This window comes from Chryseobacterium caseinilyticum (genome assembly GCF_014837145.1).
GTDB classification, from domain to species: domain Bacteria; phylum Bacteroidota; class Bacteroidia; order Flavobacteriales; family Weeksellaceae; genus Chryseobacterium; species Chryseobacterium caseinilyticum.
Genome location: NZ_JACYFS010000007.1, coordinates 57,672 through 115,342, shown reverse-complemented (window position 1 = coordinate 115,342; position 57,671 = coordinate 57,672). Strand labels below are relative to the sequence as shown.

At 36.6% G+C, this 57,671-nt stretch carries 54 protein-coding genes and 1 tRNA gene (2 of these 55 cut by a window edge); 41 read left to right on the top strand and 14 right to left on the bottom strand.

Annotated elements, in window-relative coordinates; translation table 11 throughout:
* A protein-coding gene (locus tag IC610_RS17285) for a helix-turn-helix domain-containing protein (protein ID WP_191737949.1) crosses the window boundary here: on the top strand, positions 1 to 724 show its 3' portion. Its footprint begins 194 nt before the window's first position; the window shows 724 of its 918 coding nt (coding positions 195-918); its start codon lies off the left edge, out of view; the stop codon is at positions 722 to 724.
* Between the two features lie 148 nt (positions 725 to 872).
* Here the strand turns inward: IC610_RS17285 and IC610_RS17280 are convergent, their stop codons facing one another.
* Positions 873 to 2,993 (bottom strand): helix-turn-helix domain-containing protein, encoded by a 2,121-nt coding sequence (locus IC610_RS17280; protein ID WP_056075489.1) that lies wholly within the window; start codon positions 2,991 to 2,993, stop codon positions 873 to 875.
* 65 nt (positions 2,994 to 3,058) lie between these two features.
* Between IC610_RS17280 and IC610_RS17275 the strand changes: the two genes are divergently transcribed.
* On the top strand, positions 3,059 to 3,499 hold the full coding sequence (locus IC610_RS17275) for a hypothetical protein (RefSeq protein ID WP_191737948.1): 441 nt from the start codon (positions 3,059 to 3,061) through the stop codon (positions 3,497 to 3,499).
* Positions 3,500 to 3,878: 379 nt separating this feature from the next.
* Here IC610_RS17275 and IC610_RS17270 read toward each other — a convergent pair whose 3' ends face one another.
* Complete coding sequence (locus tag IC610_RS17270; protein WP_191737947.1) at positions 3,879 to 4,397, bottom strand: gamma carbonic anhydrase family protein; 519 nt, start codon at positions 4,395 to 4,397, stop codon at positions 3,879 to 3,881.
* A 151-nt stretch (positions 4,398 to 4,548) separates the two neighbouring features.
* Between IC610_RS17270 and IC610_RS17265 the strand changes: the two genes are divergently transcribed.
* The 4 genes from IC610_RS17265 (at position 4,549) to IC610_RS17250 (ending at position 7,192) form a co-directional block, all read left to right on the top strand.
* On the top strand, positions 4,549 to 5,427 hold the full coding sequence (locus IC610_RS17265) for a NifU family protein (protein ID WP_191737946.1): 879 nt from the start codon (positions 4,549 to 4,551) through the stop codon (positions 5,425 to 5,427).
* Positions 5,428 to 5,501: 74 nt separating this feature from the next.
* The gene (gene hemH, locus IC610_RS17260) at positions 5,502 to 6,524 is read left to right on the top strand and encodes a ferrochelatase (protein ID WP_194698935.1); all 1,023 of its coding nucleotides are present in this window, start codon (positions 5,502 to 5,504) and stop codon (positions 6,522 to 6,524) included.
* A gap of 173 nt (positions 6,525 to 6,697) precedes the next feature.
* Positions 6,698 to 6,928: a hypothetical protein gene (locus IC610_RS17255; protein ID WP_128414202.1), complete on the top strand. Its 231-nt coding sequence runs from the start codon at positions 6,698 to 6,700 to the stop codon at positions 6,926 to 6,928.
* A gap of 3 nt (positions 6,929 to 6,931) precedes the next feature.
* A complete protein-coding gene (locus tag IC610_RS17250) occupies positions 6,932 to 7,192 on the top strand; it encodes a hypothetical protein (protein ID WP_191737945.1) in 261 nt (86 codons plus the stop codon).
* A gap of 119 nt (positions 7,193 to 7,311) precedes the next feature.
* Here the strand turns inward: IC610_RS17250 and IC610_RS17245 are convergent, their stop codons facing one another.
* Complete coding sequence (locus tag IC610_RS17245) at positions 7,312 to 8,523, bottom strand: type IX secretion system plug protein (RefSeq protein WP_191737944.1); 1,212 nt, start codon at positions 8,521 to 8,523, stop codon at positions 7,312 to 7,314.
* A gap of 63 nt (positions 8,524 to 8,586) precedes the next feature.
* Between IC610_RS17245 and IC610_RS17240 the strand changes: the two genes are divergently transcribed.
* Positions 8,587 to 9,225, top strand: coding sequence for an MBL fold metallo-hydrolase (locus IC610_RS17240; RefSeq protein WP_191737943.1), 639 nt, complete (start codon positions 8,587 to 8,589; stop codon positions 9,223 to 9,225).
* 94 nt (positions 9,226 to 9,319) lie between these two features.
* Here IC610_RS17240 and IC610_RS17235 read toward each other — a convergent pair.
* A tRNA-Ile gene (locus IC610_RS17235) sits at positions 9,320 to 9,393 on the bottom strand.
* Positions 9,394 to 9,455: 62 nt separating this feature from the next.
* Entirely contained in the window at positions 9,456 to 9,854 is a 399-nt protein-coding gene (gene mce, locus IC610_RS17230) for a methylmalonyl-CoA epimerase (protein ID WP_191737942.1), read from the bottom strand.
* An 81-nt stretch (positions 9,855 to 9,935) separates the two neighbouring features.
* On the opposite strand from mce, the gene rbfA reads away from it, so the two are divergent.
* The 7 genes from rbfA to IC610_RS17195 all read left to right on the top strand — a co-directional run bounded on the left by rbfA (position 9,936) and on the right by IC610_RS17195 (position 17,998).
* A complete protein-coding gene (gene rbfA, locus IC610_RS17225; protein ID WP_191737941.1) occupies positions 9,936 to 10,295 on the top strand; it encodes a 30S ribosome-binding factor RbfA in 360 nt (119 codons plus the stop codon).
* A gap of 3 nt (positions 10,296 to 10,298) precedes the next feature.
* On the top strand, positions 10,299 to 11,504 hold the full coding sequence (locus tag IC610_RS17220; RefSeq protein ID WP_191737940.1) for an ABC transporter permease: 1,206 nt from the start codon (positions 10,299 to 10,301) through the stop codon (positions 11,502 to 11,504).
* A 49-nt stretch (positions 11,505 to 11,553) separates the two neighbouring features.
* Positions 11,554 to 13,614, top strand: coding sequence for an endonuclease (locus tag IC610_RS17215; protein WP_191737939.1), 2,061 nt, complete (start codon positions 11,554 to 11,556; stop codon positions 13,612 to 13,614).
* A 62-nt stretch (positions 13,615 to 13,676) separates the two neighbouring features.
* The gene (locus IC610_RS17210) at positions 13,677 to 14,417 is read left to right on the top strand and encodes a shikimate dehydrogenase family protein (RefSeq protein ID WP_191737938.1); all 741 of its coding nucleotides are present in this window, start codon (positions 13,677 to 13,679) and stop codon (positions 14,415 to 14,417) included.
* Between the two features lie 75 nt (positions 14,418 to 14,492).
* Positions 14,493 to 16,289 (top strand): DUF349 domain-containing protein, encoded by a 1,797-nt coding sequence (locus tag IC610_RS17205; RefSeq protein WP_191737937.1) that lies wholly within the window; start codon positions 14,493 to 14,495, stop codon positions 16,287 to 16,289.
* A gap of 62 nt (positions 16,290 to 16,351) precedes the next feature.
* Positions 16,352 to 17,377, top strand: a complete 1,026-nt coding sequence (gene ribD / locus IC610_RS17200; RefSeq protein ID WP_191737936.1) for a bifunctional diaminohydroxyphosphoribosylaminopyrimidine deaminase/5-amino-6-(5-phosphoribosylamino)uracil reductase RibD — start codon at positions 16,352 to 16,354, stop codon at positions 17,375 to 17,377.
* A 12-nt stretch (positions 17,378 to 17,389) separates the two neighbouring features.
* Positions 17,390 to 17,998: an IMPACT family protein gene (locus tag IC610_RS17195; RefSeq protein ID WP_191737935.1), complete on the top strand. Its 609-nt coding sequence runs from the start codon at positions 17,390 to 17,392 to the stop codon at positions 17,996 to 17,998.
* An 89-nt stretch (positions 17,999 to 18,087) separates the two neighbouring features.
* On the opposite strand, the gene IC610_RS17190 is transcribed toward IC610_RS17195, so the two are convergent.
* Positions 18,088 to 18,777 (bottom strand): zinc metallopeptidase, encoded by a 690-nt coding sequence (locus IC610_RS17190; RefSeq protein WP_056075217.1) that lies wholly within the window; start codon positions 18,775 to 18,777, stop codon positions 18,088 to 18,090.
* A gap of 105 nt (positions 18,778 to 18,882) precedes the next feature.
* Between IC610_RS17190 and IC610_RS17185 the strand changes: the two genes are divergently transcribed.
* The 25 genes from IC610_RS17185 (at position 18,883) to IC610_RS17065 (ending at position 44,644) form a co-directional block, all read left to right on the top strand.
* The gene (locus IC610_RS17185; RefSeq protein ID WP_191737934.1) at positions 18,883 to 20,007 is read left to right on the top strand and encodes a GNAT family N-acetyltransferase; all 1,125 of its coding nucleotides are present in this window, start codon (positions 18,883 to 18,885) and stop codon (positions 20,005 to 20,007) included.
* Position 20,008: 1 nt separating this feature from the next.
* Positions 20,009 to 20,185: a hypothetical protein gene (locus IC610_RS17180; protein ID WP_191737933.1), complete on the top strand. Its 177-nt coding sequence runs from the start codon at positions 20,009 to 20,011 to the stop codon at positions 20,183 to 20,185.
* Between the two features lie 121 nt (positions 20,186 to 20,306).
* On the top strand, positions 20,307 to 20,678 hold the full coding sequence (locus tag IC610_RS17175) for an NADH-quinone oxidoreductase subunit A (protein WP_056074660.1): 372 nt from the start codon (positions 20,307 to 20,309) through the stop codon (positions 20,676 to 20,678).
* A gap of 102 nt (positions 20,679 to 20,780) precedes the next feature.
* Positions 20,781 to 21,341, top strand: coding sequence for an NADH-quinone oxidoreductase subunit B (locus tag IC610_RS17170; RefSeq protein ID WP_047447216.1), 561 nt, complete (start codon positions 20,781 to 20,783; stop codon positions 21,339 to 21,341).
* A gap of 4 nt (positions 21,342 to 21,345) precedes the next feature.
* A complete protein-coding gene (locus tag IC610_RS17165; RefSeq protein ID WP_056074661.1) occupies positions 21,346 to 21,840 on the top strand; it encodes an NADH-quinone oxidoreductase subunit C in 495 nt (164 codons plus the stop codon).
* Positions 21,841 to 21,902: 62 nt separating this feature from the next.
* A complete protein-coding gene (nuoD, locus tag IC610_RS17160) occupies positions 21,903 to 23,126 on the top strand; it encodes an NADH dehydrogenase (quinone) subunit D (protein WP_191737932.1) in 1,224 nt (407 codons plus the stop codon).
* A 190-nt stretch (positions 23,127 to 23,316) separates the two neighbouring features.
* Positions 23,317 to 23,826: an NADH-quinone oxidoreductase subunit NuoE family protein gene (locus IC610_RS17155; RefSeq protein ID WP_047447219.1), complete on the top strand. Its 510-nt coding sequence runs from the start codon at positions 23,317 to 23,319 to the stop codon at positions 23,824 to 23,826.
* A gap of 101 nt (positions 23,827 to 23,927) precedes the next feature.
* On the top strand, positions 23,928 to 25,283 hold the full coding sequence (gene nuoF, locus IC610_RS17150) for an NADH-quinone oxidoreductase subunit NuoF (RefSeq protein ID WP_056074666.1): 1,356 nt from the start codon (positions 23,928 to 23,930) through the stop codon (positions 25,281 to 25,283).
* Positions 25,284 to 25,293: 10 nt separating this feature from the next.
* Positions 25,294 to 26,127: a hypothetical protein gene (locus tag IC610_RS17145; protein ID WP_191738021.1), complete on the top strand. Its 834-nt coding sequence runs from the start codon at positions 25,294 to 25,296 to the stop codon at positions 26,125 to 26,127.
* Positions 26,128 to 26,172: 45 nt separating this feature from the next.
* The gene (locus tag IC610_RS17140; RefSeq protein ID WP_191737931.1) at positions 26,173 to 27,171 is read left to right on the top strand and encodes a 2Fe-2S iron-sulfur cluster-binding protein; all 999 of its coding nucleotides are present in this window, start codon (positions 26,173 to 26,175) and stop codon (positions 27,169 to 27,171) included.
* A gap of 87 nt (positions 27,172 to 27,258) precedes the next feature.
* Positions 27,259 to 28,320, top strand: coding sequence for an NADH-quinone oxidoreductase subunit NuoH (nuoH, locus tag IC610_RS17135; RefSeq protein WP_191737930.1), 1,062 nt, complete (start codon positions 27,259 to 27,261; stop codon positions 28,318 to 28,320).
* Positions 28,321 to 28,400: 80 nt separating this feature from the next.
* On the top strand, positions 28,401 to 28,790 hold the full coding sequence (locus IC610_RS17130) for a four helix bundle protein (RefSeq protein WP_191737929.1): 390 nt from the start codon (positions 28,401 to 28,403) through the stop codon (positions 28,788 to 28,790).
* A 91-nt stretch (positions 28,791 to 28,881) separates the two neighbouring features.
* Complete coding sequence (locus IC610_RS17125) at positions 28,882 to 29,439, top strand: NuoI/complex I 23 kDa subunit family protein (protein ID WP_056074678.1); 558 nt, start codon at positions 28,882 to 28,884, stop codon at positions 29,437 to 29,439.
* Positions 29,439 to 29,936 (top strand): NADH-quinone oxidoreductase subunit J family protein, encoded by a 498-nt coding sequence (locus tag IC610_RS17120; protein WP_056074680.1) that lies wholly within the window; start codon positions 29,439 to 29,441, stop codon positions 29,934 to 29,936. The genes IC610_RS17125 and IC610_RS17120 overlap by 1 nt, the downstream gene beginning before the upstream one ends.
* Positions 29,937 to 29,940: 4 nt before the next feature.
* Positions 29,941 to 30,270, top strand: a complete 330-nt coding sequence (gene nuoK, locus IC610_RS17115; RefSeq protein WP_056034936.1) for an NADH-quinone oxidoreductase subunit NuoK — start codon at positions 29,941 to 29,943, stop codon at positions 30,268 to 30,270.
* A gap of 3 nt (positions 30,271 to 30,273) precedes the next feature.
* Entirely contained in the window at positions 30,274 to 32,187 is a 1,914-nt protein-coding gene (gene nuoL / locus IC610_RS17110; RefSeq protein ID WP_191737928.1) for an NADH-quinone oxidoreductase subunit L, read from the top strand.
* Positions 32,187 to 33,680 carry a complex I subunit 4 family protein gene (locus IC610_RS17105; RefSeq protein WP_191737927.1) on the top strand — a complete coding sequence of 498 codons (1,494 nt, stop codon included), beginning with the start codon at positions 32,187 to 32,189 and terminating at the stop codon, positions 33,678 to 33,680. Before nuoL ends, IC610_RS17105 begins: the two co-directional genes overlap by 1 nt.
* 114 nt (positions 33,681 to 33,794) lie before the next feature.
* A complete protein-coding gene (locus IC610_RS17100; RefSeq protein ID WP_191737926.1) occupies positions 33,795 to 35,186 on the top strand; it encodes an NADH-quinone oxidoreductase subunit N in 1,392 nt (463 codons plus the stop codon).
* Between the two features lie 151 nt (positions 35,187 to 35,337).
* Entirely contained in the window at positions 35,338 to 36,369 is a 1,032-nt protein-coding gene (locus IC610_RS17095) for a hypothetical protein (RefSeq protein ID WP_191737925.1), read from the top strand.
* Positions 36,366 to 37,217: a DUF4280 domain-containing protein gene (locus tag IC610_RS17090; protein WP_191737924.1), complete on the top strand. Its 852-nt coding sequence runs from the start codon at positions 36,366 to 36,368 to the stop codon at positions 37,215 to 37,217. The genes IC610_RS17095 and IC610_RS17090 overlap by 4 nt, the downstream gene beginning before the upstream one ends.
* 15 nt (positions 37,218 to 37,232) lie before the next feature.
* Positions 37,233 to 39,779, top strand: coding sequence for a hypothetical protein (locus tag IC610_RS17085; protein WP_191737923.1), 2,547 nt, complete (start codon positions 37,233 to 37,235; stop codon positions 39,777 to 39,779).
* A 1-nt stretch (position 39,780) separates the two neighbouring features.
* Complete coding sequence (locus tag IC610_RS17080) at positions 39,781 to 40,914, top strand: SH3 domain-containing protein (protein ID WP_191737922.1); 1,134 nt, start codon at positions 39,781 to 39,783, stop codon at positions 40,912 to 40,914.
* Positions 40,915 to 40,923: 9 nt separating this feature from the next.
* Positions 40,924 to 41,433 carry a DUF3828 domain-containing protein gene (locus tag IC610_RS17075; RefSeq protein WP_191737921.1) on the top strand — a complete coding sequence of 170 codons (510 nt, stop codon included), beginning with the start codon at positions 40,924 to 40,926 and terminating at the stop codon, positions 41,431 to 41,433.
* Between the two features lie 122 nt (positions 41,434 to 41,555).
* Positions 41,556 to 42,212 carry a hypothetical protein gene (locus IC610_RS17070; RefSeq protein ID WP_191737920.1) on the top strand — a complete coding sequence of 219 codons (657 nt, stop codon included), beginning with the start codon at positions 41,556 to 41,558 and terminating at the stop codon, positions 42,210 to 42,212.
* 140 nt (positions 42,213 to 42,352) lie between these two features.
* A complete protein-coding gene (locus tag IC610_RS17065; RefSeq protein ID WP_191737919.1) occupies positions 42,353 to 44,644 on the top strand; it encodes a GAF domain-containing protein in 2,292 nt (763 codons plus the stop codon).
* 73 nt (positions 44,645 to 44,717) lie between these two features.
* Here IC610_RS17065 and IC610_RS17060 read toward each other — a convergent pair whose 3' ends face one another.
* Entirely contained in the window at positions 44,718 to 45,881 is a 1,164-nt protein-coding gene (locus tag IC610_RS17060; RefSeq protein ID WP_191737918.1) for a Pycsar system effector family protein, read from the bottom strand.
* Positions 45,882 to 45,972: 91 nt separating this feature from the next.
* Here IC610_RS17060 and IC610_RS17055 point away from each other — a divergent pair, with 91 nt between their 5' ends.
* The gene (locus tag IC610_RS17055; protein ID WP_317173446.1) at positions 45,973 to 49,620 is read left to right on the top strand and encodes a metallophosphoesterase; all 3,648 of its coding nucleotides are present in this window, start codon (positions 45,973 to 45,975) and stop codon (positions 49,618 to 49,620) included.
* An 88-nt stretch (positions 49,621 to 49,708) separates the two neighbouring features.
* Here the strand turns inward: IC610_RS17055 and IC610_RS17050 are convergent, their stop codons facing one another.
* From IC610_RS17050 to ruvX, 7 genes are all read right to left on the bottom strand, one after another.
* Positions 49,709 to 50,575: a hypothetical protein gene (locus IC610_RS17050; protein ID WP_191737916.1), complete on the bottom strand. Its 867-nt coding sequence runs from the start codon at positions 50,573 to 50,575 to the stop codon at positions 49,709 to 49,711.
* 123 nt (positions 50,576 to 50,698) lie between these two features.
* Positions 50,699 to 50,923: a hypothetical protein gene (locus IC610_RS17045; protein ID WP_191737915.1), complete on the bottom strand. Its 225-nt coding sequence runs from the start codon at positions 50,921 to 50,923 to the stop codon at positions 50,699 to 50,701.
* A 4-nt stretch (positions 50,924 to 50,927) separates the two neighbouring features.
* Positions 50,928 to 54,101 (bottom strand): putative Ig domain-containing protein, encoded by a 3,174-nt coding sequence (locus tag IC610_RS17040; protein ID WP_191737914.1) that lies wholly within the window; start codon positions 54,099 to 54,101, stop codon positions 50,928 to 50,930.
* Positions 54,102 to 54,674: 573 nt separating this feature from the next.
* The gene (mazG, locus tag IC610_RS17035; RefSeq protein WP_191737913.1) at positions 54,675 to 55,442 is read right to left on the bottom strand and encodes a nucleoside triphosphate pyrophosphohydrolase; all 768 of its coding nucleotides are present in this window, start codon (positions 55,440 to 55,442) and stop codon (positions 54,675 to 54,677) included.
* A 271-nt stretch (positions 55,443 to 55,713) separates the two neighbouring features.
* A complete protein-coding gene (locus IC610_RS17030; protein ID WP_056075221.1) occupies positions 55,714 to 56,271 on the bottom strand; it encodes a DUF5606 family protein in 558 nt (185 codons plus the stop codon).
* Positions 56,272 to 56,338: 67 nt separating this feature from the next.
* A complete protein-coding gene (gene def, locus IC610_RS17025) occupies positions 56,339 to 56,911 on the bottom strand; it encodes a peptide deformylase (RefSeq protein ID WP_191737912.1) in 573 nt (190 codons plus the stop codon).
* Positions 56,908 to 57,324 (bottom strand): Holliday junction resolvase RuvX, encoded by a 417-nt coding sequence (ruvX, locus tag IC610_RS17020; protein WP_191738020.1) that lies wholly within the window; start codon positions 57,322 to 57,324, stop codon positions 56,908 to 56,910. Before ruvX ends, def begins: the two co-directional genes overlap by 4 nt.
* A 125-nt stretch (positions 57,325 to 57,449) precedes the next feature.
* Between ruvX and IC610_RS17015 the strand changes: the two genes are divergently transcribed.
* Positions 57,450 to 57,671, top strand: partial view of a SixA phosphatase family protein gene (locus tag IC610_RS17015; RefSeq protein ID WP_191737911.1) — the start only. Its footprint extends 261 nt past the window's final position; the window shows 222 of its 483 coding nt (coding positions 1-222); the start codon lies at positions 57,450 to 57,452; its stop codon lies off the right edge, out of view.

The window sequence follows — 57,671 nt, the reverse complement described above, 5'->3', positions numbered from 1 at the left end:
AAGAATGCGCTACGGACAGGATTACTATGATTTTGATGAAGGCAGCATGATGTTTCTCGCACCCAATCAACTTGTGGGAATTACCGAATACAGCGGTAATGCTGAGTATTATGTCTTCCTGATTCACCCTGATTATCTGCTGGGTTCGCCTATGGCAAAAAAAATAAAGCAGTATGCCTATTTCTCTTACTCGGTAAATGAAGCTCTGCATTTGTCTGAAACTGAAAAAGAAACGGTGATCTCGGTTTTCAAATTTATAAGTAATGAACTCAATGACAGAATTGATGAATTCAGTCAGGATGTTATTCTTGCACAGATTGAATTGCTTCTGCAGTATGCGAACCGTTTTTATAAGCGACAGTTTATCACCAGAAAGACCGTCAATAATGATGTCCTCGAAAAAACAGAAGAAATTCTTGAAGAATATTTTGAAAACAGCAGAGCACTCGAACTGGGTGTACCAACCGTACAGTATATATCAGAAAAACTCAATATTTCTGCAGGTTATTTAAGTGATCTTCTCCGTGCCCTGATCGGGAAAAATGCGAAACAATATATTCATTACAAACTGATTGAAAGGGCAAAGGAAAAACTGTCTTCTACCGATCTGTCTGTGAGTGAAATCGCTTATGAACTGGGATTCGAGCATTCTCAATCCTTCAGTAAATTATTTAAAAACAAAACTTTAAAGAGTCCGCTGGAATTCAGACAGTCTTTTAATTGATTTTTGTTGTAACGATACAGTTTAAAAATCGGTTTCCTTTAGTGTTACTGTTTTTATACTAAATGAGCAGTTACCCTACAGCAACTGCTCATTTTTTTTATTTGAATTATCCAATAATATAAAAAATCGTATTTTATTTAATATCAGTTCAGACTCCTTTTTTAAAATTAAAATGATTGATTAAAATTCTGATTTCATTAAACTCAAAATCCGACGGCAGCGCATTCTTCCATTCATTGAGGGTTTCGTGAGGTTTTTTATAAAACTCGTCTTCAAAAATTTTGATTTTGTCTGAAGTGATGACTCTGGAGATATCCAGCAAACCCTGTTCTGCATATTTTGCGAGATGACCGATGACGGTTTCCTTCACCAAACCTCTCTCCATGGCAATCTGGGAAATTGTTTTTCCCTGTTCAAATAATTGGAAAGTTAAAACCTGAGAAGGAACTTTCGCAATCTGCATTGTCACTTCCTTATTATTTTTTTCATCTAAAAGTTTGGTTTCAAGTAAATGAATTTCCCTTAAACTGTTGAGGTATTCTTCAGTATCTTCAAGCCAGTTCCTTAGGTCGTCATTGTATTGTTTCAGGCCTTTCGCTCCCTTAATTTCAGAATAAAAATCCTTCATCGGATCAAAAATTTTATTCCTTGTTTCTGTAAAAAAGAAATTGACGGCGCCTTTGGTTTTACTTTCAATTTCAGCCCATTCTTCTTCTCCGGCGATGAAGCTGTTGATTTTCTGATTTAAAATACGGTCGAGTTTATCAAAAATTCTGACGAGATTCAGGGTATCGTGTTTCAGTTCCTGATAGAGTTTTTTTGCTTTTAAATGATCAATACTTTTGGTGACAATCGAGCGGTTGTTCCAGTCTTCCACTTCTTTCAGAAACCAATGGCAGTCGAGTGTTCTGAGCACTTTTCTGATGCTGTAATCGTATTTTTCCCTGTTTATGATGGTTTCCACCTGATCGTTAGCGTGCGTATCTCCCTGGAATTTTAAAATACGGTTATCTTTAAAAATAACTTCAGGGGTAATTTTTGATTTTAAAACAATGCCCTCCAAAGTACGGCAACGTGAAAGTGCAACATACACCTGTCCTGCCGTAAAACTTTTTCCTGCATCAATAATCACTTTATCAAAAGTTAAACCCTGACTTTTATGAATGGTAACCGCCCACGCCAGCTTGATCGGAAACTGCTCAAAACTTCCCAAAACTTCTTCCTTGATATTTTTTTCGCTGTCGAGAAAATATTTTTTCTGTTCCCAGACTTCTCTTTTTACAGTAATTTCACGTTCAGAACCTTCTAAAACGACTTTGATTTCCTTTTCATCCAAAGAAGAAATTTCACCTAATTTTCCGTTGTAGTATTTTTTTTCACCAGAAATATCGTTTCGGATAAACATCACCTGAGCGCCAATTTTTAAATCTAAAAACTGCTCATTCGGAAACTGATTTTCTTTAAATTCACCAAAAAGTTTGGCTTCATAGGTTGTGCCGTCGTGTTTTAATTCCTGGAGTTTTTCCTGATTAATGTCGTCGGCCATTTTGTTGTGCGAACACAGATAAACATAAGGCTGATCTCCCGAATCAAAAAGCGGATCGTATCTTTTGTTGAGCTCTTCAAAATTAATACTGGCAACATCGCCGTCGCGGATCGCATTTAAAATTTCAAGAAAATCTTCGTCGGTCTGTCTGTAAACCTTTGTCAGTTCGATTGTAAGTAACGGAATCTGTTTGATGGCTAAACTGTCGAAGAAAAACGGTGAACTGTAAAACATTTTTAAGACATATTCATCTCTCACCACTGGCGGAAGCTGATATAAATCTCCGATGAAAAGCATTTGTACACCTCCGAAAGGCTGCACATTTCTTCTTATAAAACGCAGTGAATGGTCCATCATATCCAGAACATCGGCTCTGAGCATTGAAACCTCATCAATAATGATTACTTCTACTTCACGCAGGAGTTTTAATTTATCTTTTCTATATTTGAAATGTTGTTGAAGATCAAAAATATTATTGGCAAGATTGGTATCGATTCTGTCGGTGGTCGGCAGAAAAGTTCTGAGTGGAAGCCCGAACATAGAATGCACGGTAACTCCGCCGGCGTTGATAGCAGCGATGCCTGTGGGTGCCACAACGATGTGTTTTTTGCGGGTACGTTTTACGAAATCGTTCAGGAAGGTGGTCTTTCCGGTTCCTGCTTTACCGGTTAAAAATACACTTCGGTTGGTATGCTCAATTAATTCAAAAAAATGATCTTTCATCGTGTTCAAAATTACAAAAATGTTGCGAAGGCATACACTTTGATTTCGTTTAAAAAAATGATATAATGAAAATGAGTTTAGTAAAAATAATTTCTGTTTGCATCTTTTCTCTTATGATCACAGCATGCAAAACTGCTGCTCCAGATCCGGAAACACTGCCAAAAGATATCGCCGAAAGACCTGCTGATGCCGACAGCAGAAAATATGATCAGGCACAGCTCGATATTTTAAAATCAGCGATAGACGCAGAAATTGCCAAAGAAAAATGTACAGATCCGAAAGACTGGGCATTCTCTCCAATTGGCGCAAAAGCTTGCGGAGGACCGTATTCGTATATCGCTTATCCGAAAAAAAATGAGGAATCTATTCTTGCAAAAATTGAAAATTTCAAAAACAGAATGATTGATCACAACAAAAAGTATAACCTTACCTCAGACTGTATGCTTCCGGCAGAACCGGTTTCCATAAGATGCGAAGGTGGGAAAGCAGTGCTTGTGTATCCTTAGGGGAAAAGAAACAAGGAAAAAGTAAAAAGAACCCAGGTTTACTTAAAGAGACCAGGAAAAAAAAAAAGAGAAAAGATAAGTGTAAAGAATAAGTTTAAATTTGAATTTTAAATTAGTTTTCATCAAATACAACTTTTCAATACTCAAAAACCTCGAAGTGGTTTAATATCCATAGCCGTGGTTGAAACCCATGGTAAATGACAAACGATATTCACGAGAACCACGGAGTGGTTGGCCTGAGTGAGACTTCTAAAAACAAAAACGACTTTGAAAAACATTTCCAAAGTCGTTTTTGTTTTTAAGTCAAATTATCAGAAATAAATGAAGCCCTCAGACTCTGAAAGCCTACAATCCTCAGACTCTCCAGCCCTTCAACTCATCACTCCTCCTTATACCACGAAGAATATTTCACATAATTATCTGCGATTCTGTTTACTTCACCTTCCAGAAGCTGGGAATTGATGTCCTTTAATTTCCTTGCCGGAACGCCGCCCCACACTTCTCCGGATTTAATGTGAGTTCCCTGCGTAACTACAGATCCTGCTCCCACAATTGAGTTTTCTTCTACCAGACAATTATCCATCACAATCGAACCCATTCCTATAAGAACGTTGTCCTGGATGGTGCAGCCATGAACAATTGCATTGTGACCGATGGATACGTTGTTACCAATATTTAGAGGATGCTTCTCGTAAGTGCAGTGCAGCATTACATTATCCTGAATGTTGACTTTGTTGCCCATTTTAATATAATGTACATCCCCACGAATCACTGCATTGTACCAGATGCTGCAATCTGTTCCCATGGTAACGTCTCCGATGATGGTTGCGGTTTCTGCCAGAAAAGTGTTCTCTCCGATTTGCGGTGTTTTACCTAAAAGTTCTTTTATTAAAGCCATAATTTTATGTGAAAATTTGAAAATGAGTTTATTTGAAAATTAGATTTAAAAACTATGGTGGTAAATTACAGTGATAGCAAAAATCTAACTCCGGTTATCCTTGTCTCCATTCTAAAATCCGTATTTTTGTACATTCAAATTTAATTAAAAAATGCATACCATACTTATAGAACCAACCGAAAACCCGAAAGTGATGAAATTTGTAGCCGACTACAACTTAATTCCGGGTTCTCTGGAGCTGGACAGAGATTCTGATGTCTCAGAAATTCCTTTGGCGCAGGAACTTTTCAATTATCCTTTTGTGGAAAGAATATTCATTACTGCCAATTTTATCGCGGTTGCAAAACAGGATACCGTAGAATGGGAACACGTAGCTGAAAGCCTGAAAAATGTAATCGAAGATGAATTGTTGGCCAACCCGAGAATTTATCTGCAGAAGAAAAAGGAAATGTATCAGATCTACGCTGAAATGACGCCGAATCCTAACGTGATGAAATTTGTTTCAAGCCAGCTTTTGATGGATGGTTTCGTGGAAGTGAAATCCAGAGATCAGGCTCAGGGCGTACCATTAGCTGAGGCAATTTTCACTGAATTTGATTTTGCAAATGAAGTTTTCATTTCTGACAATTTCGTAGCGGTGACAAGAGACAATTCTGTTGAATGGCATCAGGTAATGATGGCGGTTCGCGGTTACATTGCAGAATATCTTCAGAGTGGTGGTGAAATTTCAACAATTGAAGCTCAGAAGCATGAAAATCCGGTTGAGAAAATTATCAACAGAGATTATACCGATGACGAGCAGAAGATTTCTGATATTTTAAATGAATATGTTGCTCCGGCAGTAGAAAATGATGGTGGAAAAATTTCGTTAATGGAATACGACGGATCTACAAAAACAGCCAGAATGTTGTTGCAGGGTGCGTGCTCGGGCTGTCCAAGTTCAACCGCAACTTTAAAAGGAGGAATCGAAAATATTTTAAAACAATTCGTACCTGAACTGGTAGAAAGAGTAGAAGCCGTAAACGGATAAATAGATAAGTAATGAGCAATGAGTAATAAGCAATATGTAAATTACTCATTACTGATTACCCATTACTCATAATTATGAAGGGAATTTTATTAGTCAACCTCGGTTCGCCAAGGTCAACATCTGTTCCGGATGTAAAAGAATATCTTGATGAATTTTTGATGGATGAACGCGTGATCGACTACCGCTGGTTTTTCCGTGCACTTTTGGTAAAAGGAATTATTCTCAATACTAGACCTGCAAAATCTGCCGAGGCTTACAAAACAGTCTGGACAGACCAGGGTTCGCCTTTGATTGTCATCACACAGCAGCTTCAGAAAAAACTTCAGAAATTAGTGGATGTTCCGGTAGAGATTGGGATGAGATATGCCCAACCGAGTATTGAAGCAGGAATTCAGAAACTCGTAGATCAGGGTGTAACGGATATTGTGCTTTTTCCACTGTATCCGCAATATGCGATGAGTACAACAGAAACGGTTATCGAGAAAGCTGAGGAAGTGAGAAAAAAATCTTTTCCGCAGGTGAGAATCAATTACATTCAGCCTTTTTACAACAGAGATATTTACATCGACTGTCTTGCAGAGAGCATTAAAGAAAAACTTCCTGAAAATTTTGATGCGCTGCAGTTCTCCTATCACGGAGTTCCGGAAAGACATATATATAAGACAGATCCCACCAATACCTGTAATCTCAACGACTGCTGCTCGCGTGAAAGCAATCCTAGCCATCAGTTTTGCTACCGTCATCAGTGTTTTGATGTAACTAATTCGGTGATCAAAAAATTGGGACTACCAAAAGACAAGGTGATGGTAACTTTCCAATCCCGCCTGGGGAAAGATAAATGGATGGAGCCTTATACTGATGAAACCCTTGAAACGGTAGGAAAAAAGGGTGTGAAAAATTTAGCTATCGTCTGTCCGGCCTTTGTTGCAGATTGTCTTGAAACTTTGGAAGAGATTTCTGTAGAAGGTAAACATCAGTTTGAACACGGTGGTGGTGAGAATTTCCACTACATTCCGTGCCTTAATGATGAAGACCGGTGGGTAAATGTTGTAAAAACACTTTGTGAAGAGAAATTAAATGAATTTTACAGGGTATGATATCAAAATAATCGAAAAAAATAATTACCCCCCCCTAAATTCAACATTGAATTAATATAAAAATTAAAATATTTTAACAATACCCCTAAAAATTTAGGGGCATTGTTTTGTTTATTGAATATTTTTCATACCTTTACCTCATCAAAGACAAAATGACACTTTAAAAATTTGAAATGATGGAGGCTACTATTGAAATTTTAAAAAAGAAAATCGAGGTTTTGAGTCCGGATCTTTTGGAAGCTCTTTCAAAAATTCTTGACAAGGTAGAAACACAGGTGCTGGCAGATATTCCGCAGTTTCAGATGGACGAAGTTTCGTACAGAATTCAGTTTCATTCTGAAAATCCTGCTACCAAACTTGATTTCTTTGATAATGTTGCCGAACTGGAGCAGATTTGCGCTTAAGCCATGAAAATACTTCTGTCATCAATCGCAAAAAATGACATCCGGATGCTGATGCGTGTGTTTAATGCTGAAAAGGAAAATAATGATAAATTTTTTCTGGATGTACTGAAAGATTCTGTACAGCAGATTGTAGAAAATTCAGAGCATATTGATATTAAAAACAGGGAGATGCAGGTTTTTAAAACCGACAGCCTTCCGGTCAATATTCATTACATCATTGAAGATAATGACAGCTTATTGATCACAGCGGTTTTTAAAAATTAAAAAAACCTGAAGAACGGAACTTTGTTTATTTGACATATTATATTTTATTTTTCTGTGAGTCTTCATAAGACAGTTGATCGCCCAAACCTTACATTTAGCATGTAGGGTTTTGGTTTTTATTATTTAACTGGCGTTCTGAATTCCCCATAACCGATAAGTCCGTCGTAATTTCTCCCGAAAGGCCTGTAATATAGGAATGCTTGATACAGATTTTCGGTCTGCCAGAAATTCCCGTTGATTTCGCCAAAATCCACACTTCCGCCAGCCTCTTTTGTGGCGAGAATATAGTTGTAGAAACCTTGTTTCAAAAATATTTTAGCAACATATTTTTTCTTTTCCTGATCATAGGTCATCAGCGATTCTTTGGAAGGTTTAAAATCATTAAAACCACCTAAAACATACAGTTCTTTATCCATCGGTTCAGAGTCCAGAGAAAAATGAACCACCGCATAATCCGCCTCACGATCTGCATTCCTTTCTATTCCCATATCATTTCTCCTGAAATACCACGCACCATTTACATCTGGCTGATACTGGTAATCCAACGGATACGCCCAAACTGAGTGAAGATAAGTTTGATGTACGTTATCTATGATTTCTGTCGCCCGCACCATATCTGCCGGCATCCTGATGTTTTTATTATCAAAATAGTAAAATTCATTATTACCAGGAAATGTAAGATTCATTTGCTGAAAAAGAAGCTGATTTCCCATTGTTGAACTGGGCTTTTGGTTATAAACAACCATATTTGGATTGTTATTCTGAACCACATTCAGAGACATTGAATTGACGTTAGACGAAATATCTCCACCTTTAGAAGTTGCCTGCACTTCAACTCTTTGGTTGATGTTGGGTTTTCTTGCATCAGAAACTCTGGTAATATTTAAAGCTAAATTAACACCGCTCTCAGAAATACTGAATCTTTTTTTAAATAAAGGTTTATCTGCAGAATCTTTATAAACAATAATCTCAAAATTTCCCGAAATTTTCGGTCTGATTTTGTCATTCGGAAATGTAAGTTTATAATGTGTGTAAGACTGAAGCGTGTTAAAAGAATATTCGAACTGATCCAGTAAAGCATTCATCGTTCCTGTAGCAATTTCGGTAAAGAATAAATTATCATCCTGCCAGTTTCTGTCATAATGTTTCAAAGTATATCGGTAGATTGTACTTCCGTTGGTTAAATCATCAAAACTTAAAACCAACTGTTCGCCCATAGTAATAACAGGCGTTTCGTCATTAGTCTGGGGATTAAAAAGCTGTACGCTCTGTATATTTTGACCGAATGCAATACTGCTAAGGCTTAATAAAAAAATCTTCAACGTTTTCATTATGACGAAGATAACGAATCTCTAAAGAATATCGTATTTTTGAACGCTAAAAAATTTTTAAATATGCTTCAGATCCAAGGCTTCGTGTGCAATTTTGCAAGTGAGAACACCTATATCATTTACAACGAAAACAAAAATGCGTGGCTCATCGATCCAGGCAATATGAATGAGCAGGAAACCAAAGCTATTGAGAGCTTCATTACGGAAAAGGATTTAAAAATTAAAAAAATCATCTTAACTCACGCTCATATTGATCATATTTTAGGCTTGCAGTGGGCATTTGACACCTATAAAGTTCCTGTAACCATGCATCAGGATGACAAAGAAGTTATGGATATGTTCCAAATCAGCGGAATGAGATTCGGGTTTGAGCTGGATCACATTAATGTTGATTTAGAATACATCAAAGAAGGAGACGAACTTGATTTTGACGGAGAAAAATTTCAAATCTATCACGTTCCGGGACATTCGCCAGGCAGTGTTGTTTATCATAATGAAACACAAAAATTTATGATTTCAGGGGATGTTTTGTTTGAAGGAAGTATTGGTAGAACTGATCTATACAAGGGAAATTACGAACAGTTAATTGAAGGAATTAAAACGAAACTTTTAATTTTGGATAAAGAAACACAAGTATTCTCAGGCCACGGAAATCCAACTACGATTGGTTTTGAAAAACAATATAATCCGTTTTTGAAGTAATTTTCTTAAAATTTTAATACCAAAAGATAGTTCAGTTCCTTTTTGTTATAAAATTAAAGACCCTTGAATATACTAATATTCAAGGGTCTTATTGTGGTCCCACCTGGGCTCGAACCAGGGACCACCTGATTATGAGTCAGGTGCTCTAACCAACTGAGCTATAGGACCTCAAAATTTGGTTAAATTTTGTGTTTGCAAAAATAGTAAAATTTCTTTCTCTGCAAAACTTTTTATGGCTTTTCTTGGCAAAGTTCTACCAAAACACCATTGGTTGATTTCGGATGCAGGAAGACAACTAATTTGTTATCAGCACCTTCTTTAGGCTCTTCAGATATAAATTGAAATCCTTCTTTTTTTAATCTTTCGATCTCATAAGTAATGTTTTCTACGCCAAAAGCCAAATGATGAATCCCCTCCCCTTTTTTATCTATGAATTTTGAAATCGGACTATCCTCTTTCGACGCTTCCAAAAGCTCAATTTTCGATTCTCCGGCTTTGTAAAAAGAGGTAACAACGCCCTCGCGCTCCACAGATTCTTTTTTGTAAGATTTTTCGCCTAAGAGCTTAGTAAAAAGTTCATCAGAAACTCCCAATGACTTCACAGCGATACCGATATGCTCAAGTTTCATAAATATATTGATAAGATAATTAATTCTTTGATCTATTTTAAAAAGATCAATTAAAACAAAAGTAGTAAATTTGCACAAATTATGGAAAGTAACAGACAAAGAAAAGTAGCACAGATTATACAGGAAGATTTCGCAGAACTTTTCCGCAAACAGGCATCAGAAAGTAAGCAAAACTTTTTGGTTTCCGTTTCGGATGTGAAGGTAACTCCGGATTTGGGAATTGCAAAAATTTATTTAAGCATTTTTCCACAGGAATTCCGTTCCATCATTATGAAAGAGATTGAGGAAAATAAGGCTCAGTACAGAAATTTCATCGGTCAGAAAATGGCAAAACAGGTTCGTATTATTCCGCAACTTAATTTTTACCTGGATACAACGCTGGATGATGTGGAAAAAATTGAGAAAGAACTTCGTGGTGAAGGAGAAAATCCTATTCTGTAGATCTTGAAAAACATTGCTTTTTACATTGCATCGCGCTACCTGATTTCAAAAAAAGGAAGCACAGCGGTTACCTTCATCACATGGCTTGCTGTGGGAGCGATGAGCGTTGCGGTGACTGCAATGTTTGTGATTATTTCTGTTTTTTCGGGGCTTGAAGATTTCAATGCTGATCTCGTAAAAGACCTGCACGCAGATATTACTGTTAAGAGCACGGCCGGAAAAACAATCAAAAACCCTTCGGAAATTTTAAAAGTTTTAAAACAAAACAAAGATATCTCCCAGTTCTCAAGGGTTATTGAAGAAAAAATCTATATTAATTTCAACGGCAAAGGCGACATCGCGTATCTCCGTGGTGTAGATTCTGTATACGCCCAGGTAAATCCGATACATAAAAGCATTGTCTACGGAACTTATCCGGATTTCAAATTTAAGGATGAGGTTCTGATTGAAAATTCTCTCGATTTAAGACTGTCAATTCCGGTAAATTCAGAAAAAGATATGGCAACGCTGTATATGCCGAAGCCAGGTAAAGGTCTTATCAACAAAGAGGAAGATATTTACAACCGAAAAAACATTTTCGTAACCGGAGTTTTCCCCGGAAAGGAACAGCTCAACAATTACATTATTGCTCCGATATCTTTAGCTGAAGAACTTTTGAATCTCCCAAAAAACTCTGCCTACAACATCGTTATCAAACTTAAAAATCCAGACAGAACAAATGATGTAAAACTGGAACTTGAAAAAAGTTTAGGTAAAAATGTGATTTTAAGCACAAAATCTGAAGAAAATGCAGCATTCTGGAAGATGATTAACACTGAAAAACTATTCATCTACCTGATTTTCGGACTGGTAATTTTCATTACAACATTTAATCTTGCGGGCGCCATCATTATTCTGCAGCTGGATAAACGTGAACAAGCAAGATCATTGGTTTCACTTGGTTTTCCTTTGAGCCATCTCAGAAAAACATACTTTTACACCGGACTTCTCATTGTTTTTGCAGGAATTTTGACAGGTTTACTAATTGGAACTGCACTCTGTGTTTTTCAGGAGTACACAGGTCTGTTTAAAGTGGTTGATGACCTGCCTTTCCCAGTGAGAATTGAAGGCAAAAATTATCTTATTGTTGCTGCTACAGCAGCAGGTTTTGGCATTCTCATATCATGGTTTTTCTCGAAGATCAGCAAGGGCTATATTACTAAAAATTAATATATAACGGCCTTAAATTTTGTACCTTTGTCGCCCAATTTCAAAAAAAATGAAGCGATTTCTATCTTTTTTAGCATTCAGTTTTGCTGTAATCATCAGCAATGCGCAGGCTCCTGCAGGGTATTACGACAATGCCGCAGGTCTCACCGGAGCAAATTTAAAAACAGCTCTGAAAACAATCATTACTGCAAATCACAATCCCGGAAGTTATGGCGGTTTATGGACAGCCTATCAGACGACCGACCGCGACAATGCACCCGGAGTCGCAGGATTGGAAAATGATAACAGCATTTTAGACATTTACTCAGAAAATCCTAATGGTCCTGATCCATACAACTATTTTAGCACAGCCTCACAATGTGGAAATTACAACGGAGAAGGCGACTGTTACAATAGAGAACACATCGTACCTCAAAGTCTTTTTAATGAAGCTTCTCCAATGGTTTCAGATATACATTTCATCAGAGCAACTGATGGATCTGTAAATAATGCAAGAGGAAGTTTACCTTTTGGTGTAGTAGGAGTAACCAATTACATTTCACAAAATGGGTCTAAAAGAGGCAATTCTGTTTCACCTGGTTTTACAGGAACTGTTTTTGAACCTATAGATGCATTTAAAGGTGATGTTGCAAGAATGATTTTTTACTTCGTTACACGATATGAGACTCAACTTTCAGGATTCTCTTCTGGTAATATGCTTGGAAATTCTGCTTATCCAGGACTTCAGACATGGGAACTGAACCAGCTTTTAGCTTGGCACAATGCTGATCCTGTATCACAAAACGAAGTTATTAGAAATAACGCTTCATACACCTACCAGGGCAACAGAAATCCTTTTATTGATAACCCTTCTTATGCCAATGCAATTTGGGGAACTCAAAGTGTGGATACACAGGCGCCAACAACACCAACAAATCTTGTAGTTACGGGAACTACACCAAATTCAGTTTCTCTGAGCTGGACAGCCTCTACAGATAACGTAGGTGTTACTGGATACAATATTTATGTAAACGGAACGCTTCATTCGACAGTTACAGGAACTACCGCTACAGTTTCGGGACTTGCGTCAGGCACTACCTATTCATTCTATGTAGTGGCGAAAGACGCTTCCAATAATCTTTCACCTCAGAGCAACTCTGTTCAGGGAACTACAACAACAGATACCCAGGCGCCGACAGCTCCTGCAAACCTCGCTGTAACAGGAACTTCAAACAATTCGGTATCATTGAGTTGGACAGCCTCAACTGACAATGTAGGTGTTACGGGATATAATATTTATTTAAATGGAACTTTCCATTCAACAGTAACAGGAACTTCGGCAACTGTTTCAGGTTTGAACCCATCAACAACTTATTCTTTCTACGTTGTGGCCGCAGATGCAGCAAATAATCTTTCTGCCCAAAGCAATACAGCTCAGGGTACAACGACCGCTACTCCACCAGCCGGTACCAATTGCGGAACAGAAGATTTCTCTACAATCCCGGCAAATGCCAACAACTATACCACAAGAACATGGACGAACAACGGGATTACATGGACCGCAACTGATGCAAGAACAGACCAAACCATCAATGGCAGAGCTATCGTTATAAGAACAGGAAGTCTTACCAGCTCAACAATCACGAATGGAATTCAAAGCATTACATTAACTACCCAACTACCGTTTACTGATAACGGAGGAACTCTCACAGTGCGTGTTAACGGAAATATTGTAGGAACGGCTCCTTACAGCACAACAGTTCAGACTACGACCATCAGTAATATTAATGTTTCCGGGAACGCTGTCCTGTCAATCACCAATTCAAACAATCAGAGAGTCGGAATTGATGATTTGAGCTGGACTTGCGGAACATTGAGCACAAAAGATCTTACTGTTGAGAAAGCACAGTATCAGCTTTACCCAAATCCGGTAAAAAACCACCAGATTTTCATTAAAGGTGAAAAACTTGATATGATTAAAACTGCTGAAATTTATAATCTGAACGGTCAGCTTTTAAAGAAAATTGAAAAACCATTTATTCATTCAAATAAAATTGAAGTAAGAGAACTTACCAAAGGAATTTACATTCTTAAAACAGATGAATTCTCGACGAAATTTATAATTGATTAATCTAAAACGATTTTCAGATCCAAAAGACCGGCATTGTCCGGTCTTTTTTTTATTTTTGAACTATGGAAAGCAAGCAAAAACTCGGGTTGATCGGCCGGAACATCTCCTACTCTTTTTCAAAAAAATATTTTGAGGATAAATTTCAAAAACTGATGATTAACAATTATTCGTATGATATTTTTGATCTTCATAATATAGATGAGGTTGAAAAGCTTTTCGCTGATCCCAAACTGCTTGGTTTTAATGTCACCATTCCATTTAAAGAAAAAATTATTGATTATCTGGATGAATTAAGTGATGAAGCTGAAAAAATCGGTGCCGTAAATTGTGTTAAGGTCGAAAACGGAATTAAAAAAGGATACAACACCGATGCAACAGGTTTTGAAAAGACCTTGCTCCTCCATATAAAACCACATCACAAATCTGCCATGATTTTAGGTAACGGCGGTGCTGCAAAAGCTGTAAAATATGTTTTAGACAAGATGCAGATTCCTAATATTAGCGTTGCACGAAGTTCTCATGAATTTAATTTTAAAAATATTTCAGAAGAAACAGTGCGAAATCATCAGTTAATCATACAGACAACGCCTGTAGGAACTTATCCGAACATTGATGACTGTCTTGATTTTCCATTTGGCGGAATCACTGGCCTCCATTTGATTATCGACCTGATTTACAATCCAAATTACACCAGATTTATCATAAACGCTTCCGAAAAAGGTGCAAAAACTGCCAACGGTTTTTATATGCTTGAGCAACAAGCAGAAAAAGCATGGGAAATTTGGAGTAATCAAAAAAAATAGTATAAATTAGTGCTCTGTTATGCTTTTTAGGCAATTTTAAAAGATAACCGTACCAAAACACATAAAAGATTTGCTATGACTACAGAAAATAACTTTTCTGACAACGAAGAAAAGAACATCCAGGAAAACGTGGAAGAAACTACAAATCCTGTTCAGAATGAAGAAACTTCACCTGTCGAAGAAAACGATCATCACGACGAACCGGAACAGGAAGAACTGAATCTTGCAGATGCCCTTAAAGAGATGGAAAGCATCATCAACAGTCCGTCGGCGGGTGAGCAGCACAAAAGATTTAACTTCCTGAAAGAAAAAGCAAGTCATTTCATTCACGACGAGGTGGAAGATAAAAGGCATGAGCATACTGATGCGGGAAATCCGTCAGAGCATTTCAGCTATCATCATCCGCAGCAGTCGAAATTCAATGCTTTGGTGCATATCTTCAAAGAAAAGCATGACGATTACCAGAAACATCAGGATGAGGAACAGCATAAAAACCTTGCCCACAGACAGGAAATCATTGAGAGATTAAAAAATCTTTATACCAACTCTGAACCTGGCGTCAATCTTTTTAAATCTATCAGAGAGATTAAGGAAGACTGGTCAAATTCCGGACAGGTTGCCAAATCTGAATTCAAAATTTTAAACAATAATTATTTTCATCATCTGAATCAGTTTTATCAGATGCTTGATCTTAATAAAGAATACATGGAGCAGGAATATGCTCACAATCTTGAAAAAAGACAACACATCATCGACCGTGCAAAGGAGCTGGAAAACGAGCCGGTGATTCAGAAAGCACTGAACGAACTTCAATACCTTCATAAACTCTGGAAAGAAGAAGCAGAGCCGGTGGCAGAAGAATTCCGTGAAAAAACATGGGAAGAATTCAAAGAAATTTCCAATAAAATTCACGAAAGAAAATCTGAACTTTCTGCGGTAATCGAATCTGAGCAAAATGCCAATTTAGAAAAGAAAAACAGCATTATTGAGGAGATTAAAAAACTTTCGGAGCCTGGCGAAAATCCTAATCATAATTTCTGGCAGAATGCGATCAGAAAAGTTGAAGATCTGCGTACAGAGTTTTTAAAAACCGGTAGCGTACCTCGTAAACTTTCAAACCAAAACTGGAATGATTTTAAAGTAACGCTCAGAACTTTTAATACACAGAAAAATTCTTATTACAAGTCTTTAAAGGGATCACAGCAAAGCAATCTTGATGAGAAACTGAAGCTGATACAAACTGCAAAAGACAATATGAACAGTGAAGACTGGGAAATCACCGTTCCGCTTTTCAAAAAACTTCAGGAAGACTGGAAAAAAATCGGTCATGTACCTAAAAGTATGACCAATAAAATCTGGGAAGACTTCCGTGAGGCCTGTAATACTTTTTTCAACAATTACAGAGAAAAAAGCAATGTTTCCAACGACAACTGGAAAGAAAACTACAAAACCAAAAAAGCTTTGCTGGAAGATCTTAAAATGGTTACCGACGAGGATGGAAGTGTAGAAAAAATTGAAAGCATCAAAACTGCGTGGAATAATATCGGAAAAGTGCCGAGAGACAAGATTGGAATCAATTCTGAATTTAATAAAGCTTTGAGAGAAAAACTGAAACTGAATAAGATGAACGAACTGGAACTGAAAGAAGAAGGTTTATCTGAAAATCAGCTGACAGACAAGGCCAGAAAAATCAAAACCCAGATTTCTGAACTGGAAGGTGAAATTGTAAAACTGGAAAATAACCTTTCATTCTTTACGAAGCCATCCAGAGAAAATCCTCTTCTTGCTGAAACTTACAACACTTTAGACAGCAAAAAGGCGCATCTGGAAACTTTAAAACAGAATCTGCACAGCATTATCAGCGGTGAATAATTACTGAAAAACTTGATACAGGCGGAGCAAAGCAATTTGTCTTCGCCTTTTTTAATTTAAAAATGAACGACGGATTTTATATTCAAAGATGCATTGAGCTTGCAAGAAAAGCTTTTGGAAAAACCTATCCCAACCCCATGGTCGGAAGTGTGATTGTACATGAAGGCAAAATTATTGGGGAAGGCTATCATCAGAAAGCAGGCGAACCGCATGCTGAAATTAACGCCATCAATTCTGTAAAAAACAAAGAGCTCATTCCTGAATCTACAATCTATGTTTCTCTGGAACCCTGTGCTCATTATGGTAAAACGCCTCCGTGTGCTTTAAAAATCGTTGAACTCGGTTTTAAGAAAGTCGTAATCGGAGCCATGGATTCTCATGACAAAGTGAACGGAAAAGGAAAAAAAATCATTCAGGATGCAGGGATAGAGGTAGTTTCGGGAGTTTTGGAAGATGAATGTACAGATTTAAATAAGAGATTCTTCACTTATCACGAAAAGAAACGTCCATACATCGTCCTCAAATGGGCAGAATCTGCAGACCGTTTCATGGATAAAGATTTTAAACCCACCCAAATCAGTAACACACTTACAAAGCAGTTTGTTCATCAGCTCAGAAGCAGCGAACATGCTATTCTGATCGGCACGATGACTGCGCTCAGAGATAATCCGAGCCTTACAACGCGTGAAATCAGCGGAAGAAGTCCGGTAAGAGTATTAATTGATGTAGATCTGAAAGTTCCGCAACACTACAATATCTTCAATGACGAGGCAGAGACTTTGGTTTTCAATTCGGTAAAAAGTGAGGAAGATGGAAATGTGAAATTCATTAAAACTTCGAGGGAAAATTTAATTCAGAATCTGCTGACCCAACTGCACGAACGCCAGATTCAGTCGGTGATTGTAGAAGGCGGCGGCTTGGTTCTTCAACAGTTTATTGATGCCGGCCTTTGGGATGAAGCGATTGTTATTAAAAACAGCAATTTGATTTTAGAAAATGGGACAAAAGCTCCGAAATTCGGGAATAAAGCTTCTGATATTCAGGATTTCAGAGATAACGTTATTGAATTTCATTTTAATAAAAATTAAGCAGGAAGCCTAATGTTGCACGAGTATAAAACCATTTCAAAGCCCATCGAAAATATCCTTTTGAAAGAAAAAGGAAGTAAGTTCATTGGATATGCATTTCCTGTGAACAGTGAAATGGAACTGAAAGGTGCTCTGGAAAAAATCAGACTCGAACATCCCAAAGCGACACACCACTGTTATGCTTTCAGAATGGGCTTAAATGGAGAAAACTACCGTGCGAACGACGATGGCGAGCCTTCCGGAAGTGCAGGATTACCAATTTACAATCAGCTTCTGGCCAATGAAATTACAAATGTTCTCGTCATTTCTGTCAGATATTATGGTGGAACAAAACTTGGCGTTTCAGGATTAGTGAAAGCTTATAAGGAATGCGCAAAAATCACTCTCGAAGAAGCTGAAATCATCATAAGAGAACTGGAAACTGAAATCACAGTTCAGTTTAATTTTGATCAGCAGAATGTAATTTTCACACTCCTCTCAAAATTTGATGCTAAAATTTTAAATTTTGAAACTTTTGAGAAATGCGAAATCAGAGCTTCAATAAAATTGGCAGAGAAAGAAAACATTTCAGAAAAATTATCTGAAATGCAGCATGTTTCTTTTGAATTTTCGGATGTATGATTTCGGATAAAAGCGTTAAACACTTCATTTAGACACAAAAAAAATCCCGGACAACAATCCAGGATTTCTATATTTTAATTTACAGTTTTTTAATCTCTTCTTCCACTCATCAAAAGTGATGCGAAATATAAAAGTTGCGCCAAAGATCCAATAGCCGCCACCAAATATGTTCTTGCTGCCCATTTCAAACTGTCTTCCACACCAACATATTCCTGTGCAGTCACGGTACCAGTATCTTTCAGCCATTTCATTGCCCTGTTGCTGGCATCGTATTCTACAGGAAGTGTAATAAACGCGAACAGAGTCGTGAGTGCAAACATAATTACACCGACAAATAAAAGAATTCTGTTGCCGCTCATTGCCATAAGCAAGATACCTCCCATGATTACAAACTGCATCAGGTTTGAGCTGATGCTTACCACAGGAACCAGCTTTGATCTCAGTTGCAGCATAGAATATCCGACTGCATGCTGTACAGCATGACCACATTCGTGAGCTGCGACAGCCGCTGCTGCTGCATTCCTCTGCATATAAACCGCTTCTGATAAATTTACCGTTTTATTTTCCGGATTGTAATGATCTGTCAGCTGTCCGGGAACTGAAATTACCTGAACGTCATGAATCCCGTTGTCATACAGCATCTTCTCAGCAACTTCTTTTCCCGAAAGTCCGTTGCTGAGTCTTATTTTTGAATAATGTTCAAATTTTGATTTTAATCTCGAAGAAACCCACCAGCTGATAAGCATCGAGATCCCGATTATAATGTAATATCCTGTCATTTTTACTTTAAATTTCAATCTAAGATTAGGATTAGAAGATGTAAAAATTGTGCCAAAGTTTAAGCAATATTTAATTATATTTGTGGTTCTATTTACCCGAAAACTATGTCTGAAGTTTCCATTTTTGAAGTAAAAACGCCAGAAGATTTAAAGAAATTTGTAAAGTTCCCGATGGATCTTTACAAAAACAATCCCTATTACGTTCCATCCTTTATTAAAGATGAAATTAATGTCTGGAATCCGAAGGAAAATCCGGCACTGAGTTATTCGGAAGCGAAACAGTTTTTAGCAAAAAAAGATGGTAAAATCGTTGGAAGAATCGCGGTGATGATCAATCATAAGGAAGAAAAGGAACTCGGCATCAGAAAAGTACGTTTTGGATGGATTGATTTTACAGACGACAGAGATGTTTCAAAAGCTCTGATCGATACTGTGATTGATTACGCAAAATCTCATCAGATTGACAAAATCGAAGGTCCGATGGGCTTCACAAACCTCGACAAAGCGGGAATGCTGACATTCGGTTTTGAAAAAATTGCGACAATGATCGGAATTTACAACCATGAATATTATCACCGTCATATTGAAGAACTTGGGTTGGTAAAGGAAAAAGAATGGGTGGAATTTGAAATGAACTTCCCAAAAGTACTTCCTCCGAAAGTAGAAAAATTCAGCTCTCTGATTGCTGAAAAATACAACTTGAGAGTTTTGGATTTCCAGAGCAAGGAAGAAATTTTACCTTATGTAAAACCGATGTTTAAACTGCTTGACGAAACGTACAAACATCTTTCCACCTACACTCCTATTACAGAAGAACAGATCAAAACATACAAAGAAAAATTCTTTCCGATGATTGCCAAAAACTACGTAATCTGCGTGGTTGATGAGCATGACGAACTGGTTTCTTTCGCTGTGACAATGCCCTCCTACTCCAAAGCGTTACAAAAATCTAAAGGCAAACTTTTCCCGTTTGGATGGTGGCATTTTATGCAGGCTCAAAAGAAAAATGACCGTGCCAATTTCTACCTGATAGGAATTCATCCTGAATACCAGAGACGTGGCATAACGGCTATTATTTTTAAGGAAATATTTGTCCGTTTCAACAGTATGGGAATTGATTTTGCAGAAACAAATCCTGAACTGGAAGAAAACAAAAGTGTACAGCTCCTGTGGCAGGATTACAACCCCGTGAATCATAAGAGAAGAAAAACCTATTCATTACAGTTTTAATATGAAACCACATCTCATTATATTCGGAATTATGATTGCAGGTTTCATTGCATACAATCTTTTCTTCGCCGCCACAGACGACAGAACGAATACGCTGATCAATATTATTTACGCAAGTGTTCTCTTCGGATATATGGCTTTTATGGCTTTCGTAGTGCTGAAAAAAATGAGGAAATAATCCCTATTTTTAATAATTCTAAATTATGGTTTTTCTCCATAATGAAACGACTTTTAGCGTGATTAATTTCACGCTTTATTGTTTATTGCCTAAATTTGCAACTTGAGATAATAATGTAAAAATGAATTTACCAGAAAATTACATTCCGATCCTTATTCAAGCGGGTGTAGCCGTAGGATTTGTAGCGATTTCGCTCCTTGGCGCACACTTTTTAGGACCAAAACAGAAAAAAGGAAATTCTGTAAAAAATCAAAGCTGGGAGTGCGGTGTACCTGTGGAAGGTAATGCAAGAACTCCATTCTCGATTAAATATTTTCTTACTGCAGTGCTTTTTGTACTGTTTGATATCGAAATCGTATTTTTTTATCCTTATGCCGTAAATTTCAGAGAATTCGGATTCGAAGGTTTCCTTGCGGTACTTACATTCGTTGCTATTTTCTTCCTTGCATTTTTCTATGTGTGGAAGCGTGGCGCTTTGGACTGGGATAAATAAGCAATCATCATTTTAAATAAGAGATTTAGATAAACACAATCAGATTAAAGTTAACATTAACGGCAATTTGGAATCTAAATTAGAATGTTAAAAATCAACAAAATGTCAGATCAAAAACCAATTATAAGAACAGATGCACCCGCTCCCGAAGGATTTGAAGGAGAAGGTTTTTTCGCAACAAAACTGAGCAGTGTGATCGGTATGGCAAGAAAGTTTTCACTTTGGCCATTGCCTTTTGCAACTTCTTGTTGTGGTATCGAATTTATGGCGACGCTTAACCCAACGTATGACGCATCACGTTTTGGTATGGAAAGAAACTCTTTCTCACCAAGACAGGCAGATATGCTGATGGTTTGCGGAACTATATCTAAAAAATTAGGCCCTGTTTTAAAAGAAGTATACACGCAAATGGCTGAACCGAAATGGGTTGTTGCTGTTGGTGCATGCGCTTCCAGCGGTGGTATTTTCGACAGCTACTCTGTTCTACAGGGAATTGACAAAATTATTCCTGTGGACGTTTATGTTCCTGGATGCCCGCCAAGACCGGAGCAGATTATTGAAGGGGTTATGCAGGTTCAAGCTTTGGCAGAAAGCGAAAGCATCAGAAGAAGAGATACTCCTGAATATCAGCATTTATTAGACTCTTATAATATTAGCAACTAAGAGAATGACGAACGAATTTGTATTAGAAGCCATTACAAGAGAGTTTCCTGAGACGGTAATTACCAGCTCAGAGCCTTACGGAATGCTGACGATTGAAGTTAAAAAAGAAGACCTTAAGAAAGTAGTTCATTATCTGAAAGACTCATCATTGGAAATCAATTTCCTTACAGACGTTTGTGGAATCCATTACCCGGAATTCCCAGATAAGGAAATCGGTGTGGTTTATCACTTACAGAATATGATGACGAACTTCAGATTACGTCTGAAGATTTTCATGACAAGAGAAAATATCGAGGTAGACTCTCTGACTGAACTGTATGCAGGAGCCAACTGGATGGAAAGAGAAACTTTTGATTTCTACGGAATTAAATTTAAAGGTCATCCGGATCTCAGACCTATTTTAAATATGGAAGATCTTGGATACCACCCTATGTTGAAAGAATATCGACTTGAAGACGGTACCAGAACCGACAAGGACGATGCAATGTTCGGAAGATAATATAGCCAATGGCGGATGGCAGCTAGCCAATAGCCAGAAGCAAATAGCTAAAAGCAAATATTATGAAAGATAACTCATTATCTAATATACTTAACCAACACGAAAGTAAAGAACAGATTGACGGGCAGTTATACACCCTGAATCTTGGTCCTACTCACCCTGCAACACACGGAATTTTCCAGAATGTGTTGACGATGGATGGAGAAAGAATTCTTCATGCTGAGCAGACCGTTGGTTATATCCACAGAGCTTTTGAGAAAATTTCTGAAAGAAGAAACTATTCTCAGATTACTACTCTTACAGACCGTATGAACTACTGCTCGGCGCCTATCAATAACTTAGGATGGCACATGACGGTTGAAAAACTTATCGGTATCAAAGTTCCAAAGCGTGTAGATTATATGCGTGTAATTTTAATGGAATTAGCTAGAATCGGTGATCACCTGATCTGTAACGGGGTAACCGGAATGGATGCAGGTGCTATTACAGGATTGACGTATATGTTCATCGAAAGAGAGCGTATTTACGATATGTACGAGCAGATTTGTGGAGCAAGGATGACCACCAACATGGGAAGAATCGGAGGTTTTGAAAGAGATTTCACTCCAAAATTCCATGAGTTGCTTAAAGATTTCCTAAAAACTTTCCCGGCAAGATTTGCAGAATTCGGTCAGTTGTTGGAGAGAAACAGAATATTCATGGACAGAACCATTGGTGCCGGAGCAATTTCTGCTGAAAGAGCTTTAAGCTACGGATTTACAGGTCCGAATTTACGTGCATCAGGTGTTGATTATGATGTAAGAGTTGCGGAGCCTTATTCTTCTTACGAAGATTTTGACTTCATCATTCCAGTAGGAACTGCAGGCGATACTTACGACAGATTTATGGTTCGCCAACAGGAGATCTGGGAATCAATCAAGATTATTAAGCAGGCATACGAAAATCTTCCAGAAGGACCTTTCCACGCAGATGTTCCGGAATTTTATCTTCCAGAAAAGGCAGATGTTTATCAGAAAATGGAAGCGTTGATCTACCACTTCAAAATTGTAATGGGTGAAACTGACGTTCCTAAAGGAGAAGTTTACCACGCAGTAGAAGGAGGAAACGGAGAATTAGGATTCTATTTGGTAAGCGACGGTGGTAGAACGCCATACAGACTGCACTTCAGAAGACCATGTTTCATCTATTACCAGGCTTATCCTGAAATGATTACAGGTTCTGTGATTTCAGACGCCATCGTTACGATGTGTAGTATGAACATTATTGCGGGAGAATTAGACGCGTAAAATTGTATAAAGTATAATGTACTGATGTACAATGTACTTGAAAATATAAACAGTAAATAATTACCCAGTACTCTGTACTTTGTATATTTTACAACTTAATAGTTCCCAAAAGAACTTTTTAATTAAAATAAATTTAGAATTGAGCCTTTGAATCTCAAATTTCAAACCTCAAATTTCAAATCAGATAAAGATGAGCGAAACAATAGCTTTTAAACCGGAAAGTTTACAGCAGGTCCATAAAATCATGGCAAGATACCCTGAGGGAAGACAAAAATCTGCTCTTCTACCTGTGCTTCACATTGCGCAGAAAGAATTCGGAGGTTGGTTAGACGTTCCTGTGATGGATTATGTTGCTGAATTATTGAGTATTAAGCCAATTGAAGTATATGAAGTTGCTACTTTCTATACCATGTTCAATATGAAACCGGTTGGTAAATATGTTTTGGAAGTTTGCAGAACCGGACCCTGCATGGTTTGCGGAAGCGAAAAAATATTAGACCACATCAGAACAAAACTGAACATAAAAGACGGTGAAACTACTGCCGACGGAATGTTTACCCTGAAGCCAGCTGAATGTCTTGGTGCATGTGGATACGCTCCAATGTTACAGTTAGGAAAGTTCTATCACGAAAATTTAACGATAGAAAAAGTAGACGAAATTCTTGATCTTTGCAGAGAAGGACAGGTTGACTTGGGTTAAATAAATTTTAAACTAATTAAAAAAAGCATAAGCTGTCGCACTGAGCTTGTCTAAGTGTAAGGCCAAAAGCCAGCAGCTAAATGCTAAAAGCATAATTAAAAATGAGTAAAAAACTTTTACTTAAAGACGCACACATAGAAGGCATCCGCTACTTTGAAACTTACCGTAAACAGGGAGGTTACACGGCAGCAGAAAAGGCCTTGAAAATGACACCCGAAGAAATTCTTGAAGAAGTAAAAGTTTCAGGTCTTCGTGGTCGTGGTGGTGCAGGTTTCCCAACAGGAATGAAATGGAGCTTTCTGGCAAAACCGGAAGGTGTTCCGAGACACTTGGTAGTAAATGCTGACGAATCTGAACCGGGAACTTTCAAAGACAGATATCTAATGGAATTTCTTCCTCATCTTTTGATTGAGGGAATGTTGATTTCATCTTATACTTTAGGTTCAAATGTTTCTTACATCTACATCCGTGGTGAGTATTCATGGATTCCGGATATTTTGGAAGAGGCAATTGAAGAAGCTAAAGCCGCAGGATTTTTAGGTAAAAACATCTTAGGAACAGGTTTCGATTGTGAAATTTATGTTCAGAGAGGTGGTGGAGCTTATATCTGCGGTGAAGAAACGGCTTTACTTGAATCCCTTGAAGGAAAAAGAGGAAACCCAAGATTGAAACCACCTTTCCCAGCTGTAAAAGGACTTTGGGAAAGACCAACGGTTGTTAATAATGTTGAATCGATCGCAGCAATTGTTCCGATCATTGACATTACCGGTGCAGAATATGCAAAAATCGGTGTTGGAAGATCTACAGGTACAAAATTAATTTCTGCCTGCGGAAACATTAATAAGCCGGGAGTTTACGAAATCGACATGACCATTACGGTTGAAGAATTTATTTACTCTGATGAATATTGTGGCGGAATTCCAAACGGTAAAAAGTTGAAAGCTTGTATTCCCGGAGGAAGTTCAGTTCCGATCGTTCCGGCAAACTTATTACTGAAAACCGTAAACGGTGAACCCAGATATATGAACTATGAATCTCTTGCTGACGGTGGTTTCGCTACCGGAACAATGATGGGTTCAGGAGGTTTTATTGTATTGGATGAAGACCAGTGTGTTGTAGAACATACCATGACTTTGGCGAGATTTTATCACCATGAAAGTTGCGGACAGTGTACTCCTTGCCGTGAAGGAACGGGATGGATGCACAAAATTTTAAAGAAGATAGAAAAAGGAGAAGGAAAAATGGAAGACATCGATTTGCTTTGGGATATCCAAAGAAAAATTGAAGGAAACACCATTTGCCCGTTAGGTGATGCAGCAGCTTGGCCGGTTGCAGCAGCAATCCGTCATTTCAGAGATGAATTTGAATGGCACGTGAAAAATCCAGAGTTGTGCTTAACACAAAACTACGGGTTGGCCAATTATGCAGACCCTATTCCGGCTGCAGCAAGTAATTAATAGAGGTGAAATTTTGAAGAAGATAATTGCTGTAGGCCTTTTGTTGTCGAATTTTGTGTTTGGGCAGGTTACTACAGAAAAAAAAGATATCAATCCTTTTAAAAAAGGATCTGTAATGGCATTCTGGGGTTGGAATCATGCTAAATATTCCAAATCAGACATTCATTTTAAAGGAGACGGTTACGATTTCCAGCTGAATGATGTTGTGGCCAATGACAGGCAGACAAAATTTTCCTGGGGAAAATATTTTAATCCTGGAAGCATTACGATTCCTCAGGTAAACTACAGAATAACCTATTTTGCAAAAGATAATCTCGGGATTACTTTGGCAATGGATCATATGAAATATGTGATGTCTCAAAACCAGACTGTAGATTTTAAGGGGAACATCAGTGATCCGAAATATGCAGGAATGGTCAGTAACGGAACTGTAGATCTGCGTGGAGAAGATTTTCTTACGTTTGAGCATACAGATGGTTTGAATTATATCAATATCGGAGCACAGAAATATCATAATGTCTTAGACAAAAAAAATATAGATGTTTTTGTAAGTTACGGAGGAGGAATTGGTGCATTACTGCCAAAATCCAACGTCCGTCTGATGGGAAACGAGAGAAGTGACAGATTTCATCTGGCAGGTTTCGGAACCGATATCAGAGCAGCAGTTTCTGTGGTTGCAGTGAAACACATTGTTTTGCAGGCCGAAGGAAAATTAGGTTACATCAATTTGCCTGATATAAAAACAACCCTGAACAATAAGCCCGATAAGGCTTCTCAGGATTTTGTGTATGCACAGTTCAATTTCGGAATTGGATATACATTTAATACAAAAAAGTATAACTAAAATATAGCTTTAAAGCTTTAACAGCTTAAGCGAAAAGCATAGAATATGAGCGAAGAGGTTAAAAAATTCAAAATAACGATAGACGGACAGACTACTGAAGTTTTGCCTGGCACTTCTATTTTGGAAGCTGCAAGACAGATCGGTGGAAAATCTGTTCCTCCTGCAATGTGCTACTACAGCAAACTGGAAACCAGCGGAGGAAGATGCAGAACATGTTTGGTAGAAGTTTCCAAAGGTTCGGAAGCAGATCCGCGTCCTATGCCGAAACTGGTAGCAAGCTGCAGAACCAATGTGATGGACGGAATGGAAGTGAAAAACCTTTCTTCTGATAAAGCACAGGAAGGCCGTAAAGCTGTTACCGAATTCTTACTTGTAAACCACCCGTTAGACTGCCCGGTTTGTGATCAGGCCGGAGAATGTCATCTTCAGGATTTGGGTTACGAGCACGGAAATCTTGAAACAAGAACTGAATTTAAGAGAAATACTTACGATGCAGACGACTTAGGTCCACACATCAAACTGAATATGAACCGTTGTATTCTGTGCGCAAGATGTGTTTTAGCAGCTAATCAGTTGACAGGCGAGCGTGAGCACGGAATTTTGTTCAGAGGTGATCATGCTGAAATTTCTACTTATTTAAATAAAGCTTTAGACAATGATTTCATTGGAAACGTAATTGACGTTTGCCCGGTTGGAGCATTGACAGACAGAACTGCACGTTTTGCAAGCAGAGTATGGTTTACAAAACCAATGAACGCTTCATGTAAATGCGATAAATGTTCAGGTAAAGCTACTGTTTACATGAAAGGTGATGAGATCGTAAGAGTTACCGCAAGAAAAGACCAGTGGGGAGAAGTTGAAGAATTCATCTGCGACACTTGCCGTTTCGAAAGAAAAAGCCTCAGCGACTGGAACCTTGAGAGCCCGAGAAATATCGACAGACATTCAGTTATTTCATTGAACCACTACGAAAAGCCTAAAGACGAATTGAGAGTTTTAGACAATCCGATGGCGAAAGAAATCAGCGAAAAAGACGAAAAATAAAAATTTGAAAATTTATTAATTTGAAAATTTGAAAGTGGGTTTACTTGAAATCTCAAACTTCAAATCTCAAATTTCAAACTATAAAAGATGGATTTAATTACATTTAAATTAATACTTGTACTTGCACTTTTCCTGCTTTCATTAACGATTGCAGCCTACTCTACCTGGGCAGAAAGAAAAGTGGCAGCCATTATGCAGGACAGAATCGGGCCTAACAGATCTGGGCCATTCGGTTTACTGCAGCCTCTTGCAGATGGTGGTAAATTTTTCTTTAAAGAAGATTTTACACCTCACAATGCAGAAAAATTTCTTTTTGTATTGGGACCTGCACTCGTAATGTTTATTTCATTAATCACCGGAGCAGTTATTCCATGGGGTAAAACACTGAGCATTGGAGACGTTTCTTATGACTTACAGGTTGCCAACATCGATGTAGGTGTACTTTTCATCATTGGTATGGCTTCAATTGGAGTTTACGGAATTATGATCGGTGGCTGGGCTTCCAACAATAAATATTCACTACTTGGTGCCATCCGTGCTTCTTCGCAGATGATTTCTTACGAATTGGCGATGGGGCTTGCACTGCTTTCTATCATTATGATGACAGGAAGTTTAGATTTAAAAGTAATTACTGAAAACCAGGCTGAAGGAAAACTTTGGGGAATTATCCCTTTCGGTTCCGGTATGAACTGGAATATATTTTACCAGCCTCTGGCATTCCTTATTTTCTTTGTTGCTGCTTTGGCAGAAACCAACCGTCACCCTTTCGATTTACCAGAGTGTGAATCTGAACTGGTAACCGGATATTCTACAGAATATTCTTCAATGAAGTTAGGTTTGTACATGTTTGGAGAATACGTGAATATGTTTATTTCAAACGCTTTCATGGTCGTTCTTTTCTTTGGAGGTTACAATTATCCGGGAATCGAATGGGTAACTCAGAATTGGGGAGAAAATACCGCAGGAATTTTAAGTATCGCAGCATTTTTAACGAAAACAGTTGTCGGAATTTTAATCTTTATGTGGATCAGATGGACACTTCCAAGATTCAGATATGACCAATTGATGCATTTAGGATGGAAAACATTAATTCCATTGGCATTGGTGAACTTGATGATTACAGGAGCTGTTATTTTAGCTTTTCAATAATTTGAGATTTGATGTTTGAGATTTGAAATTCGTTTGTAAAACAGATTTTCACTATCTTAAACAAATAAATTTCAAATAGAATGGCAACGATTAACAATTTTGAAGATTTAGAAATTTGGCAAAGTTCAAGAAACCTTTGTCAGTTGATTCAAAAAGAATGTTTATTGAATCCGAAATTTTTAAATCACGACAAAAATCAAATTGACAGAGCTTCAGCGTCTATAATGGATAATATTGCTGAAGGTTTTGAAAGAGAAGGCAATAAAGAATTTATAAACTTTCTTACCATGTCTAAAGGTTCAGCAGGCGAAGTTCGCTCGCAATTAATAAGAGCTTTGGACAGAAATTATTTAGAGGAAGAGACATTTAGTTTTTTAAAAGAGCAGACAATATCTTTATCTAAAAAACTTTCAGGATTTATAAATTATTTAAAAAGTACCGAACACAACGGGAATAAATTTAAAAGATAAAGTTAATAATTAAAGGCTTGAGAATTATGATTATGACAATTCTATTCAGAATTAAATTTCAAATCTCAAACTTCAAATTTCAAATAATATAATGAAATTAACCAACAGATCAAAAGTTGTTTCGAATAAAGAAATGACCCTTGCTGAAAAAATCTACCTTCCGGCGATTTTCAAAGGTATGGGTATTACTTTCAAACATGCTGTGAGAACCGTTGTAAAACGTGCTCCAAATGTTTATTCTTATCCGGAAGTACAGAAACCGAGAGCAGATATCTGGAGAGGTCAGCACGTTCTGAAAAGAGACGAAGAAGGCAGAGAAAGATGTACAGCCTGTGGTTTGTGTGCAGTGGCATGTCCTGCCGAAGCAATTACAATGACTGCTGCTGAAAGAACCAGAGAAGAAAAAGATCTTTACAGAGAAGAAAAATATGCATCGGTATATGAAATCAACATGTTGAGATGTATTTTCTGCGGAATGTGCGAAGAGGCCTGTCCGAAATCTGCAATTTATCTTACAGACCGTTTGGTGGATGTAGAAACCAACAGAGGTTCTTTTATTTACGGAAAAGATAAACTGGTAGAAAAAATTAATGAAAGGATTGACATTACTGAAAGACAGTCCGAGAAACAAAAAAATGCAGTAAAATAATGGATCAGTTTTTATTTTTCCTGGTGGCGTTTTTAGCAGTGGCAAGTGCAGTTTACTTTGTATTTGCAAAAAATCCTTTATATGCTATTCTGTCATTAATTGTTACAATGTTTTCAATCGCGGGAATGTATGTTCTTCTGAATGCACAGTTCCTTGCCATCATACAGATCATCGTTTACGCAGGTGCGATCATGGTTTTATTCCTTTACATCCTGATGATGCTTAATCTCAATAAAGAAGACGAAAGTAAAAAATCCAGTTCATTGAAATTTATCGGAGTTTTTACAGCTGGTCTTCTTTTAATCGGGCTTTTAGGCGTTTTCAGAGGTATTGAGCAGAAACACGTTGTGGTAGCCAATGTAGATAAAGGTGTTGGTCTTACAAAAAATCTGGGAAGACTTTTATTTAACGAATATGTTTTGCCGTTTGAGCTTGCTTCCATCCTTATTCTGGCTGGTATTGTAGGTGCGGTATTAATCGGTAAAAAAGATTTATAAAATTATGGGAGAAGTAAATACATTTATGCAAAGCATTCCCTTAGAGTACTTCATTATTCTTTCGTCTGTACTTTTCAGTCTTGGAGTTTTAGGAGTATTGGTAAGAAAAAATGCGATTGTGATGTTGGGTTGTGTAGAGCTGATGCTCAATTCTGTAAACCTTTTACTGGCTGCATTCTCAGCATACAACGGGAACAGCGACGGACAGCTTCTGGTATTTTTTATCATGGTAGTTGCTGCTGCTGAAGTAGCGGTAGGTCTGGCAATTATTGCAATGCTGTACCGAAACACCCGTTCTGTAGATGTAAGTATATTTAATAAATTAAGAGGATAAAGAATGGAAAATTTAGTGTATGCAATAATACTTTTACCTCTTTTAGGGTTTCTCATCAACGGACTTTTCGGGAAAAATCTTCCTAAAGTTGTAGTTGGTTCTTTGGCTACAGCAATGGTTTTCGGATCTTTTGCGATTGCCGTTTATTTATTTTTAAATTTTGATTCTGAAAGCCAGCCGCAGGTTTTTACAGCTTTTGAATGGTTCAGAGTAAATGGTATTCAGATTAATTTCGGTTTCCTTATTGATCAGCTTTCTTTGATGATGGTAATGATCATTACAGGTATCGGGTCTCTGATTCACCTCTACTCTATCGGTTATATGAGTCACGATAAAGGTTTCTATAAGTTTTTTACTTATTTAAATCTCTTCATCTTCTCCATGTTACTTTTGGTAATGGGAAGCAACTACCTCATCCTTTTCATCGGATGGGAAGGTGTAGGACTTTGTTCTTATCTGTTGATCGGATTCTGGTACACCAACGAAGAATATGGTAAAGCAGCGAGAAAAGCTTTCATCATGAACAGAATTGGTGACCTTGCATTGTTGATCGGAATCTTTATGATCGCTTCACAAACTAACGCAATTGATTACCTTTCTATAAAACAAAACGCCGGACAGTTTGAACTGGACGGAACAATCATCATCTTCATCACAGCGAGTTTATTCATCGGAGCGACAGGTAAATCTGCTCAGGTTCCTTTGTACACTTGGTTGCCGGATGCGATGGCAGGTCCGACTCCGGTTTCTGCATTAATTCACGCAGCAACGATGGTTACCGCTGGTATCTACTTAGTAGTAAGATCAAATTTCTTATTCACTTTAGCGCCAACCGTTCAGGGCGGAATTCTTTTCATCGGATTCTTAACAGCGGCTTTGGCAGGTTTCTACGCACTCAGACAAAACGATATCAAAAAAGTACTGGCATATTCTACAGTTTCACAGCTTGGTTTTATGTTTATTGCTTTAGGTTTGGGAGCTTACACAACAGCGATGTTCCACGTAATGACGCATGCTTTCTTTAAAGCTTTAATGTTCCTTGGGGCAGGTTCTGTTATCCACGCAATGAGCAACGAGCAGGATATGCGTTTCATGGGAGGTTTAAAAAAATATATTCCAATTACTCATTTTACATTCCTTATCGGAACTTTGGCCATCTCAGGATTCCCTTTGCTTTCAGGAATGATTTCTAAAGACGAAATTTTGGTTGCCGCTTTCGCTAAAAACCCTGTTTATTGGGTAATCTTGTTTTTACTGGCAGCAACTACCGCAGCTTATATGTTCAGACTTTACTATCTTACTTTCCATGGAGAGTTTAGAGGTACGGAAGAGCAGAAACATCATTTACATGAGAGTCCTTCTACGATGACTTTACCGTTAATCGTACTTGCAGTTCTTTCAGTTTTAGGTGGATTTATCAACCTTCCTCACTTCATCGGTCACGGGCATTATGCTAAGCTGATGGAATGGCTTAAACCTGTTTTAACAGAAGAAAGCTACAAACAGATGGAATCTACTCTATCGGGAGTTCCGTTCGGAACTGAAATGATTCTTTTGGGTGCGACAGTTTTAATGTTCTTTACCGTTTGGTTTATCGTTAAAAACATTTACATCAACAAAAAGAAACAGGCTTTACCGGAAGAGCAATACACCGGATGGGAAAGGCTTTCTGCTAAAAAATTATATGTAGACGAAATTTACAATGCTCTGATTGTAAAAACAGTTGAAGGATTGGGACGTGGCGGAAAAATGTTTGATAAAAACGTTTTAGATAAAGCTGTAGATTTCGTAGGCGAAGGTGCTGAAGACAGCGGAAGATCTATGAAACGCATCCAGAACGGAAATGTAGAAACCTACATTCTCATCATGTCTTTAGCTGTGGGAATTATATTGATTGTTAACTTTATATTACAATAATGTCTTATTTACTATTAACATTATTACTTTTACCTCTTGTAGGTTCGGGAATAGTCTTTGCCTGGAAAAATGCTTCCAGCAAATATGTGGCACTGGCGATTGCCCTTGTACAAATGCTCTTAACCTTCTATGTAGCTGCAGATTTTGACTTTGCACCTACCGTAGACAGCGTATTGCAGTACGAAATCAATTATCCTTGGTCTCAGTTTATCAAAAGTACGCTGCATTTTGGGATTGATGGGATGAGTTTGCTTCTTCTGTTGCTGACCAACATTCTGATGCCGATCATCATTCTTTCATCATTTAATGAAAATGTAAGCTACAGAAATACCTTCTATGGTTTAATCTTATTGATGCAGTTTGGTCTTATCGGAGTTTTCACTTCTTTGGACGGATTGTTATTCTATATTTTCTGGGAAGTTACTTTAATTCCGATCTGGTTTATTGCGGCTCTTTGGGGTCAGGAAAACAAAAGATTTGAATTTACTACAAAATTCTTCGTGTATACTTTCGTAGGTTCATTATTTATGCTTGCAGGAATCATCTATGTGGGGATTCACTCTGCTTCATTTGCACTTACAGATTTATACAATGCCAATTTGGGAGATACACAGCAGGTAGTTGTTTTCTGGATGATTTTCTTTGCTTTTGCAGTGAAACTTCCGGTTTTCCCTTTCCATACCTGGCAGCCGGATACTTATACCTACTCTCCTACTCAGGGATCGATGCTTTTATCAGGTATCATGCTGAAAATGGCGATCTACGGAGTTTTACGATATTTATTACCGATCACACCAACTGCTATCTTAGGAATCAGCGGACAGATTGTAATCATTCTTGCGATTGTAGGAATTGTACACGGTGCTTTAATTGCGATTATTCAGACTGATATGAAAAGAATTATTGCTTATTCATCATTCTCTCACGTAGGCTTGATGGTAGCGGGAATTTTTGCTTCAGCGGTGGTGACCTTAAGAGGAACTTTCAATGTGGAAGGTGCTGAAGGTGCTTTGGTACAGACTTTTGCTCACGGTATCAACGTTGTCGGACTTTTCTACTGTTGTGATATTTTATACAAGAGATTCAAATCAAGAGATATCAGACAGATGGGTGGTTTAGCGAAAGTAGCACCGAAATTTGCTGTTCTTTTCCTGATTATTATTTTAGGATCAATGGGAGTTCCGTTGACGAATGGTTTTATCGGAGAATTTATTTTGATTAAATCAATTTTCAGCTTCAGTGTCTTGGCATGTATCATTTCAGGTCTTACGGTTATTCTATGTGCAGCTTATCTTCTTAGATTTTACGGGAAAGCGATGTTCGGAAAAGGTGACGATACTGTTTTGAGTACTGCAAGAGATCTTTCGGCTGTAGAATTTTCGGTACTGGCAAGTATTGCGGTCTTTGTGATCGTCTTGGGAATCTTCCCTCAGCCGGTTATCGATATGGTAGGAACTTCTGTACAGTTTATTTACAAATCTCTAATTTCTTAAGAAATTCAGATTGAGTGACATAAATTTTAATTAAATAATTTAAAAAATAAGAGAACAGAAAAATTTAGATAAGACTAATTTCAAATCTCAAATTTTAAATCTCAAATCCATACTATGAGTGTTTTAATAATTGTTTTCCTAACCGCTGTTGCAGCTTTGTTTTCAGGAGTTTTTGAAAAAGGAAAATTGGCGAGATACATCGGTATTCTGGGGCTTATCATCGCTTTGGTTGTGAGCTTTTTCCCACAGGCAGAATTTCTGAACCAGTACAAAGCCATGTACAACTACAGCGACAATGCAGCATTATTTACCAAAATTTCTTTGGTTACTACATTGCTGTTGTTTTTCCTGGGTGGTTTTGCATTCAGCAATCACAGAAGCCATCAGTCTGAACTGTATGCCCTGATGCTTTTTGCACTTTGTGGTGGGATTACCCTTTTCGGTTTCCAGAACTTGGTAACATTATTTATCGGAATCGAGATATTATCTATTCCGTTATATGTACTTGCAGGGGCAAACAAAACAGATTTAAGATCAAATGAAGCCTCAATAAAATATTTCCTGATGGGAGCATTTGCTACAGGATTTCTTTTATTCGGTATTGCTTTCATTTATGGAAGCACCGGAAGTTTTGATTTAATGAACATTCAGGATTTCAGTATTGCAAATCCTAACAGCATTATGTTTACCATTGGAGTAATCATGATACTTTGTGCCATGTCTTTCAAAGTGGCTTTGGCACCATTCCACATGTGGAGCCCGGATGTATATTACGGTTCTCCTTCGCTGGTAACTGCTTTTATGGCGAGTGTAGTAAAAATTTCAGGATTTTTTGCTTTATTTAAAATGATGAGCATCGGTTTTGTAGGCGTTACCGAACAGTGGATTGATATTCTGGGCGTTTTCGTTATCATCACTCTTCTTTTGGCCAACGTAATGGGACTTGCGCAAACCAATGCAAAAAGAATGCTTGCATATTCATCAGTATCACACGCCGGTTACATCGGTCTTGTGTTTTTCGGAATGAATTCTATGAGTACATACACTCTGGCGTTTTACCTTTTTGCTTATTCACTGGCAACGGTAGGCGTGTTTATGTGTCTTATTTATGTTGAAAAAATCAAAAAAGAAGCATCTTATGAAGCATTTAAAGGTCTGGCGAAATCTGAACCTCTTCTTGCGGTAGCCACTTCAATATCTCTGCTTTCAATGGCAGGAATTCCGTTGACTGCCGGTTTCATGGGAAAATTTTCATTATTTGCTCAGGCATTAGGGAATGATGATAATGTAGGAATTGTTTTGGTAGCGGTATTAGGCTCAGCGATTTCAATTGCTTATTATTTAAGACTGATCATCGCCATGTTCTTCTTCAAAGAAACCACATTTAAAACAGCAGAAAAAGCAACAATCACTTACAACATCGTAGCAGTTTTTGTCATTGCATCACTTGTTTTATTCGGAGTTTTCCCCGATTTGTTTGCTAAAGTTTTTGCTTTCGCAGGATAATAAAAATTCTTTTTAAAATATATCAGCCTTTCAAATTATTTTGGAAGGCTTTTTTGTGCGGAAGAAATTTTAATATCACTTGTAGTAGAACTACTACAAAATTATTGGAGAAAATTTTTTAAGTTTATAATGATGAAAAAAATAAACACCGATGACTTCACAAAATTTTATAAAATATAAAGTTCGTTCTGATGACAACCTAAGTTCACTGGCGAAAAGAATTAATATTTCTGAAACTGACCTGAAAGATTTTCACAATCAAAACTGCGGAAACCTGCCTAAACTTTGGGTCAACAATCTTCAGGGAATTGAGGTCGTGTTGATTCCTACAAATTTTATTACTGAAGAAGAAAAACAAGTTCATCTAAGAAAGTTACTTCCTGCAGAAAATTACCATCCCAATTTTCATCTCAGTCAATATTCTGTTGAAGAAATTATTGAGCAGACTGGAAAAGAAGACTTGAAAATAAATTATACAACTGATTTAAATTTTAGAGAAATTGAAAGCAGATTTGTCGTTGATGTTGCAGTAAAAGATTACACAAAAAATGGCAATATTCCGGATGATAAAATTTCTTCGCTGTCATTGGAATGTATGAAAAGTCTCTACCCCATTTCGTTTCAACTTTCCGATAACGGCAAATTGGAATCTTGCTATGAACATCAAATCACAGTTGAGAAATTCAAATCTAAAAGAAGTGAAATTGAAGATTTTTATATTGGAGAAATTGCAGGAAAATATCTGAACACATTTGAGCAAAATATTTCAGACGAAGATTACTTTTTAAAGCAGATTCAATCTGCTTTGATACATCAGATTTTATTCCCCAACCTGATATGGTTTCATAAAAAATCCGTTTGGCAGGATAAATTTGTAATCTACCCCAATTCTTTTCCTTTGGAATTTGAATGTAAAACTGAAAATCAACTTCAGGATGATGGTATTTTAGAAACAGTAATTTCCGCAAGCCTATGGGAAAATTGCAGTCTTCGGGAACTTATAAAAGGTGTGCGAATCGAAGATGAAAATGAAAATGATCTTTTACAAATTGATATCAGCATACATTACTTTACAAGTCAGACTACGAAAAAGCTGCTGGAAGTAAAATCGTCTGTATCAATTTGGTTTCAGGACGAATTATTTCAAAAACATACATTAAAACTTAACACAAAATTGAGATGAAGACCTACATTACCAAACCCAATGACTCCTTTGCTGAGATTGCAAAAAAGTTTCAGATCAAAGATGAGCTTTATCTGAAAACTTACCACAATCTTAACTGCTCCACTGAAGATCTCATACATGGAGAAATTCCCGCAGGAACACAGATTTTAATTCCCGACAATCCTCAGTTTCTGTTCGGTAAACCTTCAACTGAATCAGATCAGATGCCTGAAGACGAAAGTGATGAAGTAAATTCAGACAACGGATTTGATGATCAATCAGACAATCTGCAGGAGGAGGAAAATTCAATAGAAGACAAAAACGAAAAGGATGCAACAAATGATAAAAAAGAAGGAGAAAAAGAGAGCAGCCCAAGCGATCACGACGGGAAATATTTTGTCATCCAAAAAGGAATGTGCCAATGTAATCAGGGTTTTAAATTTCCAAAGTTCAAAGTGACCAGTCATCAAAAACATTATTGGAATGACGCCGCTGGCGAGGCCGACTATCTCGCAGTCACTGAAGATGATCTCACCTTTGAGCCTGCCGCAACGCCATTCGGAAACTGCAAACTAAAACCAACTTCAGGCGGATACCTACCCTGCACTTACGCCCCCGCCGGAAAATGGACAAAAACCTATGACAAAGTAAAAGTCATGGGCAAAAGCTGCGTCACCGAAATTTCTGAACTGATGTGCAGTACAGGTGGAAAAATAACCATTTTTAAACATGGTCAGCAGAGCGAAATTGGAAAAAGCAATATCAACAAAGCAGATTCACAAGAGCAGCACGTGTATAATCCTTTGGTGGATTTTGAGGAGTTTAGAGAAGATTTAGAAGATAATAATGAACCACATGCTTGGTAATTAAATTTTAAGATCATGGCAAAGAAAGGCGTATATAAAATATCGGGCAATGTAAAGCCATTAGTGGGTAAAAAAGAATATTATACTGTTGATGAATGGTATTCATCTACTCCATTGGCAGACAGAAATCCTGCCAAAGTAATATGGGAATTATTTATTAAAACAGATAATGGTTTTCGAACCACCAATATTAAAAAGAAAGGCATTAACCATTTTACATTTGGGAAAAATGCATATCAAAATGTCTATAAGATTGAAGGCTATCTTCATGAGCCTGAAGGTAATTCTCCGATGTCACTCATTGTACAACCTCAAAAAGGTGATGATAAAAAAGCTACTGAAAAAAAAGATATCAATAATGTAATACTTTCTTATGAAGATGATACTAAAATTAATAAGCCATTAAGTTATCGAGACCGTTTAAAAGCAACTGCAATTTGCGAGGGATTAGAGGGGGAAAGTATTGTTTTCAAATTATGGGAAGATGATGAAACGGGAAATGGTCATCATCACAAAAATCAATTTATCACAAAATCCTCACCAACCCAAGTTAACAAATTTGGCAAAGCAAAATGGAGTTTTTCTCTGAGCCCAACATTTATTACTTTAGCAAATAAAAGAGAAAACGATAAAAGCAAACACGAATACTATGTAACAGCAGAATTTAATGGCAAAATTTTAGAAGACAGCCAAAATGTAAATGTGACAAATCCAGAAAACAGAACTGAGAAATCTAAAACTGCACCTCAAAAACCCAGTTTCCCTAAGCCTCTGCCTAAAAAAGAAACGGCAAAATTTCCGACCAGACCGACTTCTCCAAAAAAACAAAACGATCCCAAAAGCAAAATATTGAATGCAGAGTTTGTAGACAGAAATGGAAAAAAAATAAATTCAGTAAAAATCGGCACTACCGTTTCAATAAGAATCATTTCCAAAAATATGAAAGATAAAGCGGTTACAGTCAAGATTTGGGAAGATGATACTTTTAATGATGATTTGCTTTTTGAGAAAAAGATTAGAATTACAAATGATGAAGCATACATCAATAATATAACTCTCACTATGTCAATGTATGAAAAAGGCCATGCATGGGAAACAGAAGGAAGTACACAAGAATATTATATTGAAGTGGAGCATTTGACTGTTTCTACAGAGTCTTCTCGAATTGAAGTGGAATTACAGGAGGAGCCTAAAAAGAATAAAATTACAGTATCGCCTGCAAAGGTCGAAAAAATGCCAAAACAAAAATTTGAAAAAGTACTAGGATTAGGGAAGGAAGCACTACTGTATATTTCTAGTGATATTGCAACCGAAATAAAAGTAGATAGAAATAACAAAATTACTTTTTACCCTGATCACGGAGGACATAATAATATAACTGAATATAAAGAGGGAGGGAAAATATATACTAAAAAATTACCTAATGGCAAAAGTGCATATCCTTTATATAAAATGTACATTTATAGAGGAAATATAATAGGAGAAGCTGTAAAAAAGCTAAAACAAGATTTAGAAAATAAAACCCGTGAAAATGCAGAATCCACAGTTCTATCTGTTGCGCGACATGCGCAAACTAATAACAAAGATTATGGGAATAGTGGCCCAATTCCGCCAAATACAATAAACAGTCTTTATAGAATAAGATATATGCAAGCATGGAATCATGCAGGAAAAGAAAGTTTTAGATATAGATTTGTAGATGATAAAAGCTCTAATCTGAAACAAATCTCAGATTTTACAAAAGAAGTTTCGAGTGGTGCAATGACGTTAGGGAGTAGAAGTTCAATCTCAATAGATCCTTGGAAATCCAAAGATTTAATAGGATGTTTAGGTATAAGAAATTCTGACGGAAGTAATCATTCTAGCTGCTCAAATGAAATGAGTGATTTAAGCTCATCCAATTATAAAAATGTTTATCATGCACTAAATAATTACTTAGAAACAATCATCCCTGAACTTACAGGTGTTTACGGTAGAAGAGGTTATTCAAGTAATGGAAGAATCAAAGTTGTAGGATCAAAATATAAAGAGGAAGTAAAAGTTTTTGCTTTGATCGAACCTCTACCAGAGCTAAATAAAAAAGAGAAATTATTTAATTTAAATGACGCTGAAAAAGCTTTAAAAGTAATTTATAGTAAATATGGTAGGGAAATTGCCCGAAATGTGGAGATGATGTATAGATGGGAGTGCTCTCATTTTACGTCGGGTCAATACCAACATTGTGGTGGACCGGGAATGGAGGCAGCAAATAATACACATCCTAACTATGGATGGAATGGCGAAATGTATGAAAAATTTCCAAATTATAGCCCAACAGGACTTTGGGATGAATTTGAAAACAAAGGAATGAGTGGCAAAGGTGGTAACACACAAGTTACTGACAGAAAAAAAAGATATGTCCAATTTCCGTCTGTCGAGGCAGGAATGGTTTATGTTGCAGAGTTTTTGGTAAGGCATAATGGGAACATTGGGAGATGGCATACGACTGATGTTAACAGACAAGCTGATTATGTAAATAATATTAATAAAACAATTCCACGAATTGTTAATAGTTTTAAATAATATGAAAAATATACATGTCCTTATTTTTGTTACATTTTTGACTACGTTTAATGTATTATCATGCACAAAAAAAAGCGAATCATATGACAAAGGGATTCCAACCGGAGTGACTAAAAAGGCTCATGACTGCGAGCAAATTCTCTTACAGTTACTTTATACTAGTGATTTTGAGATAAAAGAAAAATATAATATTAGAATTGATACTGTAAGAAATGATACTATTATACTAAAAGCTTTTGTACAAAACAATTTATCGGACAGCCCTCAAAATAAAAATATTGTTGAAAGCGTTGTTGGTTGGTTCATAATTCCACCCAAAAAAGATGCACTTTATCTCTCACTAAATGCATTAGATCCTATTGATCCAAATTTTAAGAAAATAAAAACAAATGAAAAATTTTTTAGAGATTTTTTGAACTGCATAAACAAAAAAAAAGAAAGCACTATGACTACAAAAATAAAATTTACAGACCTTTTTAATGAAGGAACTAGTATTAAGTTTAATCCAAACAACTTGAATGATAATACGCCTGAAGTCAATTCTTTTAAGAAAAATTTGGAGATTTATCTTTCTGAAAATCCTTCACCTCAAGATTTTGAAATAGAAAACCTCACCTATCTGATTAATAATGAAACTTTTTTCGATTTACAATACTATACAGATAGCAGTTGGTTACAGTATTTTATCACAAAATATAAAATAGATACTAGCCAGTTAAATAGTTTAATGGAGCAAGCGATTAATCAAGAAGATTATAATGCTGTGAAGACATTAGTAAATAATATGTACATTGTCTCTCAAAAAGATTTGCTCATTTCTTCGAAAGCAAAACAAGAAGCAAAAGATAAAATCCAAACAAATAAAGAAGATGGGTACGAAAGCTATCTCACATCAAACTCGAAAATAGATAAAATAATTAATCTACTTGAAGAAAAGTTTAATGCAAACAAGATTAATGATCCCGACGGCTTCACAAATCTCCGCAAAGAAAAAAGTACATCATCAGAAATTCTACAGCAAATCAAATCCGGCGAACAAATCCAGGTTTTAGACAAATCCGGCGATTGGCTTTTGGTGAAAACCAATGAAGGTAATCAAGGCTATATTCACAAAAGCAGAATAAGATCAAATTAGCAAAAAATAATGACGGGAAATAAAATAATTTTTGGTTTTTTAATAATGTCATTTTTAATTGGTTGCAGACAAGAAGCAAAAGCAACTCACACGCTGTCAACTCAAGATAGCTTACAGGTAAAAAATAGTTCAAAAGAGGCCATTTCTACACTAAAAGAGTTCTACTTTTCAATGTACGGAAATGATGCAAACAATGAAGATTTAAAGAAAAAATACGTATCAGAAAGAGTTTTAAAAAGAATTGACAGTTTAACATCAAATCCTGAAAATCTAATTTTGGATTATGACCCGTTCATTAAAGGACAGGACTATGACGCAAACATTATTAGAAAAACACTGGAAATAAAACCTTTAAATAAACGGAATGAATATAGAGCAAGTTTTTTATTATTCGGAGGAACAGATGAAAAACGAACCAATGTAGATTTGCTGTTAAAACAAAATCAGGAAGGGGATTTTTTGATTGATGCAATATTGAATGATGATCATCTGAACTTTATAAACTCATTGAACCATTAATAAAATAATTCTATCACTATTTGAAACCGCATATCAATATGGTATTTATAATTCAACAAAACTCTCATCGACAGAAAAAATCTCCCTATCTTTAAGCCCAATAAATATTAAATCAAAAAACAATGAAATCACTTGTTCTTACGTTGATGATGATTCTTTCTTTAGGAACATTATCAGCACAAACCACCGAAGGTCAGCTTACCTATAAAATGGATTTTTCAAGCGACAATCCACAAATGGCAGCCGCTCTTCCTATGATGCAGGGTTCTACAATGAAGCTTTATTTTATGAAAGACAAATCTGCAGCGGATGTTATGATGGGCAGCTTTATGAAAATGAAAAGCGTAATGGATACCAAGGCAGATAAAGGTATTATTCTGGTTGAAGTAATGGGACAGAAAATTGCCAACAACGTAGAATCTATTTCTAAAAAGAAAGTAGATACCGATAAAATCGGAAAGCCGGTTGCAACTTCTGAAACGAAAAAAATTCTGGGTTTCAACTGTAAAAAGTATGTAATCAAAGATCCTGAAGGAAAAGGTGACGACTCAGTTTTATGGGTAACAACAGATATTAAAACAACGTTAGCAGGTCAGGAGCAGTTCTCCAACGGTCTTGAAGGGGTTCCTTTGGAATTTTCTACAATGCAGCAGGGAATGAATGTCCGTTTTGAGGCAACAAACTTCGACAAAACCGTTTCGCCAGCAGTTTTCAACCTTACTATTCCCGAAGGGTACAAGGTAATGACAGAAGAAGAAATGGCAAGGATGGGAGGTTAATTTTAAATCTTCTTTTTTTACAATTCATAAAATACAATTTCCGGATTGTATTTTTTTTGTTTTTCAGGCATGCCTAAGCTAAAAATCATCATTCAGATTTTCATTAATTTCCCTACCTTTAACCTCCAAATTTTTCATCAGTGCCAGAGTTTTTGCAGGAAGAAAGTCCGTTTCAGGTTTATTTATCGTTCAAAAAATATTTGGATGTGCTGGAGCATATCCGGTACAACGACAGACTTGAATATCGGGTAAATTATGCCGAATCAGTGATCGAAAGATTCAAAAAATTTCCTGAACTGTGTGAAGGTTCGCAGGATTTTTCCTTACTGAACAAACATCAGGATCTTATCAGAATGTTGCTGGCAGACCTCTTCCCCACCGGTCTTACACACAATGAAATCAAAGCGGCAAGTATACCTTTTACAGATATTTCTTTCAATTACACAGAGCGGTTCAGGAAAATACTTTCAGATGCTGGGCACAATTTCACACTTGAATTCCGTGATATGACGCAGGATGAAATGTATGTGCTTTCCTGCTGCATTATTGTTCAGCTTTACTTTAAAAAAGATATTAAATTTATAATTCCATTTTACTATGATATTCCCGATCAGCACGGAATCATCAGACATTATAAAATTACGGTAAATTCAGATTTCTCAGAGATCATACCGATAGATCAGAAAAACTTTCCAACCGACAGTGAAATCGAGATTCTTCTTGAAAATCTCGATGATGTAAGTCTCTGGAAAAAGCATTTTCCACCACAATCGTGGATGCTGAAAGGCTTCAATATTTTTTCTCTCGTAGACTGTACTGCAGAAGTAGCGTTATCGGATTTGAAATCAACAATGATTCAGATCGATCCGGAAAATCCGCTGCCGAATGAGAATTTAAAGGAAATATTTAAATCTTATTTTGATGTTGCCGAGCTGAATTTTGGACTGATGCTCATGGATCACCAGCATCAGAAGCTGGAAAAACTTCCGATCTACGAAAATGTTTTCAGCAACTACCTTCTTGATTTCTGGATTAATCTTTATGATGAGAAAATTCAGAAAACAGCTTTTCAGAATCTGAAATACAATCCAAAACCGATTGTGATTTCGGATGTGGATCATTTTGATGATGAGATCAAAAACACACCCAACTTTTCGGTGCTTGCAAAGAACAATATCAAAAGTTTTATGGTCATCCCGATCGTTCACGAAGGTGAAGTTTTGGCTTTAATGGAATTTACATCAGAAATTGCCGGAAGCTTTAATGGACTTAAACTTAAAAAACTGGATTCTCTGAGCGATATTCTGATCTTTTCACTCAACCGTTTCAAACACGAACGCGACAATCAGATCGAGGCCATTATCCAGCGAGAATATACTACGATACACAATTCCGTAATCTGGAAATTCAGAAATGAGGCTGAAAAATATTTCAACGCTTCGCTTCAGCGGAAATTATATACTTTACGAGAGATCAGTTTCAAAAATCTCAGTCCTTTGTTTGGAGTTTCAGATATCCGTTCATCTTCAGACAAGCGTTTTCACCTGATGCTGGACGATCTTAACGAACAGATAGACTGTCTTCATCAGCTTTTCTCTGACCTGAATTTTCCTGAAAGCGAAAAATATCTTTTAGCACTTGATGTATTTGAAAATGAACTCAACAATGATTTTAAAGCAGATACCGAGCAACGGTTTCAGTATTTTCTGAGAGAAGAAATTCATCCATTTCTGCAGGCAGAATTAGAAATACGATCACAGCAAAGCATTAAAGATTATTTTTCTAAAGTGTACTCCGTTAATAGTCTTTTCTATTCAAACCGAAGAAAACTGGACGAGTCTATCACATTAATAAACCGGAAAATCGCTGATATTTTAGATGAAAGTCAGGTAGAAGCACAGGAGATTTACCCACATTATTATGAAAGATTTAAATCTGACGGTGTTGAGCACAATCTTTACATCGGGCAAAATCTGAGTCCATCAATCAAATATTCACAGAGACAGCTCAGTGAATTACGCTTTTGGCAACTGAAAACCATCTGCAAAATCGAGCATGATTTCGAAAACTTCAGCACCCAACTTCCTGTAACACTTGAAATTGCTTCTCTCATTTTTGTTTACAATGAAAGAATAGACATCCGTTTCCGTATGGATGAAAAAAGATTTGATGTAGACGGTGCCCACAATTCGTTCTATGAAATCATTAAAAAACGTCTTGAAAAAGCAAAAATTAAAGATTCCACCGAAAGAATTACCTGTCCCGGAAAAATCACCATCGTCTATTTCGGAATGGAAAATCAGAAAGAATATCTCGGCTATATTTCCAGACTTCAGAAAATCGGAATTCTGAAAAATGATGTTGAATTATTGCGCGTGGAAGATCTTCAGGGCGCTTCCGGATTGTTGGCGATGCGGGTTTCTCTGGCTTAAATTAAACTTTATTTTAAAGTCACTCAATTTGAATAATTTTTTAATAAAAACCTGAAAGGGCGAAATCACTAAGCTACAAAGTCATAAAAGCATACGCAAAAGACAGCACAGAAATAATGATTCCTGCCATAAAAATCTGATAGGTAATTGAAAGTAACTTATATTTCCGATCTAAAACTTTACCCAAAAAATATAAATCTTTCATCATAGAATCATAAATATATTCCCTGTCTTTAATTAAATCCCTCATCGAATTTTGGAAATCGTCAAAAATCATCTGATGAAAATTACCAAAAAACAAAAGATTCACCTTTCTGTCTGCGATATCCTGCTTTGTAAAGTTGGTCTTCGTCACATTAGGTTTCGTAGAAAGAATCGCAAAAATAATGGTCAGAACACTCGATAACAAGAGCAGAAATGTAGGAATAATCAAATGTGTATTTTTTGGTGTATCCAGTTTCGGGACCAAAACTGAAAGACCAACCGAAATGATAATTGCATTTACAGAAAGCAGAATATTCGCTTTGCTGTCGGCAATATCACTCAGTCTTGTATGATTATTTAAGGTAACTCTGAAAAGGGTATCAACGCTGCGGTCTGATTTCTCTTCTTTTTTATCAGACTTATCTTTTTTAGGCTTATCTTCTTTTTCCAGCTTTTTCTCGATTTTTTTGACGTTTTTCTGCTTCAAAGGTTCCCAGTTTTCCTTCGCATAATCGGTAAAATACGAATGCTTATTTTTTAAAAAATCCACATTCAGCACATTCCATTCATCGGTAGAAAAACAGGGTCCACCTGTGAGCTCCCACTCTTTTCTGAGGGCTTCCGAAGAATCATTGTAAAAAGGGCTTGCAAAGTGACTGAAATCTGCATCTTTCATAATCATCTCCGCCATATTTTGCGGTTGATGATACTTTTCTGTAGACAAAATCAGTTTCTCAACTTCTTCAATGTACTCATCAGAAAAATTATCTTTTCTGAGAAAATCTCTCATTAAAACTGCTCCTCTCGCCTCGTGTCCTTCGGCATTACAGTCGGTAAATCCCACATCGTGAAACCATAGAGCGAGAATTATTTTTTCTCTTTCAACCTCAGAAATTTGGCTGTGTTTAATGATCTCTTCCGCCTTCTGAACGGCAAAAGAGGTGTGAATAAAATTATGGTAAAAGTAAACCGAAGATAACTTATCTTTGAATAAGCTTTCTACGTGATTTTTAGCCTTATCTAAAATATTCATTGCAGATTTTTCTTAATGTAAATGTATGAATTTATCCTGTATTAAATCCCTTAAAAATAGCCGTTTCATTAATGGCTTAATCATATTGTCTGTGCTCTCTTCCTGTGCAACTTACAAAGTTCAGAAAGGAAAAGAACTGCAGGAAATTCCTTTTTCACAAACCAAAACTGAAAATGATTTCAAACTTTTCCTCATCGGCGACGCCGGAAATGCGAACGAAAAGCAGGCTCAGCACACTTTAAATTTACTTAAAAACAAGCTCGAATCTGCAGATAAAAATTCGATGGTCATCTTTTTGGGAGACAACATCTACCCACTCGGAATGCCAAAAGAAGGCAGCAAAAATTACGATTCTGCCAAGGTAAAAATGGAAAACCAACTGGCTGTTACCAAAAATTTCAAAGGTAAAACACTGGTTATTCCCGGAAATCATGACTGGTACCACGGTCTGGAAGGTTTAAAAGCGCAGGAAGATTTCGTTAAAAATTATCTGAATGATAAAAAATCTTTTTTACCGAAAAATTCATGCCCGATTGATGATATTAATTTAACTAAAGACATTAAACTGATCATCATTGATTCTGAATGGGCACTGATCGACTGGGACAAATATCCCGGAATCAATAAAGGTTGTGATATCAAGACAAAGGATGATTTTTACAAAGAGTTTAAAGACTTAATTGTAAAAAATCAGGATAAAAGAATTATCGTTGCAGTTCATCATCCGATTATCAGTTCGGGCGTTCATGCCGGATTCAATTCTGCCAAATCGCATCTGTCTTCATTTCAGGGAAAACTTCCGGTTCCAGGCGTTGCCACTTTGATTAATACTCTGCGCAGTTCGTCTGGAGCAAGCATGGAAGACCTCAGCAACAATCATTACGCTGAATTTGCCGGAAGAATTAAAAATATCGTTCAGGACAAAGAAAATGTGATTTTTGTTTCAGGACACGATCACAATCTTCAGTATCATTCAGATAAAAATATTAGACAGATCATCAGCGGCGCGGGTTCCAAAACAGATCCTGTGACGATTGCGTCAAAAAAGGATTTTTCCTTTGGTGGAAGCGGCTTTGCAGTTTTAAATTTAAGAAAGGATCAAAGTGCCGATGTGGAATATTTTTCAACCAAAAATAATCAACTGAAAAGCCTTTCAAACATTCAGGTGAAAGATGGGCCGACAAAATTTGTCAATAATTATCCTTCAGATTTACCTGCAACTTTTACAAGCGCGGTTTACACTGAAAGAATGACGCAGCGTGGGAAATTTTACAGCTGGCTTTGGGGAAATCATTATAGAAAATATTACGCAACACCGATCAATAATCAGGTTGCAGATTTATCAACTTTAAACGGAGGTTATACACCTTTCCGTGAAGGTGGCGGAAATCAGTCGAACAGTTTGCGCTTGCAGGCTAATGACGGACAGGAATTTGTAATGCGTGGTGTGAAGAAAAATGCAATCCGCTTTTTAAATAATCAGGGTTTCAAAAAAAACAGCTTTGGGAATGAACTTTCAAACACTTTTCCTGAAAGATTTTTAATGGATTTCTATACGACAAGTCATCCTTTTACCGCATTTTCAGTCAACAATCTTGCTGATAAAATCGATCTTTTTCACAGCAATCCAAAGTTATATTATATTCCGAAACAAAAGCAATTAGGTCAGTTTAACCAAAATTATGGCGATGAAATGTACATGATTGAGGAACGCTTTTCTTCCGACCCAAAAACTTTAGCTTCACTGGATAATGCTACAGATATTATCTCGACAGCTGATTTAATTAAAAACCTTCAGAAGAACAGCAATTACACTGTTGATCAGGATCTGTATATCAGAGCAAGGCTTTTTGACATGTTGATCGGCGACTGGGACAGACACGAAGATCAGTGGAAATGGGCGGAGTACAAAAACGGAAAAAATGTTTTTTACAAGCCTATTCCGAGAGATCACGATCAGGCCTTCAGCAATTATGACGGTACTGCTTTTAAAGTGATTATGAATATTCCGATGATCCGTCACATGAAATCTTTCAAGGATGAAATAAAAAATGTAAAGTGGATGAATATGGAACCTTATCCATTGGATTTAATTATCCTGAAAGCTGCCAGTGAAAAACAGTGGAATGCTCAGGCAAAATTTATTCAGGAAAACATTACCGATAAAGATATTGATGAAGCTTTTAACAATCTTCCGAAAGAAGTTCAGGATGAAACGATTGCTGATATTCAGAGAAAACTTAAGGTCAGAAAACAGGATCTTGGGAATTATGCAACAAAATACTCTTCTGTTTTGGAAGAAAAAGTTCCGATCGCAGGAACCGTCAATAAAGATAAATTTGTGATTTCAAAAGACACAGACGGTCTGGTTACTGTAAAACAATACGAACTGAATGACAAAAGTAATGAGGAAAAACTTGTTTTTGAAAAGACTTACAACGACACTTTAACTAAAGAAATCTGGGTATACGGACTTGAAGAAGACGATATTTATGAAGTTACGGGAGATGGAAAATCTAAAATCAACATTCGCCTGATTGGTGGATACAACCACGATGTTTACAGAGTTTCCAACGGAAGTAAAGTGAAAATTTATGATTTTAAATCACAAAAAAACACGTACGAAACGAAAGGCGCTGCTAAACATTTAACCAACGACTACAAAGCTAATACATACAACTGGAAGCACCCGAAATACAACTTTTTCGCGGGTTATCCGAACGCCGATTTTAATCCTGATGATGGAGTAACACTCGGTTTTGTAGCGAATTATACAGTCAACAATTTCATCCGTGATCCGTTCACCCAAAAGCATTCTCTCAGTGCCAATCTTTACACAGCGACCGGAGGATTTAATTTAGGGTATAAAGGCGTATTTAAAAAAGCAATTTTCGGCTGGGATGCCAATGTTGATGCGTATTACACAACTCCTCATTTTGCCAGAACATTCTTTGGATTATCTAATGACAGTGAATTTGATAAAGAGATCAGCAGGAATTATAACCGTGTGAGAATTTCACAAATCAGAGTTGCTCCTTCCATTTCAAAAATGAATTGGCTCAATCTTAAACACCAGTTTCAGTTGAGTTTTGAACATTCTGAAGTGCAGAGAAACGATGACCGCTTCATCGCAATTTCGCCGGATGTGAATCCTGAAGTTTTTAACGGACAGCAGTTCGGTGGTGCAAACTATACTTTTAGTTTTAAAAATTCCGACAGCAAAGCCTTCCCCACTTTAGGAATGGAATTGATTCTAAACGCAGGCTGGAAAACGAACTTTGCAAATTTTGACCAGAATTTCGTGGCTTATCAGGGAACTTTAAATTTATTCAGAAAAATTGATAAAAAAGGAAAATTTGTATTTGCGAACTCAGCCAATGCGATGATCATCAACAACAATAATTTTGAATTTTATCAGGCTGCTAGCATCGGTGGACGAAACGGTCTGCGTGCTTACAGAAATGAAAGATTTTCAGGAAAATCCTATTTCGTCAACAGTGCAGAAGTCCGTTGGGATTTTGGCCGTGTGAAAAACAGCATTGTTCCTGCCAATATGGGAATTTTGGTTGGATACGATTTGGGTAGAGTGTGGAACGATCACGAAATTTCAGATACATGGCATCAAGGTGTCGGCGCCGGTTTCTGGCTTGGAATTCTGGATATGATTTCTGCAAGACTGGATTATTTCATCGGCTCAGACGGCGGAAGAATTTCCGGTGGTGTGGGCATGAGTTTTTAAGGTCGTTGACCTTTTTAAAATTCTTTTTTGGATTATAATTAAAACCTTCAAGGTTTTTGAAACCTTGAAGGTTTGTCTTTTTATAAAATCATTTTAGTTCAAATTTATACACATTCCCACCTTCTTTCTTATCCTTTTCATCGGCAATCAGTAAGGTTTTATCATCAAGAAAAACAACTGCTTCCTTTTGCGAATTATGGTTTAGGACAAATTTCTGAATTTTAGCTGAATTAAAATTATCCGGAGCAAAACCGGAAAGAACATGAATATTTTTGTGCGTTAAAAGAACAATCTGATTTTTTGAATTAATGGAAGCCGAAGTAATCGCAGCATCGTTATAACCGCCTTCCAGTTTCAATTTCCCAACTAATTTAGCTTCAAAATCGCCTTCCTTATTTGGAATCTGGAAGACTAAAAAAGTTCCGTCAAAGCCTTTGCTTCTGTTTTTTGTAAAGAGATAAAAATTCCCGTCTTTTTCTACAAAGGCTTCACAATCGTAAAGCAGATTAGATTTTTTTGGAGGAAACTCAGTCTGCCCTTCATAGTGAAATTTCGTGGTCTGAATTACTTTTGCAGATTTTTGAGTTTCACTTTTTAAATCCAGTTTAAGGATGCAAAGATTTTGTCTGTCGTTTTCATTATTTCCGAAATCACCAATATAAATATTTCCGGCATTATCTTTTGTAATGTCTTCCCAGTCGTTGTTGTCGGCATTCTCAACCAAAACATCGGTGATAAGATTTCCTTTTAAATCTAAACCGTACACCACATTTTTATTTCCTGCATCTTCAATCGCCCAAATCGTTTTTTGGTCTTGTGAAATTGCCATTCCCGAAACTTCTTTCAGTTTTTTCGGCAGTGAAAATTCTGTTTTCAAATCATCTGTTTTTGCAGAATCCTGAGTTTTTGGATTGCAGCTTAAAAGAAATATGGCGAAGATGTAGGTAAGTTTCATAGGATTGCTTTTAACTTAAAAATTAGATCTTTTAAGCAGTATCAAATTTATTTCTTTTTAGACATTAAAAAAAGCCTTCAAAGAAAACTTTGAAGGCTTTGGGATTATTTTAGTTTAAACAAATTATTCTGTAATTCTTTTTCTTCCGTAGTAAGCGGCAATACCAACGGCTGCCAAAACTAAAACCGGAATATAATCATCAATCGGAACTGGATCGGAAGGAGCTGTAGGATAGTTCTCATCCGCTTTTTCCGTTGAATTGTCTTCTTCGTAAACATATCTGTTATCATCCTGAGAAAATGCCAGACCTGACAAAAAGATTGTACTTATTAAAAATATTTTTTTCATCGTCTTAGTAAGTTATTTTTTTTGTGTATTCTTTACCTGCAGATTTCGCTTTTATAATGTAGAAACCTTTTGATTCCAATGGAATTCTTACCAATTGAGAAGCCGTATTCATTTCCTGAATTTTTCTTCCTGAAGCATCAAATATTTCAATCTTGTCGATAATCTTACTGTTTCTCGCGTAGAAATCATTTCCATCTCTGTAAATTTCAAATTCACCTTTCTGAGCTTCAGAAGTAGAAAGAGTTCCCAACTGATAAACCACTTCGAATCTGTCTGTAACTTCACCAGCATTTGCAGTAAAGTTATAAGAGGTATTATGAAGATTAGTGTAAGTTCCTAACACTTTATCGTGAAGATAGATTACCTGTCCGTTATCAAAAATTCCTTCTTTTCGAGTTAATGCAATTGTAAAGTTAGCCGTTGTTGAATGTTTTGAAGCCAAAGGAACGATATCGCTCACGGTAAATGCACTTCTTCCCTGGATAACTACCTTCTCATTATCTGCAGTAGTGTATAATGCATCTATACCTAATCCTATAGCTTTAGAATCATAGATGTCATAAGCATTTGAAGCGGCACCAAAGTAAGTAACTGCAATTGTATAATTAGTATTGTAAGACGAACTTAGCTTTAACCAATATTTTCCTTCACTTGAATTGTTGTTTTTATTAAAGAAAGTACCTGTCTCTGCAGCTCTCATACTATTAGTAAAGTTTAATATAGTAGGAGTTCCAACAGGTGTAGTTGCATTAGCTTTTACTATAAAGCCTTGTCCAATTTTTGCTACACTTCCTGTAGGACCTGCTGAAGTTGTATTTGGAGCAGGTAAGAAAGTAGGTGTAGGATTAGCAGTTGCATTAAAAGTCGCATACCCAGGGTTGTTACCTAAACCAGAACTATTTGTATCCCAGAAATAGAACGTACTTCCAATATTTGCAGAATTTGCAGTATAGAAAGCATTCAAATTTAAATCTGAAGGATAAGGATTACCAACTAAATTATATCCAAAGCTTGTCGTATTCATAGTATAATCAACATTTCCATTGTTAGGAGTTCCTGTAAATGAAACCGCTGCATTTGCGACAGGATTTTTAATAGAATATCCTTTACCTATTGTTGCATTACTTGCAGTAGACGAGCTAACGAAAGTATTTGTTGGAGTATCGTATTCAGTTACAAAATTTGGTATCCCTCCAGCGTAAATATTATTTAAATTCTGTGTAGCCACCGGAGAAGACCAGAAAGTGTATTTATCAACGGCAGTTGCACCTGTTTTGTTTACTTTGAAAACTCCTGAATAATTTAATGCACCATTTCCTCTCTGGATAAGATTTCCACCGTTTTCTACCGTTACATTTGCTGCAGTGATTGTGTTACCTGCTGTAATTTCTAATGTTCCTCCGTTTTGGATGATAATGTTTTTTGCTGTAAAATTAGAGTTTGTTGAGAAATTCCCAGTAAAAATAACATCTTTTCCATCTGGAAGACCATTTGACCAAGTTGTACCATTCCAAGTTGTGACTTCCACTTTTTTATAAAGACTGACTTCAGGTGATTGTGTTGTGGATGTATAAGCTTTGAACCCTGGTACCGTTAGTTGGTTATTATACTTCAATAATCTTGTATTGTCACTTGCACTTACAACAGAATAAAATCCCCCAGCTTGATAACTAATATTCCACTTTTCAGAATTATTTGTTGCCGAATTTAATGTAGTTAAGTTAGTTGAACTTACATAGCTTAAAAACTTTGAATCATCCGAATTCTGTATAGTGTAAGAACCTCCATTTAAAGTAAACTTCCAAACTACTGTGGTCGCAGGATTTAAAATTTGACTATTGTTAGCATTTAAAGTACTTGTTACCAAAGCACCGGAAGTGATCGTATTTGTAGCCATCACAACATTATTGGCATCCGCAATTACATAATCTCCATCAGACAAGCTTGATGCAGAAGTAATTTTCTCGAATCTTCCAACACCATTGTAATAAATAGGATCATTCTGAACATTAAGGGTGATTTGTAGAGATAACGGATTGTAATTACTATCTCCCGGTTGTGTGGCTGAAATCATACTTGTACCAACTCCTGTTATAGTTACAGTATTTCCTGTGATAGTAGCAACTGCAGGATTTGAACTATTGTAAGTTACCGGCAAGCCTGCGGATGTATTTAATGGAAATGAAAATGCAGGACTACTTAAGAATTTATTCTGGTCTACAAAATTTGTTAATGTTTGATTTGCTTTAGCAATTTCAAATGTAATATTCTCGGAACCAGTACCAGCACCATTAGTGGCTGTAATATTAGTCGTAAATATGCCGGCAGAAGTAGGCGTTCCAGTTATGAGACCCGAAGAGGTATTTAAGTTTAGACCTGCAGGTAAAGCTGAACCGGCAGAAACTCCATAAGACGTAGGATTATTAGTAGCTGAAACAGTGTTTGTAAATGAACCATCCACGACTCCAGTAAAAGCAGAGGCTGTTACTACCGGGGGGCTAGTTGGAGCTACTGTTCCTTTCACTGCAATATCATCAATACACCAAACTTCTGAAGTGGCATTATTAACTGCCACAATCTTGATATATACTGTAGACCACGAATTAGGAATATTAACTACGATTTTGGAAAACGCATTAGCACCTGTGTAGGTTAAATCTTGACCTGTAGAATATGTTTTTATTACTTGTGTGCCGGCATTCGTTGTAATAACACCGCTTCCATTCATTCCCCATCTCGCATTAGCTTCACTTGAGTTAACTAATACATCTGGAGTTGTGGAAAAAGTAGCTGTTTCAGAAATATAAACTTCTAACTTATCAGTAGTTCCATCAATTCCATTTGTACCATTCGTTGAAATTGACGAATTCCAGACTTCTACAAACTTTGAAGTATACCCTGTCACGTTAATTGCGTTCGAAACCAAAGTTGATGTGTAGGCTGCAGTGGAGGTTGCAGTAGACTGAAATGACTTTGCACCATTCTTGATCCGCTGGTTTGAGGGCGTTCCAGAATTTGTAGTAGAACTAGCCCATGTACCTTGACTACTTAAAGCTAACGTAGGTGCTCCGTCTTCGGCACCATTAAAAGCTATCGTCGTCTGCCCCCATCCCCACACCGAGAAGAGAGCCATCAAAAACGCCAGAGCTGTTTTTGGAATGAATAAATTTCTTTTCATAAAAATTAATCTTAATTGGTGACAAATATAAAATTTTTATGAATGTGAGAAATACATCTAAAATTACATTTATATTAATTAATTATCAGACATTTAGAGGTTTTGAGAATATTGTTTTTATAAAGATATATCTGTTTGAAAAATTTATTTTTATATGTAATTATTTATGAGATTTGTAAAGAAATAGAAAATAATTCAAACTGATTTTAACTAAAATGTAAACCACATATCATGAAAAACCATTGATAACATGTGAAAATGTGTGTCAAAAATTATTCATCTGCCACCCGAAAATTAACCGAAATTTTCATTTTTGTCATGTCGTAATAAAACGATCATTTCTCTACATGATTTACGATAAAAGAACTATGTTTTATTACTGTGCTCAATTTACCACAAAGTTCACAAAGGTTTTTCACAAGGATCACAAAGCATTGTACTCTTAGTGAGATCACTTAAGTTTTCTGTGGCAAAAAACCGAATGACTAATGACAGCAAATCATTAGTTTTTAATTGCTGCGTCAGAAAAACTTAATTGAAAAATTACTTTAGAAAGTTTTGTAAAAGCAAATTTCAGTCATGAAGTTTAGCTTTATCCCAAAGTTCGTCCATTTCCTCCAAAGTCATGTCAGCTAATTTTAAATCTGCATCAGCTGCAAGCTGTTCCATCTTCTGAAATCTTGAAATGAATTTTAGATTGGTTCTTTCCAAAGCGGAATCGGGATTTAAACCTGAAATTCTGGCGTAATTGATCAGTGAGAAGAATACGTCTCCCAGTTCAAGTTCTTTTTTATCCAAATCAGTTTCGTCATGAAATTCTTTAATTTCCTCATCTACTTTCTTCCACGCATCTTCGGCATCATGAAATTCGAAACCAATTCCTTTTACTTTATCCTGAATTCGGTAGGCTTTTACAAGACTCGGCAAACCTTTCGGAACACCACCCAAAATAGATTTGTTTCCCTCTTTTAATTTAAGCTTTTCCCAGTTTTGTTTCACCTCTTCTTCATCTTTCACTTCAACATCGCCGTAAATGTGCGGATGACGGAAAATCAGTTTTTCATTCAAAGAATTGATGACATCAGCAATATCGAAACTTTCTTTTTCTGAACCGATTTTAGCGTAAAAAACCAAATGCAGCAATACATCGCCGAGTTCTTTTTTGATCTCCGTCAGATCTTCCTGCAAAAGTGCATCAGAAAGTTCGTAGATCTCCTCCAAAGTCAGATGACGAAGAGTCTGAAGCGTCTGCTTCTGATCCCACGGACATTTCTCACGAAGATCATCCATAATATCCAAAAGTCTTCCGAAAGCTTCGAGTTTTTCCTGTCTGGTGTTCATTTTTTAGGTTAAGGTTAAGGTTAAGGTTAAGGTTAAGGTTAAGGTTAAGGCAAATTTAATTATAATAAAGATTCTTCAGTCTATGTTCAAAATAAAAATCAATTTATTTTTCGGCCGTAAATGGAGTAAATTGACTTTAGGTGCTCCTTTGAATTATAAACTTCTTCCTCTTTTTAGGGTTGGATAAAAGAAGAAATTTGCAAAATTCTTAATCAAGACAAAAAAAACCTCATCATTGCTGACGAGGTTTGTATCAATTCAGATAAATAAATTATCCCATTTTTCTGTGTGTACTTTTTGTAGCTGCTTTTGCTCCCGTGCTTGCTTTTACTTTTGGTGTAGCCGGCTTTTCTGCTTTAGGTGCTTTTTTCGGAGCTTCTTTTTCTACATTGATTTCTTCTGCAGCTTCTCCTTCCAGAGTTTCAGACTCTGCTTTTACGAAACTTTCAGGAGTAATGTAACCTGCCTTGTGAAGCGTGTTGTACCACTGAGCCAGCTTCTTAATATCAGAAACATAAACTCTCTCGGTATCGTAGTTTGGAAGCGATGCGCTCATAAATTCTTTCAGTTCTGCCTCTGAAGATTTGTGAGAAATCGTCTCTTTATAGTCATAGTTTTTTGCAATATTTTCAAATACTTCAAACAAAGGCACTTCTTTATCAAAAGTAAACATTGCAATATTGTCTAAAAGACTTACCTGACTTGAATTTCCGATGCTTACTTTCTTTTTGTTTGAAACATCTTCAATAATAAAACCGTTTCTAAGCTGAGAAACCAATTTGAAAAGTCCCGGTTTTCCGGAAATCGAAATTATTTTTTCTAACTGCATAATCTTGTTTTTTGTGGCAGTATACAACTGCCTTTTACCTGTTTATTTCTTTTTTTAATCTTAAAATCTACTTCGGAAATCTCATTTTATAGTTGATTCCAACCTCGCCCTGAGAGATTTTTACCAGCTTTCCTTTAACGAGTTTTTTCTTTAAAGCACTGAGATGATCGGTGAAAAGAATCCCTTCAATATGATCATATTCATGCTGAATAACGCGGGCTCTAATATCGGAAAAAGTTTCTGTATGTTTAACGAAATTTTCGTCATAATATTCGATCAGAATTGTACTTTTTCTCTTCACATCTTCCCTTACGTCCGGAATCGAGAGACAGCCTTCATTAAACTTCCATTCTTCGCCGGATTCTTCAAGAATTTTAGCATTGATGAATACTTTTTTGAAGTCTTTCAGTTCTTCAGCAATATCTTCGTAGTCTTCATCCTCTGCCAAAGGCGTTACATCCACCATAAAAAGTCTGATGTCCAGACCAATCTGTGGTGCTGCGAGACCGATACCGTTGGCACTGTACATGGTTTCAAACATATTATCAATCAACTCCTGCAGCCCCGGATAATCTTTATCGATATCCTTTGCCACTTTCCTCAAAACCGGATCCCCGAATGCTCTTATTGGTAAAATCATCTTGTTCTTTGTTCTAAAAAATTCTGCAATATAATCGTTGCACTTACTTTGTCTATAAGACCTTTCTGCTCCCGCTGTTTTTTAGTTTTCCCACTTTGGGAGATAAAAAACGAAGCCATTTTTGAGGTAAATCTTTCATCTAAACGATGAACCTCAATCTCTGGAAATTCAGCTTTAAACTTCTCAATAAAAGCCAAAATACTGGTCTCAATTTCAGACATATTGCCTTTTAAATCTGTTGGTAAACCCACTACGATGGCTTCCACCTGATTTACTGAGAAATACTTTTTTAAAAAATCAATCAGAGAAGCCGTGGCTACTGTATCTAAAGCACTTGCGATAATTTGCATATCGTCGGTAGCTGCGATACCACATCTTGCCTTTCCGTAGTCTATTGCAAGGATTTGTTTCAATGAAGATTTCATAAGACTGCAAATTTAATAAATTTTAGTGATTTTATTCTAAACACAGTTTTTTTTATAAATTTTGATATTTTACATAATTTTTTTTATAAATTTAATTTTCCAAACCACTCATTATGAAGCAACTCATCCTTGTTCGGCACGCAAAAAGCGACTGGCCGGAAGAAACAGAAGACTTTGACAGACCCTTGGCCAACAAAGGTCTGGAAGATGCCGCATTGATGTCGAGATACATGAAAAACAACAATATCAGCATCGATTACCTTCTTTCAAGTCCCGCAGTGAGGGCTTTGAATACCTGTGAAATTTTCAACCAAACCTATCAGCTGACAATAGGA

Coding starts and splice junctions, on each gene's coding strand:
- IC610_RS17280 (WP_056075489.1), bottom strand. CDS start 2,993: ATGAAAGATCATTTTTTTGAATTAATTGAGCATACCAACCGAAGTGTA.
- IC610_RS17275 (WP_191737948.1), top strand. CDS start 3,059: ATGAAAATGAGTTTAGTAAAAATAATTTCTGTTTGCATCTTTTCTCTT.
- IC610_RS17270 (WP_191737947.1), bottom strand. CDS start 4,397: ATGGCTTTAATAAAAGAACTTTTAGGTAAAACACCGCAAATCGGAGAG.
- IC610_RS17265 (WP_191737946.1), top strand. CDS start 4,549: ATGCATACCATACTTATAGAACCAACCGAAAACCCGAAAGTGATGAAA.
- hemH (WP_194698935.1), top strand. CDS start 5,502: ATGAAGGGAATTTTATTAGTCAACCTCGGTTCGCCAAGGTCAACATCT.
- IC610_RS17255 (WP_128414202.1), top strand. CDS start 6,698: ATGATGGAGGCTACTATTGAAATTTTAAAAAAGAAAATCGAGGTTTTG.
- IC610_RS17250 (WP_191737945.1), top strand. CDS start 6,932: ATGAAAATACTTCTGTCATCAATCGCAAAAAATGACATCCGGATGCTG.
- IC610_RS17245 (WP_191737944.1), bottom strand. CDS start 8,523: ATGAAAACGTTGAAGATTTTTTTATTAAGCCTTAGCAGTATTGCATTC.
- IC610_RS17240 (WP_191737943.1), top strand. CDS start 8,587: ATGCTTCAGATCCAAGGCTTCGTGTGCAATTTTGCAAGTGAGAACACC.
- mce (WP_191737942.1), bottom strand. CDS start 9,854: ATGAAACTTGAGCATATCGGTATCGCTGTGAAGTCATTGGGAGTTTCT.
- rbfA (WP_191737941.1), top strand. CDS start 9,936: ATGGAAAGTAACAGACAAAGAAAAGTAGCACAGATTATACAGGAAGAT.
- IC610_RS17215 (WP_191737939.1), top strand. CDS start 11,554: ATGAAGCGATTTCTATCTTTTTTAGCATTCAGTTTTGCTGTAATCATC.
- IC610_RS17210 (WP_191737938.1), top strand. CDS start 13,677: ATGGAAAGCAAGCAAAAACTCGGGTTGATCGGCCGGAACATCTCCTAC.
- IC610_RS17205 (WP_191737937.1), top strand. CDS start 14,493: ATGACTACAGAAAATAACTTTTCTGACAACGAAGAAAAGAACATCCAG.
- ribD (WP_191737936.1), top strand. CDS start 16,352: ATGAACGACGGATTTTATATTCAAAGATGCATTGAGCTTGCAAGAAAA.
- IC610_RS17195 (WP_191737935.1), top strand. CDS start 17,390: ATGTTGCACGAGTATAAAACCATTTCAAAGCCCATCGAAAATATCCTT.
- IC610_RS17190 (WP_056075217.1), bottom strand. CDS start 18,777: ATGACAGGATATTACATTATAATCGGGATCTCGATGCTTATCAGCTGG.
- IC610_RS17185 (WP_191737934.1), top strand. CDS start 18,883: ATGTCTGAAGTTTCCATTTTTGAAGTAAAAACGCCAGAAGATTTAAAG.
- IC610_RS17180 (WP_191737933.1), top strand. CDS start 20,009: ATGAAACCACATCTCATTATATTCGGAATTATGATTGCAGGTTTCATT.
- IC610_RS17175 (WP_056074660.1), top strand. CDS start 20,307: ATGAATTTACCAGAAAATTACATTCCGATCCTTATTCAAGCGGGTGTA.
- IC610_RS17170 (WP_047447216.1), top strand. CDS start 20,781: ATGTCAGATCAAAAACCAATTATAAGAACAGATGCACCCGCTCCCGAA.
- IC610_RS17165 (WP_056074661.1), top strand. CDS start 21,346: ATGACGAACGAATTTGTATTAGAAGCCATTACAAGAGAGTTTCCTGAG.
- nuoD (WP_191737932.1), top strand. CDS start 21,903: ATGAAAGATAACTCATTATCTAATATACTTAACCAACACGAAAGTAAA.
- IC610_RS17155 (WP_047447219.1), top strand. CDS start 23,317: ATGAGCGAAACAATAGCTTTTAAACCGGAAAGTTTACAGCAGGTCCAT.
- nuoF (WP_056074666.1), top strand. CDS start 23,928: ATGAGTAAAAAACTTTTACTTAAAGACGCACACATAGAAGGCATCCGC.
- IC610_RS17140 (WP_191737931.1), top strand. CDS start 26,173: ATGAGCGAAGAGGTTAAAAAATTCAAAATAACGATAGACGGACAGACT.
- nuoH (WP_191737930.1), top strand. CDS start 27,259: ATGGATTTAATTACATTTAAATTAATACTTGTACTTGCACTTTTCCTG.
- IC610_RS17130 (WP_191737929.1), top strand. CDS start 28,401: ATGGCAACGATTAACAATTTTGAAGATTTAGAAATTTGGCAAAGTTCA.
- IC610_RS17125 (WP_056074678.1), top strand. CDS start 28,882: ATGAAATTAACCAACAGATCAAAAGTTGTTTCGAATAAAGAAATGACC.
- IC610_RS17120 (WP_056074680.1), top strand. CDS start 29,439: ATGGATCAGTTTTTATTTTTCCTGGTGGCGTTTTTAGCAGTGGCAAGT.
- nuoK (WP_056034936.1), top strand. CDS start 29,941: ATGGGAGAAGTAAATACATTTATGCAAAGCATTCCCTTAGAGTACTTC.
- nuoL (WP_191737928.1), top strand. CDS start 30,274: ATGGAAAATTTAGTGTATGCAATAATACTTTTACCTCTTTTAGGGTTT.
- IC610_RS17105 (WP_191737927.1), top strand. CDS start 32,187: ATGTCTTATTTACTATTAACATTATTACTTTTACCTCTTGTAGGTTCG.
- IC610_RS17100 (WP_191737926.1), top strand. CDS start 33,795: ATGAGTGTTTTAATAATTGTTTTCCTAACCGCTGTTGCAGCTTTGTTT.
- IC610_RS17095 (WP_191737925.1), top strand. CDS start 35,338: ATGACTTCACAAAATTTTATAAAATATAAAGTTCGTTCTGATGACAAC.
- IC610_RS17090 (WP_191737924.1), top strand. CDS start 36,366: ATGAAGACCTACATTACCAAACCCAATGACTCCTTTGCTGAGATTGCA.
- IC610_RS17085 (WP_191737923.1), top strand. CDS start 37,233: ATGGCAAAGAAAGGCGTATATAAAATATCGGGCAATGTAAAGCCATTA.
- IC610_RS17080 (WP_191737922.1), top strand. CDS start 39,781: ATGAAAAATATACATGTCCTTATTTTTGTTACATTTTTGACTACGTTT.
- IC610_RS17075 (WP_191737921.1), top strand. CDS start 40,924: ATGACGGGAAATAAAATAATTTTTGGTTTTTTAATAATGTCATTTTTA.
- IC610_RS17070 (WP_191737920.1), top strand. CDS start 41,556: ATGAAATCACTTGTTCTTACGTTGATGATGATTCTTTCTTTAGGAACA.
- IC610_RS17060 (WP_191737918.1), bottom strand. CDS start 45,881: ATGAATATTTTAGATAAGGCTAAAAATCACGTAGAAAGCTTATTCAAA.
- IC610_RS17050 (WP_191737916.1), bottom strand. CDS start 50,575: ATGAAACTTACCTACATCTTCGCCATATTTCTTTTAAGCTGCAATCCA.
- IC610_RS17045 (WP_191737915.1), bottom strand. CDS start 50,923: ATGAAAAAAATATTTTTAATAAGTACAATCTTTTTGTCAGGTCTGGCA.
- IC610_RS17040 (WP_191737914.1), bottom strand. CDS start 54,101: ATGAAAAGAAATTTATTCATTCCAAAAACAGCTCTGGCGTTTTTGATG.
- mazG (WP_191737913.1), bottom strand. CDS start 55,442: ATGAACACCAGACAGGAAAAACTCGAAGCTTTCGGAAGACTTTTGGAT.
- IC610_RS17030 (WP_056075221.1), bottom strand. CDS start 56,271: ATGCAGTTAGAAAAAATAATTTCGATTTCCGGAAAACCGGGACTTTTC.
- def (WP_191737912.1), bottom strand. CDS start 56,911: ATGATTTTACCAATAAGAGCATTCGGGGATCCGGTTTTGAGGAAAGTG.